At 41.5% G+C, this 57,671-nt stretch carries 42 protein-coding genes and 1 pseudogene (2 of these 43 running past the window's edge); 10 read left to right on the top strand and 33 right to left on the bottom strand.

Features of this window, described 5'->3' with window-relative positions; genetic code table 11:
- The 8 genes from EHS13_RS05945 to EHS13_RS05910 form a co-directional block, all read right to left on the bottom strand.
- A protein-coding gene (locus EHS13_RS05945) for a response regulator (RefSeq protein WP_227013997.1) crosses the window boundary here: on the bottom strand, positions 1 to 1,381 show its 5' portion. Its footprint begins 983 nt before the window's first position; only the first 1,381 of its 2,364 coding nucleotides appear in the window; its start codon is at positions 1,379 to 1,381; its stop codon lies off the left edge, out of view.
- Between the two features lie 148 nt (positions 1,382 to 1,529).
- Positions 1,530 to 2,162 (bottom strand): MBL fold metallo-hydrolase, encoded by a 633-nt coding sequence (locus EHS13_RS05940; RefSeq protein WP_155699477.1) that lies wholly within the window; start codon positions 2,160 to 2,162, stop codon positions 1,530 to 1,532.
- Between the two features lie 10 nt (positions 2,163 to 2,172).
- Positions 2,173 to 2,739 (bottom strand): thioredoxin family protein, encoded by a 567-nt coding sequence (locus tag EHS13_RS05935; RefSeq protein ID WP_155699476.1) that lies wholly within the window; start codon positions 2,737 to 2,739, stop codon positions 2,173 to 2,175.
- Positions 2,740 to 2,805: 66 nt separating this feature from the next.
- Positions 2,806 to 4,350 carry a response regulator transcription factor gene (locus tag EHS13_RS05930; protein ID WP_155699475.1) on the bottom strand — a complete coding sequence of 515 codons (1,545 nt, stop codon included), beginning with the start codon at positions 4,348 to 4,350 and terminating at the stop codon, positions 2,806 to 2,808.
- A gap of 11 nt (positions 4,351 to 4,361) precedes the next feature.
- On the bottom strand, positions 4,362 to 6,161 hold the full coding sequence (locus tag EHS13_RS05925; RefSeq protein WP_155699474.1) for a cache domain-containing sensor histidine kinase: 1,800 nt from the start codon (positions 6,159 to 6,161) through the stop codon (positions 4,362 to 4,364).
- A 62-nt stretch (positions 6,162 to 6,223) separates the two neighbouring features.
- On the bottom strand, positions 6,224 to 7,045 hold the full coding sequence (locus tag EHS13_RS05920; protein WP_155699473.1) for a carbohydrate ABC transporter permease: 822 nt from the start codon (positions 7,043 to 7,045) through the stop codon (positions 6,224 to 6,226).
- Positions 7,042 to 7,914, bottom strand: coding sequence for a carbohydrate ABC transporter permease (locus EHS13_RS05915; RefSeq protein WP_155699472.1), 873 nt, complete (start codon positions 7,912 to 7,914; stop codon positions 7,042 to 7,044). The genes EHS13_RS05920 and EHS13_RS05915 overlap by 4 nt, the downstream gene beginning before the upstream one ends.
- A gap of 106 nt (positions 7,915 to 8,020) precedes the next feature.
- Positions 8,021 to 9,436, bottom strand: coding sequence for an ABC transporter substrate-binding protein (locus EHS13_RS05910; protein ID WP_155699471.1), 1,416 nt, complete (start codon positions 9,434 to 9,436; stop codon positions 8,021 to 8,023).
- A 226-nt stretch (positions 9,437 to 9,662) separates the two neighbouring features.
- On the opposite strand from EHS13_RS05910, the gene EHS13_RS05905 reads away from it, so the two are divergent.
- The 5 genes from EHS13_RS05905 to EHS13_RS05885 all read left to right on the top strand — a co-directional run bounded on the left by EHS13_RS05905 (position 9,663) and on the right by EHS13_RS05885 (position 13,454).
- Positions 9,663 to 10,286: a TetR/AcrR family transcriptional regulator gene (locus EHS13_RS05905; protein ID WP_155699470.1), complete on the top strand. Its 624-nt coding sequence runs from the start codon at positions 9,663 to 9,665 to the stop codon at positions 10,284 to 10,286.
- 16 nt (positions 10,287 to 10,302) lie between these two features.
- Positions 10,303 to 11,196, top strand: coding sequence for an ABC transporter ATP-binding protein (locus EHS13_RS05900; RefSeq protein ID WP_155699469.1), 894 nt, complete (start codon positions 10,303 to 10,305; stop codon positions 11,194 to 11,196).
- Entirely contained in the window at positions 11,193 to 11,990 is a 798-nt protein-coding gene (locus tag EHS13_RS05895) for an ABC transporter permease subunit (RefSeq protein WP_155699468.1), read from the top strand. Before EHS13_RS05900 ends, EHS13_RS05895 begins: the two co-directional genes overlap by 4 nt.
- Before the next feature lie 42 nt (positions 11,991 to 12,032).
- Entirely contained in the window at positions 12,033 to 12,827 is a 795-nt protein-coding gene (locus tag EHS13_RS05890; protein WP_155699467.1) for an ABC transporter permease subunit, read from the top strand.
- A 474-nt stretch (positions 12,828 to 13,301) separates the two neighbouring features.
- Positions 13,302 to 13,454 (top strand): hypothetical protein, encoded by a 153-nt coding sequence (locus tag EHS13_RS05885; protein WP_155699466.1) that lies wholly within the window; start codon positions 13,302 to 13,304, stop codon positions 13,452 to 13,454.
- A gap of 85 nt (positions 13,455 to 13,539) precedes the next feature.
- On the opposite strand, the gene EHS13_RS05880 is transcribed toward EHS13_RS05885, so the two are convergent.
- The gene (locus tag EHS13_RS05880) at positions 13,540 to 14,376 is read right to left on the bottom strand and encodes a helix-turn-helix domain-containing protein (RefSeq protein WP_155699465.1); all 837 of its coding nucleotides are present in this window, start codon (positions 14,374 to 14,376) and stop codon (positions 13,540 to 13,542) included.
- Between the two features lie 131 nt (positions 14,377 to 14,507).
- Here EHS13_RS05880 and EHS13_RS05875 point away from each other — a divergent pair, with 131 nt between their 5' ends.
- Positions 14,508 to 15,329, top strand: a complete 822-nt coding sequence (locus EHS13_RS05875; protein ID WP_155699464.1) for a phytanoyl-CoA dioxygenase family protein — start codon at positions 14,508 to 14,510, stop codon at positions 15,327 to 15,329.
- 92 nt (positions 15,330 to 15,421) lie between these two features.
- Here EHS13_RS05875 and EHS13_RS05870 read toward each other — a convergent pair whose 3' ends face one another.
- The 6 genes from EHS13_RS05870 to EHS13_RS05845 form a co-directional block, all read right to left on the bottom strand.
- Complete coding sequence (locus EHS13_RS05870; RefSeq protein ID WP_155699463.1) at positions 15,422 to 17,020, bottom strand: hypothetical protein; 1,599 nt, start codon at positions 17,018 to 17,020, stop codon at positions 15,422 to 15,424.
- Between the two features lie 4 nt (positions 17,021 to 17,024).
- Entirely contained in the window at positions 17,025 to 18,686 is a 1,662-nt protein-coding gene (locus tag EHS13_RS05865) for a hypothetical protein (RefSeq protein ID WP_155699462.1), read from the bottom strand.
- Between the two features lie 84 nt (positions 18,687 to 18,770).
- Positions 18,771 to 21,524, bottom strand: coding sequence for a hypothetical protein (locus EHS13_RS05860; RefSeq protein WP_155699461.1), 2,754 nt, complete (start codon positions 21,522 to 21,524; stop codon positions 18,771 to 18,773).
- Positions 21,525 to 21,729: 205 nt separating this feature from the next.
- On the bottom strand, positions 21,730 to 23,478 hold the full coding sequence (locus EHS13_RS05855) for a type 2 periplasmic-binding domain-containing protein (RefSeq protein ID WP_155699460.1): 1,749 nt from the start codon (positions 23,476 to 23,478) through the stop codon (positions 21,730 to 21,732).
- A gap of 74 nt (positions 23,479 to 23,552) precedes the next feature.
- Positions 23,553 to 24,443 carry a carbohydrate ABC transporter permease gene (locus EHS13_RS05850; RefSeq protein WP_155699459.1) on the bottom strand — a complete coding sequence of 297 codons (891 nt, stop codon included), beginning with the start codon at positions 24,441 to 24,443 and terminating at the stop codon, positions 23,553 to 23,555.
- 28 nt (positions 24,444 to 24,471) lie between these two features.
- Positions 24,472 to 25,374, bottom strand: coding sequence for an ABC transporter permease subunit (locus tag EHS13_RS05845; protein ID WP_155699458.1), 903 nt, complete (start codon positions 25,372 to 25,374; stop codon positions 24,472 to 24,474).
- 152 nt (positions 25,375 to 25,526) lie between these two features.
- Here EHS13_RS05845 and EHS13_RS05840 point away from each other — a divergent pair, with 152 nt between their 5' ends.
- The 3 genes from EHS13_RS05840 (at position 25,527) to EHS13_RS36645 (ending at position 29,406) form a co-directional block, all read left to right on the top strand.
- On the top strand, positions 25,527 to 27,404 hold the full coding sequence (locus EHS13_RS05840) for a sensor histidine kinase (protein ID WP_162462976.1): 1,878 nt from the start codon (positions 25,527 to 25,529) through the stop codon (positions 27,402 to 27,404).
- On the top strand, positions 27,379 to 28,962 hold the full coding sequence (locus EHS13_RS05835; RefSeq protein WP_155699456.1) for a response regulator: 1,584 nt from the start codon (positions 27,379 to 27,381) through the stop codon (positions 28,960 to 28,962). Before EHS13_RS05840 ends, EHS13_RS05835 begins: the two co-directional genes overlap by 26 nt.
- Before the next feature lie 219 nt (positions 28,963 to 29,181).
- Complete coding sequence (locus EHS13_RS36645) at positions 29,182 to 29,406, top strand: toxin-antitoxin system YwqK family antitoxin (protein ID WP_227013810.1); 225 nt, start codon at positions 29,182 to 29,184, stop codon at positions 29,404 to 29,406.
- Here EHS13_RS36645 and EHS13_RS05825 read toward each other — a convergent pair.
- Together EHS13_RS05825 and EHS13_RS05820 are read right to left on the bottom strand one after the other, a co-directional pair.
- Positions 29,398 to 29,562, bottom strand: a complete 165-nt coding sequence (locus tag EHS13_RS05825; protein WP_155699455.1) for a response regulator — start codon at positions 29,560 to 29,562, stop codon at positions 29,398 to 29,400. The genes EHS13_RS36645 and EHS13_RS05825 overlap by 9 nt on opposite strands.
- A 1-nt stretch (position 29,563) precedes the next feature.
- Positions 29,564 to 31,303, bottom strand: a complete 1,740-nt coding sequence (locus EHS13_RS05820) for a sensor histidine kinase (protein WP_155699454.1) — start codon at positions 31,301 to 31,303, stop codon at positions 29,564 to 29,566.
- 69 nt (positions 31,304 to 31,372) lie between these two features.
- Here EHS13_RS05820 and EHS13_RS05815 point away from each other — a divergent pair, with 69 nt between their 5' ends.
- Entirely contained in the window at positions 31,373 to 32,257 is an 885-nt protein-coding gene (locus EHS13_RS05815; protein WP_155699453.1) for an AraC family transcriptional regulator, read from the top strand.
- Positions 32,258 to 32,491: 234 nt separating this feature from the next.
- On the opposite strand, the gene EHS13_RS36640 is transcribed toward EHS13_RS05815, so the two are convergent.
- The 16 genes and pseudogenes from EHS13_RS36640 to EHS13_RS05745 all read right to left on the bottom strand — a co-directional run.
- Positions 32,492 to 32,644 (bottom strand): hypothetical protein, encoded by a 153-nt coding sequence (locus tag EHS13_RS36640; RefSeq protein WP_227013809.1) that lies wholly within the window; start codon positions 32,642 to 32,644, stop codon positions 32,492 to 32,494.
- Between the two features lie 92 nt (positions 32,645 to 32,736).
- Entirely contained in the window at positions 32,737 to 33,858 is a 1,122-nt protein-coding gene (locus EHS13_RS05810) for a TFIIB-type zinc ribbon-containing protein (protein WP_155699452.1), read from the bottom strand.
- Positions 33,859 to 33,871: 13 nt separating this feature from the next.
- A complete protein-coding gene (locus tag EHS13_RS05805; RefSeq protein WP_155699451.1) occupies positions 33,872 to 34,885 on the bottom strand; it encodes an SPFH domain-containing protein in 1,014 nt (337 codons plus the stop codon).
- Between the two features lie 35 nt (positions 34,886 to 34,920).
- On the bottom strand, positions 34,921 to 35,403 hold the full coding sequence (locus tag EHS13_RS36635) for a nuclease-related domain-containing protein (protein ID WP_227013996.1): 483 nt from the start codon (positions 35,401 to 35,403) through the stop codon (positions 34,921 to 34,923).
- Between the two features lie 21 nt (positions 35,404 to 35,424).
- Positions 35,425 to 36,018 (bottom strand): annotated as a pseudogene (locus tag EHS13_RS36630) (DedA family protein); the annotation flags it as partial.
- A 138-nt stretch (positions 36,019 to 36,156) separates the two neighbouring features.
- Positions 36,157 to 37,113: an aldolase catalytic domain-containing protein gene (locus tag EHS13_RS05795; RefSeq protein ID WP_155699450.1), complete on the bottom strand. Its 957-nt coding sequence runs from the start codon at positions 37,111 to 37,113 to the stop codon at positions 36,157 to 36,159.
- A 202-nt stretch (positions 37,114 to 37,315) separates the two neighbouring features.
- Entirely contained in the window at positions 37,316 to 38,146 is an 831-nt protein-coding gene (locus tag EHS13_RS05790; RefSeq protein WP_155699449.1) for a phytanoyl-CoA dioxygenase family protein, read from the bottom strand.
- A 29-nt stretch (positions 38,147 to 38,175) separates the two neighbouring features.
- A complete protein-coding gene (locus EHS13_RS05785; RefSeq protein ID WP_155699448.1) occupies positions 38,176 to 41,355 on the bottom strand; it encodes an alpha-mannosidase in 3,180 nt (1,059 codons plus the stop codon).
- A gap of 110 nt (positions 41,356 to 41,465) precedes the next feature.
- Entirely contained in the window at positions 41,466 to 45,650 is a 4,185-nt protein-coding gene (locus EHS13_RS05780) for a right-handed parallel beta-helix repeat-containing protein (RefSeq protein ID WP_162462974.1), read from the bottom strand.
- A 155-nt stretch (positions 45,651 to 45,805) separates the two neighbouring features.
- Positions 45,806 to 47,356: an ABC transporter substrate-binding protein gene (locus tag EHS13_RS05775; RefSeq protein ID WP_155699446.1), complete on the bottom strand. Its 1,551-nt coding sequence runs from the start codon at positions 47,354 to 47,356 to the stop codon at positions 45,806 to 45,808.
- 115 nt (positions 47,357 to 47,471) lie between these two features.
- Positions 47,472 to 48,380: a carbohydrate ABC transporter permease gene (locus EHS13_RS05770; RefSeq protein WP_227013808.1), complete on the bottom strand. Its 909-nt coding sequence runs from the start codon at positions 48,378 to 48,380 to the stop codon at positions 47,472 to 47,474.
- Positions 48,381 to 48,389: 9 nt separating this feature from the next.
- Positions 48,390 to 49,364: an ABC transporter permease subunit gene (locus EHS13_RS05765; RefSeq protein ID WP_227013807.1), complete on the bottom strand. Its 975-nt coding sequence runs from the start codon at positions 49,362 to 49,364 to the stop codon at positions 48,390 to 48,392.
- Between the two features lie 225 nt (positions 49,365 to 49,589).
- Positions 49,590 to 51,278, bottom strand: a complete 1,689-nt coding sequence (locus EHS13_RS05760; protein ID WP_227013806.1) for an S-layer homology domain-containing protein — start codon at positions 51,276 to 51,278, stop codon at positions 49,590 to 49,592.
- 141 nt (positions 51,279 to 51,419) lie between these two features.
- Positions 51,420 to 55,199, bottom strand: coding sequence for an Ig-like domain-containing protein (locus EHS13_RS05755; RefSeq protein WP_155699444.1), 3,780 nt, complete (start codon positions 55,197 to 55,199; stop codon positions 51,420 to 51,422).
- A gap of 130 nt (positions 55,200 to 55,329) precedes the next feature.
- A complete protein-coding gene (locus tag EHS13_RS05750) occupies positions 55,330 to 56,832 on the bottom strand; it encodes an ABC transporter substrate-binding protein (protein WP_155699443.1) in 1,503 nt (500 codons plus the stop codon).
- Between the two features lie 411 nt (positions 56,833 to 57,243).
- Positions 57,244 to 57,671 carry the 3' end of a helix-turn-helix domain-containing protein gene (locus tag EHS13_RS05745; protein ID WP_227013805.1) on the bottom strand. It continues 1,852 nt past the right edge of the window, so only the last 428 of its 2,280 coding nucleotides appear in the window; its start codon lies off the right edge, out of view; the stop codon is at positions 57,244 to 57,246.

Genomic DNA, 57,671 nt, shown 5'->3' with positions numbered 1-57,671 from the left:
CAACCTGCTCGGCTGACATGCCAATTCCTGAATCCTTCACACTAAAGCAGTAGCCAATCTTATCATTCCTTATTTGTTGAGATATGTCGAATACAATTGTACCGTTTTTAGTAAACTTACTTGCATTACTGAGTAAGTTCAACAGAATTTGACGCAGCTTCGTCACATCAGTAGTGATCTCACCATCCAATGTGTGGATTTCCAGCTGATTCCCGTTCGCCTCCATAAGCGGCTTGACGGTAGTCCTCACATCCTCTATTATGCTTTCCAAACCACATGTCTCAAAATAAACCTCCATCTTACCTGCTTCGATCTTTGAGATATCGAGAATATCGTTGATGAGCGCAAGCAGATTTTTACCTGATTTGCTGATTTTACCTAGATCCTCCACAAAAACGATCTCGCCAAGTTCTTCAGCTTCTTCCATCAGCATTTCACTATACCCAATAATGGCATTCAAAGGCGTCCTCAGCTCATGGCTCATATTAGCCAGAAATTGGCTTTTAATCATATTTGCCTTAATAGCTTCATCACGGGCCCTCTCAAGCTGATCTGTTCTTTCTGCAACCAACTCTTCCAAATTATCATTCAATTCTAGCAGCTCTTGGTTTTTTAGGTAGATTTCATTGGTTTTTTGCTCAATTTCTGAATCCTTTTGCGAGAGCCGCTTGGAAATGAATATCCCGAGCAACGATAATCCAAGAATATATAAAGTACCACCTGATATGAAATAAGCCAGCCATTTCTGATCCAGAACCATACCTGAGGAAATTGCAGCTTTCTCACCCATCTGGAAATTAGCAGCTTTCATCCCCATATAATGCATGCCCACGATCGCGGCACCCATAATCAAACCACTTCCAGCTTTTTTCCAAACCTCACCACGTTCTCCACCCTTGCGAAAATAAAACGCTAACCATAACGCCGCAATCGAGGCGATAATTGCGATTATGATGGAAAATGAGAAGTATAAAGGATCGTATGTAATATCAACCAGCATGGCAGACATTCCGATGTAATGCATAGCTGAAATGCCTACAGCTAGCAGCAACCCGCCAATAAGCAGCCGAAGCAAGCTTAGTTGATTTCGGCCAACGACGAAAAGTGCAGTGAACGACGCAACCAAGGCCGCCAATACAGACAGCAGAACAGGCATAAGGTCATAAGCCACCTGCATAGGCAGTGAAAAAGCGAGCATCCCTACAAAATGCATCGACCATATGCCCATCCCCATAATGACAGTCCCAAACAGGAGCCAGAACAATCGCCTTCCCCCAGATGACCTGCTTACCCTCCCTGCCAAATCTAGAGCCGTGTATGAAGCCACAACAGCAACAATATATGAGAATATAACCAGTATCCAATCATACGAACCATGCATATGTTCCACTTTAAAAAACCCTCTCTGTTTAAAAATAAGCTATTCCTAGTATATCGGTATTTTTTTATTTGGATTGAAGCGTACAGAAAAAAACAAGCCGCGGTTATCCGTCAGCTTGTGTTTTAGATAATTATGGTTCCCATTCATGCTATTTTCCTGAAACAAATGGATTATTAGCTTTCTCATAACCTATGGTCGTGCGTGGTCCATGTCCCGGATAAACCTTAACTGCATCGTCTAGCTTATATAATTTAGTCTTAATGGAATCATATAGAACACGCTCGCTGCCTCCTGGTAAATCCGAACGGCCCACGCCTGCCTTGAAAAGCACATCCCCGCTGAAAAGGTGATTTTCCCACAGAAAGCTTACACTGCCCGGCGAGTGACCTGGTGTATGGAAGACTTTAAAGCTGATGCCCATCAATTCAAGCTTCATACCCTCTGCAAGTGCAAATTCTGCTGGATCCGTTACGATGGGTGGAGTTACCTCCGACCAACGCAGCGAACCATTCTTCTTCGCATCTGTAAGCCAATCTGCCTCGAGATCATGAATATAAACAGGACAGCTTTTCAGCTTGCGAATTTCATCTACTCCGCCAATATGATCAAAATGCGCATGCGTCAGCAGAATAGCCACCACATCCAAATCAGTAATCCGCCGAATTAACGCAGCTGGATTCATCCCTGGATCAATAATAATCGCTTTATTACTCTCTGTATCCTTCAGTAAATAAGCATTAGTTTCAAGAGGTCCTAAGGAAAGAGCTTCAATACTAATCATGCTAATAATCCTATAACGAGGAAATCAAGTCACGTAATTCGGTGATAATTACAGCTTGATAGCCTGTGCCTTCGCCATATTGTCTACCCATCTCTGTACGTGCTACAGCGATTTTTTCTTGATAATCCGCTGCTTCCCGATCTGGGTTTTGCTTCTTGAATTCGGTCATGATGGATTGTACATTAGCTGGACGTGGTCCCCATTTCCCAAGCACTACACCGCTTGTATCTGTGAAAATGACGATTGGAATTGCCCGGCCTCCACCTGTAAGAAATTGATCCATGGTTTCAATATGCTGCTCCATAATCAACACTTCAGTTGGAATACCGCTGTTTTCTAACGCTCTAAAGATCACAGGAACATTGCGCACAACATCGCCGCACCATTCTGCACTTAGAATAAGACAACGCAGATCATCACGGTTGCGCAAGGATGCGAAAAACGCTTCGTCTTCCTTATTAGCCCACTCATATTCATCATACCATTTCAAAAAGGCATCTCTATTCTTGTCTATACCATCCATAAACTGCTGGGGCGAAATCCCCGTTCTCAGCTTCGTCGCTAAATTAACTGCCATCTCCAAAAAACCTCCTATTAATCATATTCTTACTTACTTTATGGTAGCACAAAACATAACCTTGCGCTACTTTACTGGAGGCTTGATGGGAATGGAGAGTTTAATGAATTCAGATGGACTGCTGCCTGTTGTTTCTTTAAAAACTCTACTGAAGTAGAAGGCATCTTCATAACCAACTAACGCAGCAATTTTTTTCAATGGAGTTTCTGGCTGCAGCTGCATCATTTCCTTGGCTTTCTCTATTCTCAGCTTGGTTACATATTTATTCGGCGAAATGCCGCGCTGCAGCTTAAACACATGACTCAAGTAGGTTTCATTAAATCCAAACAAATCGTAGAACATTTTATAGGATATGGCCGATGTAAAATGATTCTGAAAATAAGTCTCCATATGATCGACTATCTCAGCAGCAGAAATATCTATTGCGGTGTGATCTACATTCTCATAAAGGGTATCAATGAAGCGGCAGTAGCTTTCTGCTAAATTCGCATAACTCACGGCACTTGCTACTATTTCCGTAAGCCCTAAGCTGAATAGGGATGCTTCTCCTGAAGCTGTAAGGTGGGCCTGTGTCAGCTTATTGGTTAAAGTAAGCAACAATGCTTCAACTACAGCTTGTGAGAACTGATTTAATTCCCACTCCTCCAATAAAAGCAGAAACTCCTTTTTAAATCCAGCGAGACTTTTGTGCTGAGTCAAAAATTCAAATCTTTTCTCGTAGTCATTCGGAACAACGAAAGGAACTTTACTCGTCGTTTTATCTTCAGCAAAAATCCCTGAGGCTCCGAAAATAACCTTCTTAGCTAAACCTGCTCTTAGGTTTTTAAGCTTCTTAGGAAGTTCATCTAATTGTTCAACTGGTACTCCATAAGCTATCTGAAGAGGAATATGCGCGTTGCAGAGCTCCTGCATAAGCTTTGAAGTAAAAGCATTCATCGCTAAATCAGCAGCAGTCTCCAAGCTCATCACTATTATTTTCTCATTTGCTGTAAATCCATTTAGCACCCATATGCCAGGAGTTTCCGCATACTGTTGGATGACAGCTTGATGCTCAGACTGATTCCAGAATGTCTTCCCAGGATGCTCGGAATACCCGCTCTCTTGTGCAAAATGACCTGCACAAATAATCAGCGGAACAAGCAGTCTGCCCACAAAAACAGTTCGACTGAGCTGTGGAGTTTCTTCAAAAAATATCGCATTGCTTAGAGCCGATAGCTCCACCTGCGATTGGTTTGTATACAGTGTTTTCCGTAAAGACTCTAACAACTCTCGGAGCTGATCAACTTGAATCGGCTTCAGTAAATATTCATAAGCATTGGTTCGCAGCGCTTTACGCGCATATTCAAAATCACTATGGCCTGTCAGTATGACACATTTAATCTCGGGAAAGCTGCGATGCACCTCTTCTATTAAGTCCAGTCCATTGATAAAAGGCATTTGGATATCCGTAATGATGATGTCCGGAACATGCGTCTCCAAAGCTTTCAATGCATCTCTGCCATTTCGGGCAGTTGTAATAACAGTAAAACCATAATTACCCGTTTCAATGAGATGCTTCATAGCATAAAGAATAGGTGGTTCATCTTCAACTAGCATAATCGTATAATTCATGTCTCTTCACCTCACTCGACCAGAGGGCCGCCAATTCGGATGATAGCGCCGCCTTCGGCAGCGTTGAAAAACTCAATCGTTTCCTCGCCTTTATAAAAGTAATGCAGCCTCATAAACGTATTCATTAAGCCCATACCGCCATTAGCCTTGCTTTGCGTGAAATGCTGAGGGTTTAAGAAGTCGTTTCCCTCCTTTAAACTAACCTTCAGCTGTTCAATCGATGCCGCTTCGAAACCATTTCCATTATCCTTCATTTCAATATACCAGCGCCGTTCTTTAATATACCCTTTAACCGTAAGCACCCATGGCGGCTCTACATCATTAAAACCATGCCGAAACACATTCTCGATGATTGGCTCTAAGGTCAGCTTGGGAATGGGCATATCCCATAAACTCTCATCTATATCTATGTTATATTCTAAATAATGCTCAAAACGCAGCGACATCAGCTTCAAATATTTTTCAACATGAGCAATTTCAGTTCTTATCTTAGTTTGTCCGTTATCCAAATCAATCGTATAACGCAGCATATCGGATAAATCGGCACACATTTGCATCACTTCATCATTGCCTTTTTTTATACCGTAAGCTCCAATAACAGCTAGTGTATTGTAAAGGAAATGCGGATTCATCTGTGCCTGCAAAGCCAGCATATGTGCGCTCATTTCTCGTGCCTGTGATTCCACCATTAAATTCATATTGCCTTTAACCTCATCCAACAGATCCTGGAAAGCTTGTGCTAGCAAGGTAAGCTCATTGCCCTGTGCCAGATTTAGCTTGAGTCGGAGACTATCCATATTGACAGAGATTACAGATTTTTTTAAGCTGCGAATAGGGCGAGTGATATTCTTGGTATAGATATACAAAATGATTATGAAAATAGTGAATATCGACAGATACGAAATGATCGTCAGTGAACGTAAAATAAAAATCGGCTTTTGGATAACCGTTAAATCCTCGAGCAGAAGAATCGTCCAATCATAGTTGGCTGGTTTGTTAAACGTTACCACATAGGCTTTGCCATCTTGCGGATTCTTTACTTCATAGTTGCCATAAGCATCACTAGCTAATCTAGTATTTAGCAGCCAGCTCTTATCATTTCCAAGCTGAAAATTATCGTAGATCACCTGTTGATTGGCGTCAATAACGACCCCTTTAAGCACCTGCGATTGATTCTTGAACTGAAACAAACGCTCCAATGCCTCCACATTATAGCTTACTTCAATCAATCCTTGAATTTCATAATTATTATTGCGCAAGGGTCTCACTACAGAGAATACAGTCCCTTTATTAGACCACTCATCCGGGTGTGGAGGCAGAAATAGCTTAAACTGCTCTGTCTTCATCCCCTCTTTAACAAAATCCAATTGTCGCACATCATTCTTCGTTATATTCTGTGTATCAGGGCGATTGCTAAAATCCATGTAATCCGCATATTTCGAAATAATACTGATCCTGCCCTTAAGGGGCTTTAGAGCCGTTAATGAAAATAAATAGTTGCGAAGCTCCTCACTGACACGCGGAAACTTGTCAAAATAATTTGCTTCACCCTCGTCTGGCATATTCTCCAGTAAATTCATTATAAAATCCGAGGCATTTACGGAGATCGTTAAATTATCAATTTGAGAAAGCACTAGCTCAAGCTGCTCCTGAATTTTCTGGGCCGTTTGCTGCTGGGTTTCCACGATGTTGGTTTCAACAATCGAGCCTGTATAGAAATAAAACAATCCACTTGAAACGATCAAGATTGCAAAAATAATTAGTGAAAAACCTATGAACAATTTATAGTGAAATTGCAATTTCTTAAACAAGCTCTCACCTCAATAATCAGCAGCCTTTTGAATAGCTACAGTATACCATATCCATTTGCAGCTTAACCTTTTACGGCACCGGCTGTCATTCCGGAAACAATATATTTTTGCGCAAACAAATAGGCAATCACAACAGGCATAGACACAATGACCATATTGGCGGAAACCAAATTCCAGCTGCGGCTAAACAATCCAAAAAAGTTGTAAACCGTTAAAGGCAGTGTCCACATCGCGGATTTATTGACTAAAAACAAGGGATAATAGAACTCGTTCCACACCCACATAAAGTTTAAAATAGAGACTGTTACCGTGATCGGCAGCAATAACGGCAAGATAATTTTATAAAATAGAGAAAATCCGATACAGCCATCGACAACTCCCGCCTCATCCAGTTCTCTGGGTACTGAAAGCATAAAGCTGCTAAACAGCATCGTGGCGAAGGCCATGAAAAGTGCCGTATACACTAGTATTACTGAAATATACGTTCCGTAAATATGCATATATTGCAAGGTTTTCACTGTTGGCAGCGCAGCAAAAGGAGCAATCAAACCTAATGTCACCAGCTTATAAATCGCTCGATTCAGCTTGCTGCGATTACGCATGATGACAAAGCTTAGTATGGCACTAAGCACCACAATAAACAGTACAGAGAATCCCGTAATACCTACGCTATTAAGCAGCGCTCGAAACATTTTCCCCTGCACAAAAACCGTTTTATAGTTTTCGAAATGAAAGGCGCTTGGTAAGTTAACGCTCAATTGATCGGCTTCATCCTCTGTTTTGAATGAGGTCATCACTACCATGGCAAGCGGATAAAAAATGACCAAGCTTCCTATCCATAAAACAATTTCCCATAACAGCGGATATTTGCGATTAGTTGTCATAATTCCACCTCTGTTTTGCTAGCCATTTTTTGATAAGAGAAAGCAATCACAACCAATAGAATACAGAATATAAGATTAATCGCGGTGGATTGAGCGTATCTATCCTGCGCGAATTCATTGAGTATTAAAGTGCTGAAGGTTTCTGTATCATGCCCTGGTCCCCCACCTGTTAGAATGTAAACTATATCGAATACACGTAAACCATAAATAATACTTAACAGAATATTAATATGAATGGCTGGCATCAATAGCGGAATTGTGACACTTTTGAATCTTTGCCAAGCACTTGCACCGTCGATCATCGCTGCTTCATAGTAATCCTTAGGAATGACCTGCAAGCCAGCCAATAAAATAACAACCGCATACCCCGTTGAGCGCCAAATTTCCGCTAAATTGATGACGAATAAAGCAGGTAATCGACGACCTAACCACTCTGGCTCCCACTTGCCCAGCCCCATATCTACGGCTAAGCGATGAATGACCCCGCCTTGAGCGTCGAATATTGCATTAAAAAGCAAACCTACCACTAGAGCAGATAAGATAATCGGCATGAAATAAACCGTGCGCAGTAAATTTTGTGATTTAAGCTGCTGATTGAGAATGATCGCTATAACCAAGCCTAGACCATTCTTCATAATTGTCGTGATGACTGTAAAGCTAATCGTATTCTTAGCAGCCCCACCTAGTGATTCGTTCTGTAAAATCTCTTTGAAATTATCAAAGCCAACCCAATGAATGCCTTCGATAAATGGATTCCAATCCGTAAAAGCATAATAAAAGCTCACCATCGAAGGTATAATAAAAAATAGCATAAATACAGCAATCGGCAGTAAGGTTAAATACTGCGGGTAAATTTTAGTAAGCTTCATTCTAATCACCTATATGTTTATGACTTGTGTTGGAAAGTCTCTTTATAGCAGGAAGGCCCTCTAATAAGGGCCATCTGCCTGTTTTATTTAATCATTTCATATTTGATTAGAACCCAGCAATTTTTTGCGCTTTTGCCGATTTGATCCGTTCATCGTCCATTGCTTTAATAGCTTCGTCCACCGTTTTGCCGCCTAGCATCAGATCCTGCAACGGCTTTACAACTTCAACCTGGCTATAACCGATAATATTCTGCTGTACCGAGGCATTAATTAATTTATCTACGGAATCCTTGGCTGCTAAATATTGTGGGGTTGGCGCATTTGTAGTCACACTATTGAAATAGGTTTGTGTTTTCTGGTCTTTATAGATTTCGTTCAAATTCTCCGTTTGTGCAAGGAATTTAATGAATTCCTTGGCTTGCTCGACATGCTTGCTATTCTTATTCACATAAGTCGCAATCGCATTTGGTCCTTCATAAGTACCTTCGTTATTCACGCCCAAGAACATAGGCATCAGACCAATTTTAGCTGAGATACCTGGTTCTTTTTTCTCAAGATCAGACTCAATGTAAGTATCCCAAGCATAAACCATGGCATACTTTCCACTCGAGATAGCTGCCGGTTGGCCATCCCATGTATTTGTGGAGAATTTCTCTCCTAGATAGCCCTTGTCTGCAAGCATTTTATACCAAGCTACTAAATCTTTTAATTCTTTGACATCACCAAATTTGGCTTGATTGGTATTCAATTTATCCAAAAGAGTTGGATCTTTTTTAAATACAGGATCCAAACCGAATTGGGGGAGCAGCGGCCAAGTATCTTTGAAAGCCATATAGATCGGTGCTATACCATTCTTCTTCAACGTTTCACAGGCTGCTAAAAATTCTTCTTGAGTAGTTGGGACTGCAATATTATATTTAGCAAAAATTTCTTTGTTGTAAAGCATTCCACTTACTGAGCCTTCCCACAGCGGTAGTCCAAAAACCTTATCTTTCACCTTCACCTGAGGCAGTACAAAATCCTTCAAATCTCCAACCCAGGGCTCTGCACTCATATCCACAAAATTCTTATCAGGTTGAATGGCAGACAGCTGATAGCCGCCGTAATACATGACAATATCCGTCATCTCGCCTGTGGCGAATTTAGTTTTCATTACTTTCTCCCAGCTATCGATGGGCACACCTTGAATATCTAATTTATTGCCTGTTTTTTCTTGATATAAAGCCCAAGCCTTCTTAACAATCGGATTATTCGCCCAATCTTGGTTAGCCAGTAGAGTAAGTGTTACTTTTTCAGCTGGTGCTGATGTTTGTGCTTCTGTTGGTGCTGGTGTTGCGGCTGGAGTACTGGCATCGGCTGCCGTTGTTGCTTCAGGTGCTTTTGTTGCTTCTGTTGTTTCTGCCTTTTTACTACAGCCTGCTAGTAAAGATATAACCAATAGACCGGAGATAAATCCAGAAAGTAATTTTTTAGTAATCATCGTGATCATTCGCCCCTTATCCATTATATAAAACGTTTTCATTTTATTAAGAGAAATTCTTGCTTGCTTTGATTACCCGGAATAATCATACCCTTATACTAAACAAATAATCGTTTGAAGAGAATAGATCATCCATACGAAATACATGGATTATCTTTAGAAAAAAGTTAACTCAGAAGTTTGACCAGATTGGTCAATGGTGTTATATTTATTTTGACCACATTGGTCAATAATTAAATGACCTCATTACTGAAAGAAGGCTGCTTCCATGTTTGCCAAATTCCTCAACTTAAATCCAGATAAACAAACTCGTATTATCAATGCAGCGATGAAGGAATTTGCCCAAAAAGGCTTCGATAATGCCTCTACCAATGAAATTGTCAAAGAAGCAGAAATTGCTAAAGGCTTATTGTTCCATTATTTCAAGAATAAACAGCAGCTGTTTCTATTTGCTTACGATTATGGCTCAGAGCTGATCTTGAATGATTTTTACCAAAAATTCGATGCCACTGAACCCGATTTTTTCGCCAGACTTCGTCAAATATCCCGACTTAAGCTTGAAATTTTACAGCAGTTCCCTGATATGTTTCATTTCCTTGAAGTTGCCTATATAGATACATCGAAAGTGGTAAGCGACGAATTGGAGCAGCGCAAACAACAGCTGATTGACAGCAATCTTGGCAAGCTTTTTAAAGGAATTGATCTGTCCCTTTTCAAAGATGGAGTCGATATCACAAGGATCATCCAAATTATGATGTGGACTTTCGAAGGCTATAATAGAGATGCTTTGAAAAAAGCGAAGCTTACTCCCGGGGTCCCGATTAATTATGAGAGTTTTTTTGCTGAAGCTGCAGCCTACATTGAATTTTTTAAAACCAGCTTTTATAAATAAAATGGAGATGAATACGATGAATGTGATCGAAATCAATCAGCTAACCAAATCTTATGGGCAAGCAAGAGGTATCTCCGATGTAAGCTTTAATGTGGAGCAAGGCGAAATTTTCGGCTTTATTGGACCTAACGGTGCAGGCAAGTCAACTACGATTCGTACCTTGTTATCGCTGATTTACCCGACAAGCGGCAGTGCGAAGATTTTTGGAATGGATCATATAAAGCATGCAACGGAGATTAAGAAGGAAATTGGGTATTTGCCTTCTGAGGTTTTTTACTATGACAACATGCGCGTGATTGATTTACTGAAGTATTCAGCAAGCTTTTATAAGAAGGATTGCACCAAGCGAATGAAGGAACTCATTGCTCTGTTGGAAATTGATCCGCATAAAAAAATTGATGATCTTAGCTTTGGCAATAAAAAGAAGGTCGGAATCATTCAAGGTCTCCAGCATGAACCAAAGCTGGTTATTCTCGATGAACCCACGAGTGGTCTAGATCCATTGATGCAGATGAGGTTCTTTGATCTCTTGCAAGAGGAGAATAAGAAGGGGACAACTATCTTCTTTTCGTCCCATATTCTGAGCGAGGTTCAAAGGCTTTGCAATCGTGTTGCGATCATTAAAGAGGGTAAGTTAATTAAGCTGGAAAAAATCAGTACCCTGCAGGAAAACACCTACAAAAAATTCAAGCTGGAGGCCATAGATACAATTAGCCATGATTACTGGGCTCTAGAAGGTATCAGCAAGCTAGAGGTTACTGAGAACCACACCCAGTTTCTGTTCAAAGGGAATATCAATCTAATTATGCAGAAGCTAGCTGGTCTCAACCTGTCCAATCTTTGGATCGAGGAGCCTGATCTAGAAGAAATCTTCATGCACTATTATGAAAAAGAGGATGTGTCCGTATGAACATCTTTCTACATGAGCTGAAGGCGATTCGCAAATCAACCCTGCTCTGGACCTGTTCCTTGGTTGCGATAGCAAGTCTTTTTCTAGCGATGTTCCCAGGTTTATCAAGTGATGCTGAGGATTTCAAGCAAGTATTAGCTGGTTATCCCGTGGCGCTTCGCGATGCGCTTGGCATGTCGCTTGAAACCATTACGACTTTAATGGGCTTTTATACATTTGCTTTTACTTACATTCTAGTTGCCAGCTCGATCCAAGCTATGAACCTAGGAACCTCCATTCTTTCCAAGGAAATTCGTGAGAAAACAGCCGACTTCCTTTTAACCAAGCCGGTGAGCCGTACCCAGATCTTAACCGCTAAACTACTTGCCGCTATAACTTCTTTGTTGATCACTCAAGTTGTGTATCTGCTTATAGTGAGTATTATTGCAGTTAGCATTCAAGATGCTACATTTGAATTAGGTACCTTTCTATTAATTTCTTTGACCGCTTTTTTGGTGCAGCTTATCTTCCTTTCGATTGGCTATCTATTTTCTGTGCTGCTGCCTAGAATCAGGTCGGTGCTTGCTATTTCAGTGGGGACGGTGATTGGCTTTTTCATGATTACGCTCTTCGGTTCAGCAGTTGGGGATAAAGCCATTCGATTAATAACACCGTTTAAGCTATACGACACCTCTTACATTAGAGTGCATTCTAGCTATGAAGGCTTTTATATTCTTGTTGAGGTTATATTCGTTGCCATTATTCTCCTTACCAGCTATGTCATTTATCTTAAAAAAGATATCCATGCGGTCTAAATCGCTTCGTTTTTCTCATTCTATATAAAAGAAGGTATCGCTATGAATTTATTCTGGAGAGAAATCAGAGCTCATCGTAAAGCACTCATAATCTGGTGTATAGGCGCCCTTATACTTGTAGCAGCTGGTATGAACAAGTTTGCCGTTTATTCCTCATCTGGCCAATCCATGACCGAAGTCATCTCCAAAATGCCTAAGTCCCTGCAAGTCTTGTTAGGAATGGGTCCATTTGATTTAGCTACAGCTGATGGATACTATGCTTTCTTATTCATCTATTTGGTGTTAATGGCAACGATCCATGCAGCTTTGATTGGATCATCCGTTATAGCAAAAGAGGAACGTGACCGCACCTCTGAATTCTTGATCGTCAAGCCCATATCTAGGAGCACGATAATCACTGCCAAACTGCTAGCCGCACTGACGAATGTATTGTTTATAAATATAATAACTCTAATCAGCTCCATCGTTTTCGTTAATTATTTTGGAAAAGGCGTATATCAGCCCAGTCATATCTTCATCCTGATAGCGGGAATGTTCATATTGCAGCTGATCTTTATGCTGCTTGGCACAGGAATAGGAGCACTCTCCCAAAAACCGAAGAGCGCTCCTTCTATCACCGTCATTGTACTCTTTGTTACTTACCTGTTATCCATGATAATTGATCTGAATAGCAAGCTCGATTTCTTACAATACTTCACACCATTCAAATACTTTGAAGCTAAAAATTTACTTATCGCGAACAGCTTTTCACTTGTTTTCGTAATAATATCCATTCTTATTATGGCGGCTTTGTTAAAATTAACTTATAACGGCTACCAAAAACGCGATTTTCGTTAGTGATTGTTGGGAAGCAAAATATAGCGGATCTCTTTTGTAAGCGGGTTGCTACATCTAATGATGCTGCCTCCAGCATCTCTTCATCTATCCCTGTAATTGTAGCTAGATAAATAATGACGATATAATCGACGTCCTTCCAGATACTGGAGATATAATGATTTTGACCCAATGTTGAGGCTCGGTATACCATGAAATCGATTCACCATGGAAGAAATGAATCCATTCGTTTGCCAGTCTATGATCATTTTTGAAAATGATCAAAATTAATTTCCCAACAATGACGAATGAGAAAAATAAGGTAAGAACAAAATACTTTGAAAGCCGATTGTTTCTGTTGTCGATTCGTTTGCAGATAAGGATGGAACCTCTGAAGCAGCTGCTTACTTAAATTACCTGTATACCGAAGAAGCGCAAACGATAGCTACCAAAAACTACTATAGGCCAAGGCTCGCTTCAGTTACAGAGCAATTTGTTGTGCAATTCCCTGATGTTACCTTACTTACTGTTGATGACCATTCTGGAGGCTGGGACGATTTGCAGAAGGCTCACTTTGCAGATGGCGGTATTTTTGACCAGTTGGTTAAGAGAAATACTCCACAACCTAGTCAAGCAATTCTAGCACTTTGAAATGCACTCTTTATATTAGCCATTGTAAAACAGCCCTAGGGGTGAAACCGATGAATATTATTGGGAGTGCATTTTTGCTAGCTTATTATGGCAATTGCCTGCGGTATTCCCTCGGGCTGATTCCGAACTGCCTGGTGAACCTCCGGGTAAAATAATAAGCCGATTCAAATCCAACCTCAAAGGCAATCTCCTTGATCTGCCTGGTTGTTAGCTGCAGCAGCTTAACTGCCCGCTGAAGCCTCAGTTTCACCAGCAGTTCAATGAAGCTTTCTCCTGTCTGTTCTTTCAACAAATGGCTAAACCGCGATTCAGATAATTCCACCCTAAGTGCGAGCTGTCCCAGAACATGCTTGTTTGCCAAATGCTCTGTTAAATAATGGATTGCTTTCTCGATTCTTGTATCCAATAGCCCGGATCTATTTTCCTTGACACTTACCTGATAAATCAGGATTAGCATTTCTGCCAGCGCCAGCTTCGCCAGCTCCTGTTCAGCTTTTCCCGAGCCCCGAGAATCCTGGATTAATCGCTGAAAGGTTCGCTCTAATCTCTCCTCCGCTATTTCTTCATTGATGTGTATATAGATTAAACCCTCGGCAGTCCTTGGAAGCTGCAGCCATGTGTTCCATTCGGGCAACGGAATGAAATGGACCCAGAGAATCTCCCAATCCCTCCCTTCATTAGCCACGTAATGATGCGGGATTCCTGGAGATAGAATGACCAGATCGTGTTCCTTGCAAATACGAACTTCACGATCAACCCGAAAGGATCCTTCACCTGAAACCGTGTAAATCATTAACCAATCCTTCGTCCCCTCGGAACGGTGACCCTGGAAACCATATGACTTGCAATAGTAATCGGCCAGCAAAATCCCTAAACCCGGAATTGACGTTTCTGTATCATAATGAAATAAATTATGATTCACTGGTTCAATACACCTCCTCTAACAATCAATTAGCAGAATTGTGCAAGTATTTAGCAAACACCTTCATTTATTTCAGCTTGCTCTTATTATAAAATAAGAGTATATCATTATTCCAACAAAGAGGTGTTGAAATGTCGGTGTCACTAGATAAAAACAAATTAAACGAAGAGCAAAAACAACAATTTACCGAGCAAGGATACCTTATTGTAAAAGGTGTGTTTTCTTCAGGCGAGGTAGCGGATATTAAGAAGACTTTTATGAATATTTATGCGGGAGGAACCATCCCTGGTTATTTTGAGCCCGAATCTGAAGCGGAGGCCCAAGGTGATCCTTTGAGGCTTTATCCAAGAATCCTGTACCCGCATCGAATAAGTGAGGCAGCCAAAAAGTACATGCTTCAAACCCATGTACTTGGAATAATAGAGGAGCTGTTGGAGGATGAGCCTCTGTCGGCCCAAAGCATGTTTTATTTTAAACCACCGGGCAGCAGAGGCCAAGCACTGCACCAGGACAACTATTATTTGAAGGTAGAGCCTGGATCCTGTATTGCGGCCTGGATTGCAATTGATGCTGCTGACGAGGAAAATGGCGGACTGCGTGTTGTCCCCCGCACCCAGCATCTGGACATACAATGCCCGCATGAGGCTGATTCAACCAAATCCTTTTTTCGCGATGAAGTAGATCTTCCGGAAGGAAGCATTGTGGTTCCAGCCAACTTGGAGCCTGGGGACGTCCTGTTTTTTAATGGGAGCACCATTCACGGTTCTTTGCCCAATTATTCGAAAACCCGCTTCCGCCGCTCCTTCATATGCCATTATGTCGGTGCCTCCATACTAAGTATAGGCAAACACATCAGCGATGATCTCTACAATGGGCAAGGTGAGGTTGTGAATAGAGCGAGAAATGAAAATGGCGGACCTTGCGGTGTGGAATTTGCAGGAGCTCCTCATTGAAATGATTGATATTAACGATAGTCCCCGGGGTTCTCTCTGAGCTCTAACTGTTTGCTAACCCCGGGTTATTTCCTTGCATAATAAGCGGACCTTCACAGGTTTATCTCTAATTTATCTCCAGCGTGTATCTTGAATACGATGTGCTCTTCTCCGAACCTGTAGCTTATTTCGTCAGGTTTACCAAGAAAAGAGTTAACCTCTTCCCGCACTTCCGTTGAAAGCACTTGATCCGTTAAAATCCATTTCCCTCTTCCACTTCTAATAACCTTTGTACCCCCGTTATATAAGGATCCCACAAATTCAGGGGCCAGCTCCGGAGGAGTGAGGACAATAAGACCTTCATCTACAAATAAAGCCAAATCACTGATTGTTTCCGAACTGATTCCTATCCCGCTGAGAAACACAAGGCGCAAAGTTTCAAGATGTATTCGTTGCACTTTATGGTCAAATACAACAACTCCGTTCATTGGAGCAAAAGAAGCATGTGGAGTTTCACTATAACTTGCATGATTCCAGGATAAACCATTTTCCGGTATAGTTCCGTGGGAGAGGAGATGCCATATTTTCAACCAATGAGTGTTGACATCCGTTGATTTCAAAGTTTTCGAGCCGTATAGCCAATCGGGCCAAAAGGGATCATTCTGTTGTCCGAAACAGGTATCATCGAAACGAATAATGGCAATTTCCGGACGAAGCTCACGAAATGTATACTTACGCGGATGGCTTGGCAAATAGTCACGTGTAAACCATTGCAACTGTTCACCCCACGGGCTAAGCCTAATTTGCTCCTTCCCTTCTTCTTGGATAATTTCTGCCAGGCTGCCCTGAAAATTCAGATTCTCCACATATAACCGGTCTACCCCCATCCAATAGCCAAACAGTAGATTGCTTTGCAGCTCCTGCGGCGAATGTCCTGGATACTGGTCACGAAACCATAGATCCAGACATGTCCATAACTCCCTGTCATATTGCAAAGCCGCTCCCAGGGCCAAGGCTGCCCAAACCGATGTCCAGCCTTCCTTCATTTGTTTAAACACCGCGGTCATCCCCGATTCAGCATAACAATGAAGCAAGACAGGGAATACATGCTCTGTGAGGACACGGGGCACCCCCCTTTCATGGAGCTTGTTTACAAGCTTTATCCCATTCGCCCGAACGGTCTGCTCTGCCTCATAGAAGGTTTTCCCGGTAGTTTCTCCCAGAAAAACACGGTCCAGCTTATTAACAGCCCCTTCTACACTTCCGCTTCCATCGAACTCGGGACTGCCCCCTTCCCAAATCCATCCCCGGTGAAGCTGCATATGCTCGGCTTCATCAAGCATCACTCCTGCGAAAGCCGGAGAATGGCTTATAGACTCCAGTATTCCAGCCTTAAATTGAAAATAATGCAGGCCGTCTTCCCCTTGATGCCAATCCCAGCCCTCTTGATCCACAGATTGGTCCAACCAGTTTGCGCCTTCTGTATTCAGAATAAATTGCATACCCTCCGCCTCGAACACTTCTGCAAGCTGGCTTAAAAAGGCAAATTGCTCCTCGCGGGTTCCATCCGGATCATAATGAAAAATGACAAATTCCACCCCCAGGAGCCTAAGAGTTTGAATCCATAATGGATCCTGAAATACCGTTTTTCCACAAAGCCGGTCTACAAATGCTTCACCTGCATTATCGACGCCTATAAAAAAATTTTTCACAAACTTAGCTCCTTTTCGTTGAATGAGTCAATGTTATTCCATCTTTATTATCGTTATAGAAACTCACCTCATATTCGCCAAACCGCTGCCTCCAGCAGTTCCGCTCACCAAGAAAAGGTTCTACCTGCTCTGCAACTGTTCCATCCAGAAAGTCTTTCGTAATAATCCAACGGCCAAGGCCATCGCTTCTGCTCGTGCGGAAGCCTTCCGGCATGAGCCATTCAGCTGCCACACAAACCGCCCCTTCCCTTACCTTCTGGCTTACAGATTTCAAACAAGCTCCAGTCATACGGCTCCCGGCTATAATAATCAGCTTAGGGGTTCCCAGTGTGCTGCCATCGACATGCTCATCATAAACAGCAACATTGTTAAGCGGATAAAAAAGACCATGTACTTTAGTTTCATTCCCTTTTTCAATACCAGTATGAAGCGGTAGCTCTTGCAGGGTGAGCTCATTTCGGCTATACCTCGATGCTGGATACTCATACTGCGGCAGAAAAAAAGTATTTCCATTGGCAGGCAGGCTTCCTCGACTAAGAAGATGAAAGGCTTGAAACGCGCTTTGACTCATCATGTTGCCGGGCAGATCAGCACTCCCAAACAGCTGCCCACCTACTGAAGCAACGCCGCTGGCTGGAGTAAGCGCAATGTCAGTATCATCGGAGCGAATCAGGACTATGTCCGGCTCAATCATGGAATGATCGTAATAACGCGGATGCTCTGGCACAAATTTTTTAATAAATTGTTCAAAAATATCACCAAACTCCGTTTTCATAAAGCCATTCTTCTGAAATACAGCCAGCGGGTCAATGTTTTCCGTAAACATCATGGCAGGTCCCATAAGGTAGGCCATTTCCAGCGCCGATTGATATTCCCGCGGAGAATGCCCTGGAAAACCCCATAATCTCGTAAACCAGCTGCCCACATCCGGACCCCATAAATCAACACAAATACCCATTTGGCGCTTATATTGCTTCGCGGCACCGAGGGCTGTACTCAGCTGAAGCGATTGAAATTCCTCTTTAAGCACCTTGGGGCAAGGGTTCATCCCTCCCCTGGATAAAGTATGATACATTACCGGAAAAACCTGCTCGCTGTACATGGGTGCCTCTTGTCCGTAAAGCTCGGTTTGTCTGTGGACCGCCGCCGCTACCTCATCCTCCACCTGCTGAAGGCTCTTGCCTTCTGTTGAGGTCCACTGATGCCTAGTTCCTTTAGCCATTTCCTTAGGATACATGCGTCTGTATTGATTCGGATGCAATTGCAGATGCTCCGTTTCATCATAAATTAATCCGAGGAACTTACCGCTCTGTACCGCACGGTCGACACTTGCTGCCGATACATCGTAACGATTGGTGCCCTCCAGATAGGGGCCGTTAATAACGCCAAACTCATTATTCAGCATAAAATCAATATCCGCTTGGCTGATATCGTCAATAAATTGTTCGATTTCATCATCGTTTGGCATCACGGAATGCAAATAAAAATCAGCACCCAAGCTCTTAATCAAGCTGAATAGCTCAGCTTTGCTTGGTGTATGGTCTTGAGAGGGAAACCATTTCCCTTCGCCTGTGCGCATTAAATGTTTGCATGCGGCTTCATGCCAGGGATCATCCCATGCCATAACACTGCTTTGAATGCCGATGCGCGTTTGAAATGGTTTCATCTTCTGCCTCCATGGATTAGTAGGCAAGAGCTAATCCTCAAGGAATTGAACTTGCCTGCTGGTTATTATTGATGCTTACCTATTTCAATATGAAATGACCGGATCCCATAACGTATTATCATTATCATGATTGCCGTTTTGGTTAACTATAAAGTAAATTGCATCGTTGACAGCTACCGAGGTACTTACATTAAGGCTGTAGCCTGTGCCGTCATTAAAGGCGATGGCTTGCCAGCCGCTCGCCGGCCAAATTTGGGTGCCATTCTTGATGATTTTGACTTGGACCCCGTCACCGCCCGAAGTATCCCCTTTCTTGACCGTTCCTGTAATTGTTATCGTACCTGCTTGCGGCGAAGTAAATTTTCTTACCGAATCGGCGCTGTTGTCCGGATGCTGCCAGCCGCCGCTTACGATACTGATGGATCCGCTTTTATTCCAACGGCTGTTGCCCAAATCCCAGGTCATGCTGGTATAGGCGCTACCGTTCCAGTAGGAATAGGACCAATTATTCGTTCCTTGTGTGCTGCTGAAACCTGTCGACGCCTGATAGCTATTACCTGTATAAGTAATGAGCGGATCCCAAGCAGTTGCGTCATTACCGTTGCCGCCATTCTGGTTGACAATAAAGTAGATTGCATCATTTGTTGCAACTGAAGTGTTCACACTTACACTGTATCCTGTGGCATCATTATAGGCAATCGCTTGCCAACCTATCGCTGGCCAAATTTGGGTGCCGTTCTTCAGAATTTTCACATTGACTCCATCACCGCCTGTTGTATCATTCTTTTTCACGGTTCCTGTAATTGTAATATTGCCGGCTTGAGGTGCTGTAAACTTTCTTACTGAATCGGCACTGCTGTCCGGATGCTGCCAACCGCCGCTTACAATACTGTAGGATCCACTTTTATTCCAACGGCTGTTGCCAGAATCCCAAGTCATATTGGTATAGGAGCTGCCATTCCAATATTGATAAGCCCAATTGTTCGCACCTTGCGTGCTGCTGAAGCCTGTGGATGCTTGATAACTGCTTCCTCCACCACTTAATGCTGTATAAGCTAAATAGGGAGACCAACTGGTCAAATCACTAGTCGAGCTGCCGCTGCCGCCATTATTAATCTCAAAACGGATAATATCACCCGCTGAAACCGAAATTGAATCGAGATTAGTGGTGTATCCTGTCTGGTCATTGTAAGCAATTGTTTGGGGAGTACCGCCTGTTGGCCAGATTACAGTGCCATTCTTGGTAATCTTCGCTTTAACTCCATCTCCACCTATGGCGCTCTTGAAAACACCTCCGCGAATACTGACTGTCCCTGTCGATGGAGCTGTCCAAACCCTGGCCAGCCAGTTGCTTGAGGTGCTGTTAGGCAGTTCATCATAACGCGATACATAGCCTGTGGAGCTTCCCCACCACTGATTTGTTGAATCATAACCCAGACTGGAATAACTTGATCCGTTATACAGCTGATAGGACCAACAATTACTGCCAGCAGTGCAGCTGCTTCCTCCTGTATTAGCGGTACTTCCGAAATCACTAATCGTGACGAAGTAGTTAGTGCCACCCGTTAATATGGCATTGTTGGAAGCCGTAAACTGATAGCCAGCATAAGCTGCACTAACAGGATATAATGATGTATTCTGCGGAGAAGCATCACTGAGAAAGTTTAAAGTTTGGCCGGAATTAGCCTTAATAATTATATTTCCGTTAATTATGCCTGTATTATAATGATTTTCATATACCCGCAAGAAGGAAGAAGTATTAGAATCATATAAGCCATTATTGACAATGAGGTTATCGGTAATATCCGTTTTGGTTTGGGCCGAATCAGTCCCCCAGCTTGTGTTGCGATAAACCAGATAAGCGGAGCCTTGGTTATCATGCATATATAATCTTTGAGCAGATACATTCACATTATTCGCTTCAAAATCCAGGCCTATCCCATCTGGGGAGCTGTTCGGCTTCTGTGTATAGGCAATTTCTGAATCCATCACTTTGATATTGCTGCAAGCATTGAATTGCAGCCCAGTTGTTCCCCAAGCCATGCCATCCCTATATGCGGCATATGTGATTTTCATATTTTTAAGCAAGCCATTTATGGTACTTTCTATAGTTACACCTTCCCGGTAGGTATGATCGGAAACAAGACCGTCAATTGTGAGGCCATTTACCACCCGTAAATCCATTGCAGCGTCTGAGTAAGTTACATTCACCTTCCGAATAGTTACGTTTGTTAAGTAATTGACACCTGTTGTTTCCCGGATATCGATAGCATTGGAATAAGGCATGCCTGGAATGGATGCGTTTGTGGACGGATAGACAGGTGCATTGGTAATGTCCGTAAAATCCACATTCTCAATCCATAACCCATCGGGATTTCCGCCGGTATTTAGAAACGAAATCCCGGCTTGCGCCCCGTTGATGGACAGATTGCGGAACCGCCAGCCCGCATTGCTTGTTTGCATCTGAACAGCATACGCTGCCGATGTTCCCGGTGAGAGAACCGGTTTGTTACCGCTTCCATAACTTTCAACCGTTATCCAATTGTTCGAGCTGCCGGTGCCTTTGGCAATAAAAGATTCCACCCAGGTATCGCCTGCTTTAAGATAAATCGTATCGCCGGCTGCAAAGGTAATTGTATTTAATTTGGCAATTGTTTTGTATGGAGTTGCTGAACTGCTGGGGGTAGCGCTGCTGTCGCTGCCACCTGATTGGCTGACATAGTAATTGGCCGCAGATACGTGTGCAATGAAATAAGGGGTGAAATAAATAAAAGCCAGCGCCAACACCAGCATTAACCCTTCTTTGAACCAACGCGGATAATTGAATTGTATTGCCATTCAAAAAACACCTCCATGTATTCTTGAAAATATCAGAAGTATATAATTAGATACTCATGGATGATGTTTTTTGGCAAACGCACCGTCCAAAAGGACGGCGCAGCCGTTTACCCTTGGGAATCCAGAAACCTCTTTAAGATATCATTACAGCTGCATCTTCTATCCTTACAAGAATTCTGAATTCCCCATTGCGAATTTCAAAGCCTTAATGTTTTAATTTTTCCATTTCCTCAGATGCTTTAACCCAGGCATCTGAATTCCACTTCACATACGTTTGATAGCCTAAATCATTGACGTCCTTAATAAATTCGTCCTGAAGCTTGTTGAATTCCTCATCAGACTTGGCCAACATGGTTTTGAAAATGCGCGTATTCTTAAAATTATTGACCTTATCCACAATCGCTTTAATGTCATCCGGAGCCATTGCAATCGCATCATTTATTGCATAGTCGGCACTGTTATGCTCTATATTGAACCAAGGATCGCCTGGTGTCTTCAATTTATAATGCTCCACAAAATCCTTAAGAACCAAATTAGTGCTATTCGATTTAGTTTGGAAATCTACCGAGTTTGTAATATTAATCGGGTTCTTAGTTTGTGGATCTATATAAGTTGGATCCAGACCGCTGAACTGTGAATAAAGCATAACGCCTGTTTGTTTATACCAATCAGGTGTAAGTCCGCCTTTGATAATAGCGGCTTCAATGTCTGGTTTATATTGCTCAATACCATTAACAACATCCCACGACTGCCCTTTTACGCCATTCTGAATCGTTTTTGCACCTTCAACCGAGTTAAGCCAGTTGATTAAGTCCATCACGCGATCGGTATTTTTACTATTCTTGCTAATGGCGTAAGTGCGTCCACCCTTGGAATTAATCGATCCAGCCGTAAATTTATTTCCATTAATTAATGGAATAGCAGCAAAGCCATCCTCTGGTTTTCCATCATCAAAGTTTGCTCTTAACCAGCCTGGCTCTACAAAATAAACCTCTCCAGCTTTTTGCTTGGCTGCAAGCTGATCGAACTTCTGTGTGAAGGAATCCGGATCAAGAATTCCCATTTGATGCGCTTTATTGAACCACTTCGCCAATTGCCAATAGGGGCTGTCCTTAACAGTCAGTACAGGAATTAATTTACCTGGATCAGAGATATCTGCAGCCATGCCTGCGCCGGCATCCGTATAGCCTAACATAAGCTGCCCGGAATTAATTGGCCAATCGCCCCAGTCACTGTGAAAGGTTACCGCATAGGCCTTCTTGCCATTAGGCGCAGTTGGAAATTGCTTCTGCATATCCGCTAATACTTTCAATAGATCATCCCATGAATTCACAGCCGGATAACCCATTTTTTTATAAAGATCCCAACGAATTTGCGGCGCTACAACCGGCCAGGTAGGCACAACCTGCTGACCATTCATGAATGGGAGAAACAACAGCTTTCCTGTATTTTCACCAGTGCTTAAGAACTTTTTTGAAAATTCCAAAGCTTCATTTACTGTCGGGTTACCCGTTAAATTGCTGCCGTTCGTCTGGATTAAATCGGTTGCATCCAGAACAACATTGGCATTCATCAGCACTTTTCTTTCAATTCCGCCAGGTACCCAGAATAAATCAGGAAGATCATTGGAAGCTGTTAATACAGATAGCTTGGTGCTGTAATCCGGTCCGCCGGTTACTTTGGTTACGTCCAAGATAATGTTTAATTGTTTTTCGATCTCTTTGGCAATCGGATCAGATTGGATACCAGGTGAAACATCGTTGATATCTGTTGCGAAAATTTTCAGTGTAACCTTTGGTTTGACAACAGGTGTTGCTGATGCTTCACCTGCAGCCTTGGTTTCTTCTGGACTTGTGCTTGCCCCGGGGCTTGTACTAGTGCCGCTCTTGGAACTGCTGCAAGCGGATAATACCAAGACAATGGCAAGCAGCATGCTAATACTTTTCTTCTTCATTTGTGTATGCCTCCCTTTAGTTATGTTTATCTATCATAAAACTCAAGATCGCCTTGAGCAGAATGAACATCGAATTACCCTTTTACAGCGCCAATCATGATCCCTTTTACAAAATACTTCTGCATTAACGGGTATACAAGGATGATAGGCAATGTTGTAATCATTGTAATCGTCATCCGTATCGACATCGGCGTAACCTGCAGCTGATTGGTTTTGGCTGAGTTGAGTATAGAGGCCGAATCATTAACCATTTGCTGAGAGTTGTTCAAATAATCATATAAGACCAATTGAAGTACTCTAAGCTTGGAATTGCTGATAAAGAAGAAATTATCCTGCCAGGCATTCCACTGCGAGGTGGCTGTGAAAATTGCTATTGTTGCTATTATGGGCATGGACAGCGGGAATATAATTTTTATAAAGATTGTCCAATAATGCGCACCGTCAATCATCGCGGATTCTTCAATTGCTGCCGGTATCTGTTCAATATACGTCTTAGCCAGAATGATATAAAAAGCTGCAATAGCGCCGGGAAGCACATATACCATAAAATTATTGATTAAATGCAAATTTTTATACACCATATATAGAGGAATCAGTCCTGCTTGTATATATAATGTAATAACCACATAGCGGTAAATGATTACCCTGAACTTCAATTTATCCTTGGTCAGAATATAGCCAAACAAGCTGCAGCAGATTACAGTTAGAATAGTTCCAACAACTGTTCTTCCTACGGAAACAAAAAAGGAATTGTAGATTTCCTTCTTATGGATCAGCTGCTCGTAATTAATCCAAGTCGGTTTAATCGGCCATAAGTAAAGTCCCCCTCTAACTACTTCATTCGGCGAACTGATCGAGTATATAAAAATATAATAAAACGGGTAAAAACACAGGATAGAGACAATCATCAACAGGGAAATATTGAGAATATCAAATAGCCGGTCACCCTTGGAATGTTTGCGCATGCCTAACCCCACCTCCTTTTTCCAGCCATTAAAATATCGACTCTTTGCGCATATATTTGGACAAGGCATTTACCGAAAACAATAAAATAATACTGACAATTGTTTTGAAAATCCCTACCGCTGTTGCATACGCATATTGCGCGTTTCCTAATCCCACACGGTATACATAAGTATCTAAAACTTCAATTTTTTCAGCAATCAACGGGTTGCTAAACACAAAGTACTGTTCAAACCCATTGTTCAGCATCCCGCCGACTGATATTAAAAGCAGTACAATGAAAGTGGGTTTAATTCCCGGAAGCGTGATATACCGAATCTTTCCCATTCTGCCTGCTCCGTCAATTTCTGCCGCATCGTATAATTCACCGTCTATACCTGCTATGGCTGCAATGTAAATAATTGCACTCCAGCCGATATTCTTCCACAGGTAAACCAAAGTTTGGACCAACCAGACTCTATCACTGTCGCTCATTAGACTGAAAGGTTCATCTATAAGCTGCAGATGGTCTAACGTGCTGTTAACGAATCCTCCATTGCTAAAGAACACAAAGAATATCGAGAAGACGAGAATCCAGGAAATAAAGTTCGGCAAGGACGTTACAGTTTGGATAATCTTCGAAACTTTCTTGCTGCGGACTTCGGTAACCATAATCGCGAGAATAATCGGCAGTGGTGCACATAAAAAAATCAGAAAGCTGAAGGTTAAAGTATTCTTTAAGGCATTAACAAATTCATTGCCATTTTCGAAGAGCATTTGGAAATACTTGATCCCGGCAAAATGTTGGTCTCCTAAAGGAACTCCTGGCTGATAATCGAAGAAGGCATAAATCCAGCCATAAATAGGGAGATAGAAGAATACAAAAGTAAGCAATATGAGTGGGATTGCCATTAATAATAAGCTCATATCTTTACTGGATCGTTTGGTAACCATGTTGTTCCCCCCCTTATGCCTAAATACTAATCGATATAAAGTCCGCCAACAAGAATAAAAACTTCAGGTTAACCACACTAATTATGGTTTTGTATGTTCAAAGGATTGCTGTCTCGTTAGCCTTGGAATATACTTGATTCAGGGTGATGAGCATGCTTTCATGGATAAATAAACAGTTCAGGGAAAAGTTTTTCAACCGAATCCTGCTGACGTACACGATCATCATTTCGGTCGCTTTTACAATGCTTGCCTTTATTATCCTCCATAACATCATGGCTTCAGCAAGAAATGATGCTTTGAATTATAATGAACAAGTAAACCAACAGGTTAAGAGCTACATGGATCTAAAAAGCTATAAAGTTAAACAAATCCTCCAACAGCTTTATTTGAATCAGAACCAAAATCTCAATATTATAGATGTATCTGGCGTGTTTCATTTTCTGGAAAACAAGATCAATCCAGGCTCACTAGACTATTACGCGGATCAGCTGGCGATTAATAAGTATTTTCGCGCCGGGAATATGCTTGATGAAGATATTATGGATATATTAATTTGGAAGAGTATAGATACTATCCCGCAGTATTTCACGAATAGAAGTACTCACTCCGACTTAAATCCTGAGATTAGACAGATAACCAAGCGGATTGACAGCGATTTATACGGCGTAAAGCTAATTCCATCACTAAATCTCTTTCAACCTGTCAGCCCAGCCTTTAATGATAAATCTGAAATATTCTCAATTGCTGCAAATATCCATTCCGAAAGCTTTGAAAAAAACCTCGGCTATTTATTAGTCAACTTTAGCACCAAAGCTATCATTGCTAATGTTCAAAGGGATTATAAGAAGTTTGATAATCGCATCTCTGTTCTTACTTATGAAGGGGTTTCGGTTTTTGATTCCTCCGGTGAAAGCTCCCAATCAATGGCTCCTTATTTCGCTGATTTGCGTAAAATCGCGGCTGATTTGCCGAAAACAATTAAAATCAATGATTCATTGGTAAGTGTATCCTCTATTGAAAGCTCAGGCATCCTTATCCTTTCCATTATTCCAGGCAATCAAATTTACCAAAGCACTACATCGATTCGCAATACCATAATATTTTTATTAATCATTTGCCTAACCGCCATTCTCACTCTCTCTTACTTCAGCATGTCAGTATTCTCCAAAAGAATTAAAGAAATCATTAAAGCAATGAACCGAGTTAAAAAAGGTGATTTATCCGTCCGGGTTGTACTCTCGCCAAGCCATGATGAAATCAGCCTGATATCCAATAATTTCAATACAATGGTTGATAATCTGTCTGATTACATCAATCGGAGCTACGTTTCGGATCTTCAGAAGACGGATGCCGAGCTGAAGCAGAGGACCGCTGAATTATACGCCCTGCAATCCCAGATCAATCCCCACTTCCTCTATAACACATTGGAAAGTATTCGAATGAAGGCCCTTACTTCAGGAAACCAGGATGTTAGTAAAATGATTCGAATTCTGGCTAATCTGTTTCGCAGCAATATCAATAAAGAAATGTTCGTGCAAATTCAGGAGGAGCTGGATTACTGTGAAATGTATCTCGAGCTGTTCCATATCCGCTATAGAGAAAATTTGCAATTCACCTTTGACATTGATCACCGTATTGCAGAATTTGCGATTATTCGGCATCTGCTCCAGCCTTTAATCGAGAATTCCATTCTTCACGGGATTGATATTACGAGGGCAAATAATCATATTCGAATTCATGGCAAACTCGACACTGATATTCTTCATATCAGTGTCAGTGACAATGGTTTGGGTATTTCAGAAGCTAAACTAACTCTAATCAATGAGCGATTGTCCTCCGATCAATCCTTTATCGAGACTAACAGCATTGGAATCATTAATGTGAATCAACGGATCAAGCTGATCTATGGCAAAGCTTACGGGCTACAGGTTATTAGTAAATTAGGTTCAGGCACACAAATCCTGGTAAAGCTGCCCGCGAAAACAAAGAAGGAGTTGGAAGCTCATGTACAAGGTCATGCTAGTGGATGATGAACCTTTTATCCTCGAGGGACTGCGCCAAATCATTAACTGGGACGAGCATAAATTAGTAATTGCAGCTGTAGCCAACCAGGGAGAAAAAGCCTTTGAAATGATCAAAGGCTTGGCCATAGATATCCTTATTACAGATATACAAATGCCAAATGTAAATGGTCTTGAATTAATAATGCGAATCCGCGAAGAAGGGCTTGATATTAAATGTATCATTCTAAGCGGATATGATAATTTTGATTATATTAAGAAAGCTTTGCCTTTAGGCATAGAGAATTACTTGTTGAAGCCTATCAATGAGGTCGAGCTGTCTTCCACGCTTTTAACCACTGTAAAAAAGCTTGATAATGAAATTCATGAGAAGTTCAAATTGCGTGAGAATGCCGGCATACTGCGGGAGAATATATTGTACCGGTGGATTACCAACGTTATTGAGCCTGCAGAATTGAAAGAACGAGCTGCAATTGTCCAGATTGATTTGAAATGTCCAACCTATTTAATCGGCTTTATGAGAATAGTGAATGCTGGTATTGGCAGTTTTATTAAATCAGACCCGGTCCTTACATTTGCCGTTCTGAATATTGCCAATGAAGTAATCGGCAGCTTTGGAAAAAGCATAGTGATTAGCAACCACAAAAGTGATTTTATCTTTCTCTTTGCAAGTCATACATTATTGGAAGATAAGCAAGAAATCGAGCAGCTAATTAAAGCTTCCATCGAGAATATTAGTAAAATTTTAAAAATAAATGTCTTTGCTGCTTTAGGCAGCCTTCAATCTGACTTTCGAAATGTTTATAAAAGCTATGAGCATGCTTATTCGATAATCGATTACAGTCTAATTTCCGAGCCCAATACGATAATAGATTTTGATGCAGCACGACCAAGCTATGAAGACCATCAAATTACCATTCAGACAGATATGGAACAGTTGAGGATACACATCATTAATCACGATAAACAAAGTTCATTTGACTTCATGGATAACTTTTTTGAAAGACTGCGACAGGTACCCAACATGAATCCGGTCCTATTGCAAAATATATCTATAGACCTGCTGTATAACCATACCTACCATTTAAACCAAAGAATAAAAATTGATAAAAATGTGATATTCAATAGCACCGATCATTTTTTACAGGAAATTTTTGAAATTCATGACCGGCTGGAGCTAATTAACTGGGTCAAGCAATTTGTCAGTAACCTCATTGATCAACTGCTCTTGAAAAAGGAAGCAGACAGCAACCCCTTAATTAATCGAGTTCTAAATTATATGGAATCCCACTATGCCACAGATATATCCTTAAAGATGCTTTCGGCTCACTTTAATGTAAACACGGCTTACTTGGGCCAATTATTTAAAATGGAGGTCGGTGGCATGTTTACAAACTATCTTAACCAGCTACGCATTAATAAGGCTAAAGATCTGCTGTTGACTACGGAGCTTCCTGCCAGTGAAATTGCCCTGCAGGTCGGATATACCAACGCCAATTATTTCTACAACATATTCAAAAAACTAACTGGCCAATATCCAACCAAGTATAAACGCGAAATGTTATAATTCCGAAATAGACGAAGGTAATATATTGTTTTACAATACATTTTCATTAAACATAAACATATAATTAACAAAAAGCTGATTATTGGAGGCAAATTCGTAGAAAATAAAAAAAGTTACTTGATACCCCAAAACAGTGTGAAGGATAAACAACTGGAAGTGATTGATGGCTTTACGATCAAGTACCATGCAAATTGAAAAACAATATGGTCAAAGGGAAAAATGATTGAGGATAAGCCAGACGGCTATTGGGAATGGTATCGTCCCGATGGAACAATAAAGCATTCAGGGTATTTTGACAGGGGCGAGCCTGTTGGTGAATGGGTTACCTATGACAGCAAAGGCAATAAACACAAAACTACCATTCGTGATAAAGAAAAAAAAATGACAGGGAAAAGCATACCGCATTACCAAGAAATGCTTATAACCACCCTGCAGTCATGCTGAAACGTTTGATAAAACCCAAGGTGCCAGGTTCCTGTTTAAACCCTCCTCCCCATTATAAGCATCGCCAGCAAGCTGCCAGTCCAGCTCTCGCCAAGCAATTGAGCGTTTTATCTGATCATGTACGGCTGTTTCGTCATCAACGATTAGTATTCTCATGCTAGATCACCTCTTTGAGCGGTAGTTTAATTTGGATATGTGTACCCTTATTTCTTTTACTTTGGACACTAAGCCCATAATCCAAGCCACAAAGCAGATGAATCCGCGTTTGGACATTGTACATCCCAATTGAATCATCCGATTGCTTGCCTTGTCGCGCTAGGTTAGCATCCATCTGCAATTTGTGATTAATCTCAAATTGATCCTCGTCCGTAATCCCTGTCCCATTATCCAAAATATGAATGATGAATAATTGATTGGCCTCATCTTTCTGAAAATATAACTTGAGTAATTTCTTATTCAGGCGTGATGAAATAAGTCCATGCTCTACGGCATTCTCCACAATAGGCTGAATAATCAATTTAGGTACAATCAGATTGGTCAAGCTGCTGTCCATCCGGACCCGAATCCGTAAAATCTCTGGATATCGCTTATTAATTATCACCAAATAATTGCGTACATGCATAACTTCTTCTTTTAAAGACACCCATTCGTCCGTAATATTCATATTATAGCGATACATATTGCTTAAGCATTCGCAGATAAGTTTAACCTCGGGTACGCCTCTAATCGTGGCTATATTCGACATGGCTTGTAAGGTATTGTGTAAAAAATGCGGTGAAATTTGGGCTTGAAGTGCACGAATATGAGTTTCTTTATTAACCAATTGCAGCTTTAAATCATGCTCGATCAATTGTTGTATCGTCTCAGCCATACTATTAAATTGATTGCCTAGAAACCCTATTTCATCGAGAGTTTGCACCTTGGCTCGTGCAGTGTAATCTCCCTTCTGAATCAACCGCATATTGTGATGCAAGCTGACAATAGGCTTCGTTATGCCATAGCTTAAGTATAGAGAGATTAATAGTGCCAATAAAAAGGCCAGACAAATCATCCCCACCGCTACTCTCTGGAATAGAATTAGCTGTGGATTAACCTGGTAAACATACGAAAGCGTCCAATCCGATAATTCAATAGGTACTTCGATTGTGATGGTATGACGGCTGCTGTTAGTCGTTAATGGGGTATTAATTAATGTTGGATCCGTATGATAGACAATTTGCTTGGAACGATCTGTGATCCTAATCTGACCTTTATAGAATTGATTATACTTTTCTACCATATTGCGAAAATAGGTTTCCTTCACATCAATGACCAAGATCCCGATCCGCTTCTCTTTAAATTGCAGCGGGAATAAATATTGCAAGCTAGGCTCCCCATAAATGCTTTTATAATGAAACACGGTTAATGGGTTCATCGGGTCTTTCGCATGATCTAAATCCTTTCGTAAGCTTTCCAGATTTGTTTTATTGAGAACCGAATAATTTAGAAGTGAATTCAAAAAAAAGCTGCCTACCATTTCGTCTTGAGAATTAACTAAGTAAACACCTGTTATATCCTTTAAGCGAGATTTGAGATAGATTCCATATAATAATTCCCGCATATCATGAGCCGTATCGTATGTATTGGTGTCACTAGGCACATAATCCTTGTCATTGGCTAAGCTTTCGAGCAAACTCATATTGTAATAAACCGAATAGGCGCTATCAAAGAGATCCTTACCATACTCTTCAATTCTTCCTTTCATATCCTGTTCGGTGCGGTCTTTAGCCAGCCGATTGTTCTCGTCCATATTCTGCGAAACCTGATAGAGAATAATACCGGCAGTAATCGATAATGGGATTATAGTAGTCAGCAGCATGGCAAGTAATAATTTCATCCGAATTCGTTTAATTTTCATAAATGCTGACCCCCAATCTAAAATTTGATAAACTAGATCTATTCTAGCTGAAGTGAAGGAGATATTAGTATGTCGTCTCAAGTCCAGTATTCAACCTATGGCTTTCGCTTTCTGGATACAAAGATCAGTTCATTCTATCAGCTATTTGCTGTGGGGCGCGAAAGAATTGTCGAGCATTCCTATAATTGGGATGGACTAACTCGTGTAGATGGCCCTTTATTATTATTCCAATATACAATTTCAGATCAAGGCTGCATTGATATCCAGGATAAGACCTATGACATCTATCCAAATCAAGCTTTTCTAGTCGAAATACCGGGTCAACACCGTTATTACTTACCTAAATCCAGTGAAAGCTGGGAATTTGGTTTTATACTTTTTCGTCCGCATAATATATTGGAGCATTGGGAGACCGTTGTAGGTCAGCTAGGGCCAATTGTGAACTTGCCTAAAGAAAGCTCTGTTGTTTATTGCATGCAGGAAGCCTTCATTGCAGCAAGCAACAATCGGATAACCGATGGATTTATTGCTTCCTCGATTGTTTATCAATTTGTGATGGAGCTGCTTCGTTTCAGCAATGCTTCGAAAAAAGCAAAGTCCTCTTGGCCACCAAAAATTCAACAAGCGGTCGATTATTTAGATAAAAACTATGATCAATTGCATAGCTTGGAAGAAATCGCTCAAGCCGTTGGCTTGTCCAAGTTCCATTTCACCCGAAGCTTTTCTAAAACTACAGGATTAACACCGATTGAATATTTAACTAAAATTCGCATGGAGAAATCGATTGAATACCTTCGTCAAACCCAGCTTACTATGGATGAAATCGCACGGAAATTAGGTTATTCCAACGGAAGCTACTACTCCAAGGTTTTTCACAAATGGGTCGGATTTCCGCCAGGAGAATTTCGTTCCGGCCGTGATATGACGCTGGTTAACCATTTAAAGTTTGATTAAAACTCAAGTTATAATACAGCAATATAATACATGATTGAGCAATAATTTATCAAATACCCCTATAATTGCTTATTCCAATATATAATATTAATTAGCAATATAATAGATCTTGCGGGAAATCTTTGTTTGATTTTGATTTTCTATAAAGCACAAAAAATCCGTTCTGCTTTTAGCAGAGCGAATTTTTTTATTAAATGCAATTTCAGCTTATTTAGTCAGCTTATCGATTTGATCCTAGATTTCATTAGCAGCTTTCTCAGGTGTCTCTCCAGCAAACATGCCTTGCACTGAATTTCTTACCCGATCCATAGCCTGTGGCAAAGGATCATAGCTGTAAATCTCGGCTTTATAACTTAAATTATTAAAGGCTTTAGCGCTGCAAAACATGGAATATCTTTAGTTGGTTAGGAAATTTATTAGTTGATTTATGCGGGGGTAGAGGACAAAAAAAAAAATCACCCGAGGAGTGATTTTTCTAATTACTGATTCATTTTAATTACGAAGATAATAATTACTATGATGGCTAAACACATTAATACAAATAGCGTAATCTTTAATTGGCTCCGTGGCACATTGCCATAAACACTGCTGGTTTCTCCGCTGACCACATACTGGTAGGTTTTATCCTTATACTTGTAAGTAGCGTTCCAAACCGGCAGCAAAATGTGCTTGTATGTCTGATTGGAATAGCTTGTGTTGATATTTAATGCACGAATTTCATCGCCGCCAATGACCTGCCTGATATTATGCATCAAAGTGATCTTGATCTCATCCTTGGCATTAACCCAGCCCTCTTGCAAGGGAACTGTATATTTCTGTGCAACAAAGCCGCTTAAGTACTCTGGTTGATAGGCAGTGAGTTTATCCAACTTATAATCATCCATACGCTCTAGTAAAGCACCATCGTTATAAATAGAAGCAGGTATAAGCACATCATTAAAGAATAAATCATAATTGCCATTCGTCCAATGCCAAACTGTATAGCGAACTTGTTCCGTATAGGTTTCTGATTTCCCATTCACAACTCGAGTCCGAGTCTCCGTACGATAATGGTATATTCCAACCTCGGCAGTATACGCAGATTCTGTATCGGAATCGAAGGTCCAGAAGGGAATGTACACTCCTGCAATTTGAGATTTCGTATTGCCATTCTTGAATGCGTTGGGTAAAAACCAACGCTTTCTTTTCCACTTCTGAAAAGCTGCCACTGCATCCTGCTGGGATATTTGAAAGGGAATAATGGATTCGGGACGAATGCTCCCTGCATCGCCTTGCGGTAATACTTTAGCTGAGCCGCAAAAGGCACATACAGCTGTAGTTTGGCTTGCCGGGATTAGCATTTCACTGCTGCAGCTCTCGCATTTAATCGTTTGCTGCTCCATGCCCCAATCCTTAAGCGCTTCATCGACAGCTTCCTCATCCGAGAAAGCCAATTCATGTTCGTCCGGCTCATCAGATCCATTCTCAATGATCTTTTCTTTACCGCAATACTTGCATTTCAGGCTTTGACTTGTTGTAGCAAACAGCATCTGCCCACCGCAGCCTGGACAAGGAAATGTAGCAACTCCCTCTTGTTCAAGCTGATCGTGCTCCTCTTCCATGCTCACTCATCCTTTATAATTTTGTTCCACATCCCGAGCAAAACTTCGCATTAACCTCCAAAGCTGCGCCACATTGACTGCAAAACCGTGGTGCTGCACCTGAAGGAGCGGCAGCAGGAACGACTGGAGCTGGAGTAGCTGCAGCAACCTGCGGCTCCGGAGTTGGATGTGAAATCATCTGATTCATCATCTGTCCCATTGCCATGCCTGCTCCTAAGCCAGCACCAGCACCTGCTAATCCGGAAGCCGGATTATTGGCCGCCTCGCGGATTGATTCTGCTGTTTGATACTTCATATAGCTATCTAGATTCCCCGCGATATTCATCGATGATTTACGGTCAATCATCTGCTCCACTTCTTCTGGCAATGAGATATTCTCAATAATAAATCCCGTTAACACCAAGCCAATGGTTTCAAAATGATGGAGAATTCGCTCGCTAGCCCTAACACTTAATTCATCATAATGCGAAGCTAACTCAATAATAGGAATACCCGACTCAGCCAACAAATCACTCAGACCAGAGACAATAATCGTCTTGAAAAGTCCACTGATTTGCTCAGGGTTAAACTCTTTCTGCGTACCAAAGATCTCCTTCATGAAGATAGCAGGATCTTTTATTTTGAAGGAATAGTTTCCAAACCCACGCGCCCGCACTACGCCAAACTCTTTATCACGCATAATAACTGGGTTCGTTGTGCCCCATTTTTGGTCGGTAATATTCGTAGTTTTCACAAAATAGACGTCGGCTTTAAAGGGTGAATTGAACGCAAACTTCCAAGATTTCAATGCAGTCAGCAGCGGCATATTTTGTGTACTCAGCTCATATCTGCCTGGCCCGAATACATCGGCAATTTGACCTTCATTAACAAAAATCGCAGCCTGCGATTCACGTACAGTCAGCTGTGCGCCCATCTTGATTGCATTGTCATAAGCAGGAAACCGATGTACGATAGAATCGCCATCTTCCTCCTCCGTCCATTCAATAACCTCAACAAACTGACCCTTCAAAAAAGAAAATATCCCCATACTATCCCTCCAAGTCCTTAATCAGCGTTATTATCTCATCTATTACTAGGCTTGCTATGTTCATCTAAAATTTTAATAATTGCCCGTATTTCATCCGAATTTAAGGACTTACTTGACTTATAATTGAGAATTGCTGTTCCTAGCTGGTCTACTTTAACCGTTGTAAAGCTTGAGCTCCCACCTTCGAGCGCACAATGGGGGTCCGCGAAATTCAGAATCCCCGTTACATCGGCTTCTAATTTGTTCGCTCTCAGCAGCTCTTTTATGATAAAAGCTTGACGCTCGAGCTGCGCATTCGGATCATCATGATGCTCTGGCTGACTTCGTTCAATGCCCGCTTCTGTGAAACGAATCGCGCCATGCCAGTTCTTCGTTTCAATATGGAATATCCCATTAGGTCCGACAACCACATGATCAATATCCTCAGCAGCGCCTCTGGAGCGCACAGATTTTCCGTGCAGCACTCTGTAGTTACTCCCAAGGTCCTTCAGCTTAATGGCTGTATTTTTTTCACCTATGTAGCCTTGAATGGAATTAGCTTTTTTTCGACGCCTAAGCCAGATAAACAAGAAATACAGCAGCGTAAGCGCAACAGCAGCCAAAATTAACTGCATTAAGTAAGGACCCGCTTTTTCATTAATATTTTCCCACTGTCCACCCAAGGTTTTACCCAAATAAATAAACAAAATAGTCCATGGAATCAACCCCAATGTCGTATACAAGGTAAAAGTGCTCAGCTTCATCCGCGTTAAGCCTGCTGGTATAGAAATCGCATGATGGATTATAGGCACAAAACGAGCCGTGAATACCACACCTTTGCCATAACGATTAAACCAGTCCTCTGAGAGCTCCACATGATGTTTTTTGATCAAGAAATATTTTCCAAACTTATCCAAAAAAGGTCTTCCGCCATAACGTGCAATCCAATAAACGAAAATCTGAGCAATAACTCCGCCAATCATCCCGAAAATAAAAGCTTCTAAGAAGGTAATATCCCCATTAAATACAAGATACCCCGCAAAAGCTAGAACAATCTCACTAGGAATGATAATAATCATTAAACCAAACATGACACCCCAATAACCAAACTGCGTAAAAAATTCTAATAAACCATGAACAAAATTATGTAACAAAATTCCCGCTCCTCCCATTTTTAAAACAAGCCTATCTTACAATGATATGTATATCTCTATGAGTATTCTAACACAAACCGTCGCTAGACGAAAAAAAACCTCTCCGCCCTAATAATCAGGCATAAGAGGTTAAGCGATTTATTTGTGTTTCACAATAATTTCAGGTGAAGTCAGCTTATCATAAAACTCAACATATTTATCTTTATCTTCATCATTATCACGAACGGCCATAGCTACACGAGGATGTTCATTTAATGCTCCGGAAATCATGTAAGGGATGATATAGCCCCATTCACAGGTTTCACGCATTGGGATTAAATGCTTTTCAATAACCTCCAAGACTGGACGAAGCTCATAACGTGGATTTTTCAATTGGCTAACCAAAAGCTCCGTTGGGCAGTTTCCAGCAGCGCGACCCATACCATAAACAGAGGAGTCAAGGAAAGTTACACCTTTATGCACAGCTGTCAATGTGTTGGAGAATGCAAGCTGCATATTGTTGTGAGTGTGGACTCCCAATTGCTTGTTTGGCAGTAAAGTTTGGAATTTATCAACTAGATATTCCATGTCCTTCGAATCCATACTTCCGTATGAATCTACAATGTAGACGATATCGACTGGACTTTTGGCAATATCCTCGAATGCTTCGCGTAATTCTGGCTCCGATACATGGGAAAGAGCCATAATGTTCAAGCTTGTTTCGTAGCCTTTATCATGAAAGGTTTGAATCAATTCAAGACCTTTATCCACATCGCCAATGTAGCAAGCAACACGGATTAGATCCAACATGCTCTCACTGCGTGGAAGAATATCATTCTCGTCTACACGACCAATATCGACTAATGCCGAAAGCTTAGTTTCTGTCTTGTGTGGAATAACCGTTCTCAAGAAGCTCTCATCCAAAAAGCGCCAAGGACCCGCTTCACCTTTAAGCAGCTTTGGTGAGTTTTTATAACCAATTTCCATATATTCAACGCCAGCTTCGCTTAGGCTTTTATATAGGTCTTGAACAAACTCAACGCTGAAATCCCAATTGTTGACTAGCCCGCCATCACGAATGGTACAATCCAAAATCTTGCATTTATCTTTACTCATTTTCTCTTCCTTCTTTCTTCATCGCGTCTACGCTTCTACGCTTTTATGCAGTAAAGCGAATATTATTCCCTTACATTAACACGTATTATAGCAGGCTGTCAATCCACTTTTCAAGTTTATAAGCCTGTTATTTACAGAAAATCAAGAATCAACGAGTTATTGATAGACAAGAAATCAGCAGTAACCACTCTTACCGTGAGCATTACTTTTTAAATAATAATGGATTTAACCTGCTTGCTGCCAAATCACCTGCGTTTAAGCCCGGTAACCATCGTGCTAAATCCGAATTTCTTGCATTTGTATCAGGCTCCATCACTTTGGTACCATCTGCATAATAGATTATTGTCATAACCTCCCGCATGTAATCGGTTGGATTCCCCGGCGCGCTATGGAGTGTCCAACCCGAATGGAATGTGGCATCGCCAGCATTCATAGCTCCATAGTTAATTGTAGCAATCCCTTTATTTTCAATATATTCCTTTAGCGTCTTGTGGGATTCATCGGAAATAGCCAATTTACTCAAATAGCCAAGCTTTTGTGATTCAGAGGCAAAAGTCATGGAACCTACTTCTTGTGGAATATTCACGATGGGCATCCACATGGTAATGGTCTTATCCGTATCTAGCGGCCAATAAATTTGATCTTGATGCCACGGTGTATGGCCCCCGCCAGGTTCTTTAAACAAAGCCTGATCATGATATATCCGGACACCATCAACTCCCAATAAATCTGCTGCAAGCTTCGCGAAACGCTTGGCAAAAACAAAATGCTGAATCGCCAAGCTATTTTCCCATATGTTTGAAATCTGAATAAAGGCTTTTCCATAGGTATCGCGTTCATGCATCTGGCGTGATTCCTGATTCAGGTTACGCACCATATCTCCGACAATCGGACGGAAGACTTCGATTTCTTCTTGATTGGACACCTGCTTCAAAAAGATATGACCGTTTTTTTGGAAATCATTGATTTGTTCTTCCGTTAATACATAGGAATCAGAAAGCTTCGGCAAATGGTTTATAAATTCATTAGACATAGTACTTTTCCTCCTTAACGTGACTATTATTATGACGATATGACCTTTATAAGGAATGTTTTGATTTCATACGGTTTTATCTCAACATCAATCGTCGGCTCTTTCGATATTTCGCCGCATGGACGTTCCATTAAATCACATTCTTGCCAAGATTGTATAAGAAAGTCGCTCTCCAGCCTTAAGGCACTGCTTGCTCCTGTAAATTCGTGCAAACGCAACACAAGCGCATCACTGTCTTCGGCTTTCTTAATAGCGTCAATCATCACGTTTGCAGCATCTGTCCTCATTAGTGATTTGTCCGCTATGATGGTATCTCCTTGTATTTGGCTAAGTGGATTGTTTAACATCCAAGCTTCCTGTTGCGTTCGTCCCTCAACCCAATCGCCTATATGAGGAAGTAATGCATAGGTAAACAGATGCTCTCCACGGTCAGCAAGGGGATCAGGAAAAATAGGTGATTTAATTAGAGACAGGCGGATGATATTATCCTTGATATCATGACCGTATTTGCAATCATTCAATAGGCTAACACCATAACCTCGTTCAGAAAGATCAACCCATTGATGTCCAACAGATTCAAATCGGGCATAGTCCCAGCTTGTGTTCCAATGCGTAGGACGCTTCACGTTGCCAAATTGAATGTCGTAAGTCGCTTCTGTTGCCCGAATCGATACCGGGAATGCAACTTTTAGCAGCTGCTGGCTTTCCTGCCAATCGACTCGTGTTTGAAAATCAATGCGTCGACTGTTCTCGTAGACAGTCAATTTCTGTTCTATTGTCGAATCACCATACGACCACACAAACTTCATCGATGCAGAAAGTGGACCGTTATCCAACAATTCGAAGTCAGTTAGTGTGATTATTTCTTGCATCTTCTCTTGATAGAAGAGATCAATATCCCATGCTTCGTGAGCTAAAGGTTTGTCTTCAAACACTTGAAGAACATTACCGTTTTTCCCTTCCGAAAGCACTTCCCTTTTCGTGTCCCGATCATACAAACGCTTTAGTTGTCCAGCTTCATTCCATTCCATAATATAATGCGATGTTGTCAATACCCGATCTGCGAGTACAAAAGGAGTATCAGCCTTTTTCGTCAAAATTAATTGTTCTATCGGTTGGAAAAAGACCGTTTTGGCACCAAGTGAAGGAATGCCGACAACTCGTACGGTCCATTCATCCCCAAATCGTTGAGATACCAGACCTTTCCCATCTTTATCCAACCAATCCCCCGCTTCAGCAGTTTCTTTCAAAGTCACCTTCAATAGATCGGTACGTTCGAACCCAGAGCTATTGAACACCGTAAACGGTAAAGGCTCATTATTCGGTACTTCTGATTCAGCTTTAACTGACTGATCTTTTAAGGTATTGGCAGCTTCCCTCCAGTTCCTATGTCCGATTAGTTCCGCCGCGGCGTATTCGATTCTAGAATCAGCGTATACTTCTGGTATTGAGGAGCCTGGAATAATATCATGGAACTGATTCCTCATGATCGTTCGCCAGCCTTCTTTCAGACGTTCTGTCTCATAACCTGTCCAAGAGCCATTAGCAATGCATGCCACTGACTGCAACCATTCGACTTCCCGGTACAGAAGTTCAAGCTTCCGGTTCATTTTCTTGTTATACGCTTGACTCGTGTAAGTGCCGCGGTGATATTCCAAATATAGCTCGCCATCCCATGTGTGAACGTATTGATCCGTGTTCTGAAAAGTCTCCTGCAGTTGTGTGAAATAATCATCCGCTCGTCCGGTAACTGCATGCGGAATTCCCGGCATCGACTCTAACCTTCGTCGCACTTCAAGCATATCCCGGTTCACGCCGCCTCCACCATCACCGTAGCCATATGACAATAGCAATTCATTATTAATCGTCTTGTCCCTGTACGTATCCCATATTCCCTTGACGGCGAATGGGTCGGTCATGCCATTGTAGGTATACCACCAAACTTTAGAACCTGGTATTTCTGGTGTCGTCACGAAGTGAGTGAGCACTTTTGAACCGTCGATACCTTGCCACTGGAAAGTATCGTGAGGCATTCGATTATACTGGTTCCAACTGATTTTTGTTGTCATAAACGTATCAATTCCAGATTTTTTCAGAATCTGAGGAAGTGCCCAACTATATCCGAACACGTCCGGCAACCACACGTAATTACAGGACACACCGAATTCTTCCTGGAAAAATCGGGTTCCGTATAAAATTTGCCTTACAATGGATTCACCGCTGGTCAGATTACAATCTGCTTCAAGCCACATAGCACCACCGACTTCCCAGCGGCCTTCTTTGACACGTTGTTTGATTTGTTCATAAATCTCTGGATAGTCGTACTTAATATATTCGTACAGCTGCGGCTGAGTTTGCAGAAAAATATACTCTGGATATTTTTCCATTAATCGCAAAACAGTTGAAAACGAACGGGCTGACTTCTCTCTCGTGTGAGAAAGGCGCCATAGCCATGCGACATCAATATGCGTGTGACCTATGCAGTGAATTGTAACTGGATGGATCTTTGCCAATTTCTTGAGCTCTTCTTGGAGGTGAAGCTCTGCTTCATAAAGTGAACTATAGAATATATCAGAACCAGGCTTTGACCAGTCAATCATGAGAAAGATGCGATTGAGCATTTTCAGCAGCTCATGTCTTTCCGTTTGGTCATCCCTGAGCAGCTTTGCACTTTCCAATACAGCATAGCTCGTGTAATACAGGCTATCTACCCGTTCATCAAGTACTGCTAATGCGGCTTCTTTAAACACGTGATTCAGCTTTCCAGGTACCTCCCACCCTTCCAACCCAGACCATAACCGGAAACAAAAGTCGACTTCTTTCCCGATAAGGTCCGCTGGCAAAAAAACTTCTATATGGTTTGAATCAACGCCTTGATATGGCTTACCATCGATAAAAAGCAAAGATTCAAAGCCTGAGTTGTGACCTGATCCAGTCTTGCCAAAATCGAATAAGCCGACAATGGTTCGATCTTTCCATGCATTGGGTATCTCTACCGATTTACGCAACCACACATACAAATCTCTGCCTTCCCAGCGATCCCCTTTACTGACGATTCGGTCTGTATCTAGATTATTCGGAGGATAGGCGCCAATTCGTTTTTCCTGATCTTCCTTGTAAACCCAACTGTTCAGTTCGACCGTATCCTTATAACGGTATTTCGACAACTCACTAATACGCTTCTGCAATTTCTCCACTGTCCAAAACAAACAAATTCCTCCTCGATATTTCTAGTTCCAACATGTTGCTTGTATGTAATTATCGGGACTCCTTGGAAAGGAATCCCGACAGTCAAGCTTTGTATTATTGGTTAATGCTGTTACTGAACCAACACATTATCATATTCCGCAGAGCTCGAGTATTGCCTTAAACCGACTTTTCCCGTACTGTAGGAGGAATCCGTAACCGTACCTACCTGAGAACTGTTAATATAAGCGGTTATACTGTTGGAGTAAAAGCTCAGCTTCAGGTTGTAAAAGGTAGTCGTATTCGAAGAGTAGCTGCCACTGGCAAGCTGAGTCCAGGTACCCAGATAATTCTTGTATATATACCAGTTTGTTCCGGTTATTTCGAACTGGTAGAACTGGTCGTTTGCGTATACCCTACCGACGATTCCTGCACTGGTTCCACTAAGCCGTTTAACATCGGCCGATACGGAGTAGTTGCTCCAGGTTGATTGGCCAGCAGTTACAAATGCTTCACCCGAGGTAGCCGTTTGCTTGTATACTTGTGACCCATCGGTTACCAGGGACCACGTTCCATCTACGACAGTCCAGTTACCCGAACCGCTCTCGAAATTATCGGAGAGCGGCAGCCCTGGTGGCGGCGTTGGTGTTGGTGTTGGTGTTGGTGTTGGTGTTGGTGTTGGTGTTGGTGTTGGTGTTGGTGTAGCCCCTATACTCTGCACGGACACATTATCGTATTCCGCAGAGCTTGAGTACTGCCGTAAACCCACTTTTCCCGAGCTGAATGTTGAATCCGTAGCCGTACCTACCTGTGTAGAGTTAATATATGCTGTTATAGAGCTGCCGCTGAAGCTCAGCTTCAGATTGTAGAAGGAAGTCGTATTGGAAGTGTGGCTGCCTCCTGCCAATTGAGTCCAGGTACCGAGATTATTCCTGTAGATATACCAGTTGGTGCCGGTTATTTCGAATTGGTAGAACTTGTCGTTTGCGGTTACCCTTCCGACGATTCCCGCACTGGTTCCACTAAGTCGTTTAACATCGGCTGATACTGAGTAGTTGTTCCAGGTTGATTGGCCTGCGGTTGCAAATGCTTCACCTGAAGTAGCCGTCTGCTTATAAACCTGTGATCCATCTGTAACCAAGGACCATGTACCGTTTACTACTGTCCAGTTTCCCGATCCGCTTTGAAAATCATCAGTGAACGGCAACCCTGGTGGTGGCGTTGGTGTTGGTGTTGGTGTTGGTGTTGGTGTTGGTGTTGGTGTTGGTGTTGCCGTTGGTGTTGCCGTTGGTGTTGGTGTTGGCGTTGCCGTTGGTGTACCCCCTACACTCTGTGCCAAAACATTATCATATTCTGCGGTGCTTGAGTATTGCCTTAAACCTATCTTCCCCGTACTGAAAGAGGAATCCGTAGCCGTACCTACCTGCGAATTATTAATATAAGCCGTTATAGTGCTGCCGAAAAAGCTCATTTTCAAGTTGTAGAAGGTAGTTGTATTTGAAGTGTAGCTACCCCCGGCCAATTGAGTCCAAGTTCCGAGATTATTTTTGTAGATATACCAGTTGGTGCCGGTTAATTCCAGCTGGTAGAACTGGTTGAGTGAAAATACCCTTCCAACGATACCTGCACTGCTTCCGCTGAGACGTTTAACATCAGCTGATATGGAGTAATTGCTCCAGGTAGAATTTCCAGCGGTTGCAAACGTTTCGCCTGAAGCTGTCGACTGCTTGTAAACCTGTGATCCATCCGTTACCAAGGACCATGCCCCGCTAATGACTGTCCAGTTACCGGACCCGCTTGTGAAATTATCGGAGAATGGCAATGTCTGCGGTGTCGGTGTTGGTGTCGGCGTAGGCGTTGGTGTAGGAGTTGGTGTCGGCGTCGGTGTCGGTGTTGGAGTCGTATTCGTTGTGGTTATATAAATGGCTACCGTTTTTACTATTGAATTCTTTGTAACCGTTGCTGTTATTTTTGCAGTTCCCAAGGTACTGGTAGCCGTTACCAAACCGCTGCTGTTTACAGCAGCAACACTCGTATTATCACTCGCGTATGTTGTGTAAGCAGCTAAATTTGTTAACAGGTAGCCGGATAATGTTCTCCCAGATACGGTCAGCTGCGACGTTGTGCTTGGCAATATTTTAACTGTCGCTTGGCCTGCAGTGGTAGTACCCGTCTTGATGAACAGCTTGTCAATCGATTCGCTTGCATCCGTGAATTTGAATGTGCTCAGCAGCCCCATCGGTTCGGCATTGATATCGTGATAACCCAAGCTGTAGGCTGGAGAAGCTGCCTTCACACGGTAATCGGAATTAGCCGTATCCATGAATAGGGGATCCTGCCCAGTGACAGAATGTGTATCATAGCCATAACCTTGCCACGCTGTCCAGTTTACAACACCGGCAAATCCAGTTTGATTATAATACTGTCCACTAGGATTATAGGCGAGGTTATAGTCCATATAAGCATATCTGCCTGAGTTCCAATCGACATTATGATTTATAACTCCGTCATACCAATGGTTTAAGCTGTTGGTAGGTGCTGAATTGTAAATAATATTCTTGCCAACCTCGACATTTGTCGTGTTCCTCCGACCGCCGTATGGATCCTGACTTGTGAAGTAATCAATCGCACCTTCAACAGCTAATGGACTATCAGCCACAACATTGTTGTAAAATTTGCTGTTGGTACCCCTGATAACGACCGAAGACCTTAAGTCTCCTCCGTTAAGCTGTCTTTGCAAGCCGTAGATCAGATTATCATATCCGTTCAAACTGTCGGTATCGTCATCTGCATAATAACCCCAGCCATAGGAGAAATAGACGTTGCTGTCATGTAATTTGTTATATCTAAAAATATTGCCCGTAGTGGTGCCCCATAAATAGAATACTCCACCGTCCTGCGAATCGGTCATGCAGTTGAAAAGATCGTTGTATTCAAAAATATTATTCTTTGTTTCCGAGGTAGCAACTGTCCCGCCAAAATCCAGGGAATTAGTAACGGCTCGGATGCCAAACCTTTTACTGTCATGTATCCTATTGTAAGAAACTGTATTGTATCCGCTATGCTTCAATTCAATGCCATTTCCATGCCCAATCTCCTGACCAAGATTGTAAATATGGTTGTTGGTTATCGTGTTATATTGGCTGAGGTAGCCGCCTACTTGTGCATCTTTGACATGAAAGAAAACGCCGCTTACACCAATGTCATAGATAAGGTTGCCGGTAATAGAGTTGTATTTCACATAATTGATGCCTAATATGCCGTTGGTTCCAGAGTTGTGAAGCTTAGAGTTGGATACCGTTATATACTGGGCATTCTCAAGGGTTACCAGTCCGGAATCTTCGTACTCGCTGCTGAAATTGGTTGTACTTAATGTTAGACCGTCCACGATGATATTCTGTACGAGATTGCTCGTTGAACTGCCTTTAAATTCAAAAATCGTGTCTATCTTGCCAGCCGTTATCTCCTGTGTCGCAATGTTGGAGTTCCTTGGCCAGTAATACAGAATTCCCGTTCCGGTATTCAAGTAAAATTCTCCCGGTGAATCCAGTAATTCCATAGCTCCCTGAATAAAATAGCGGGTTCCTACTCCCAATTCATAAAATGCAGGCTGACCTAAAGTAACCAATTTGGAAGTGTAATTTATAGAAGCGACAGGCAGCACTCCAGCAAACCAGTTGTGTGTCCCGTCAGGTCCTCCCGGCCATAAATAAATTTCAGAACCGCTTACGTTGCTTATACTTGGTATATCGCCGGTGCTGAAATGGAATTGATGCTGTGGATCCGCTGAAACATAAGGGGCTGCAACGGTCTTATACCCGCTATTGGGATATCTGGCCTTGGTGCCTTCAACCCCGTTTTCAGTCAGGTAGTTGGAGCTCCAGCCCGTACCGACATTCTTCTGGTATATGCTGCCTGAATAAAGTGTCCATCCTGTTATTTGCTCGCCGCCATAAATAATTGGCTCTTCACCTGTATAGTTCGTGTATTTTACCTTGTACCCGTTTCTCCCGGAATCGCTTTCATTAAAAGTCACTTTTGAAGATTGGAAGTAAGATCCTCCTCTTAAGTAGACGGTTATGTTGCCTGACATTCCTCCCGCTATCAAGGATCTAATAACGTCGCGTGCCTTAGTGATCGTTTTATAAGGGCTGCCGATGGACCCATTTCCAGTAGAATCGTTTCCGCTTGGTGAAACATAATAAGATGTGTCGGCGGCATATGCCTTACCCATGTAAATTGAATTGGGTTGATAAACTAGAGTTAAAATAATCATTAAGGAAATTAAAAATGATAATTGCTTTTTGACTTTAGACATAATAGACACGCTCCTTTTAGTTTTAGAAACCATTCATGAGAAGAATCTTTTACAAAACACCACCTTTTTTATTTATGTAGAAAATAAGTGCAGAAGAAGGCTACCTATGGCGCCAATTGCAGCAGGTCTTCAACTGCACTCATTTTCATTAAAAACTATTTTGCTTTAGTTTTAAGCCATTCGTCTAATTGTTTTTGTTGCTCTGCAGTAATTTTATCGACTCCGGCTTTTTTCAGCTTATCTTGTAAAATTGGTAAATACTTTTCTGGATCAATCGTGCCTGTAGCGAGAGCAAATGAATACTCATCAGATACAGCCTTCGTATTAGCTAATTCTGTTTTTACTGGTTCAGGGTCGAAAACAAAGCCGTAATAAGGTGAAACAGCTGCTGCATCATTTACTTTTTTGGTCAGCTCAAACTTATCTGCCGGAGCTCCCTCAGGTAAATATCCATTAGTCGTATTGCCGAATACCCAATCCGTAGTTGGATTGTAAGTACTATCTGGAGTAAGCTTAATAAACTTATCGTCTATCTTCGTGTAATGCTTTCCTTCAATTCCATAAGTGATTAAGTTGTATAAAGCTTTGTCGGTGTTAACCAACTGCAAGAACATCATAGCCCGCTCCGGATTTTTCGATGTATGGCTTATGGTATTCAACGTGGAGGAAGCTCCTGTAAAATAAGGCTTAGCCAGGGGGATAAACACGACTGGGTTTCCGCCATTCTGAGCTTGAATATCAATCTCTCCACCCGGTTTTCCGGTAACATCATAGATTACCGCTCTTTCTCCTTTTGGATCCGTGGCAACTTGGCCGGTTATTGTTGCTGCATCCTTATTGATAAAGCCCTTGGTATACCATGAACGCACCATTGTTAAATATTGTTTAAATTCAGGCATAAAAGCACGGTTTAATACTTTATTGGTGGAATCATTCATATAAACATTTGCATAAGGAGTCCCATCTATATTGTAATAAGGTTCATCAAAGAAGCCTTGGACGACACCAAAAGGAACAATCCCATCTTTAGCATCACCGTCTTTAATTTTCTGCAGCAAAGGCTCGATATCCTCGAATTTTTTGACCGTGCTGACATCGAAATTATACTTGTCGATAAATCTTTTCTGAACATATAATCCAGGGTTTTTAGCCGAAATTTGATAGTTTGGCACGCCGTAAATTTTACCGCCGATTTTCATATCTTCCCAAAATTTCGCGTCAATGGAATCAAATAACACTTTCCCTTCTTTATTCAACAGATCGTCTAGCGGCTGAAAGGCGCCTTTGCCTTGATTCTGTACATAACTAAACAACCAGCTTGAAGACCAGATAATATCAATCGCTTCATTAGCTGCAGCAACCGTATTCAGCTTCTGCTCATAACCTCCGAAATCGACTGGCATAAGCTTAACTGTTGCATTGATCTTAGCTTGCGTGATTTTATTGATTTCATCATTTACCGCTTTTAAATCTGCTTGGGCTTTAGGCTGCGGATAATACCAAATCAATTCAACAGGTGGAAGCTCTTTCTCAGGAACAGGCGTCGCTTCAGGTGTCGCTTCAGGTGTTGCCGCGGTATCAGTAGCAGCAAGGGCTGGCGTTGTACTAGGAGTCGCAGTTTTAGATGAACCGCATGCGCTGAGAATCAGTACCAAACTTAACATGACACAAACTAGAGTTGAGATAGAGCCTTTAACATTTTTCAATTGAATAAACCTCCCATAATCTATTAGTAGTCTTATATAAATTTGATGAGACTAATATGCTTCTTGCCTCCTCTCAAGTCTCACCTTAAATTAAAGCCATTAAGGGAAAAATCAATTAACCTTTTAAAGCGCCGACGGTTAGACCTTTAATGAAAAACCGTTGGAAGAAAGGGAAAATAACGAGCATGGGTCCTCCGGCGATAATCGCTATAGCGAATTTAGCTGCTTTTTGCGGGAATTGCGACATATCGAGACTTATTACAGAGGCGCTGAATTCTGGACGCGATGTTATAAAATCAAGCGTCTTTAAAGAACGAATTAGAAGCAGCTGCAAGGGAACCAGCCTCTCGTTATTAATAAATAAGAGCCCATTAAACCACTCATTCCAATAGGCGAAAGAAATAAATAGACCGAGTGTAGCGAGCGCTGGCATCGAAAGCGGAAGGATGATCCGATAAAAAATCCGCCATTCCCGAGCCCCGTCTATTTTGGCAGATTCAATAATTTCCATGGGGATTTTGGACATAAACCCTTTCATAATTAGAATATAAAAGGGATTTATCAAGCCTGGAACTATTAAAGCGAATATAGTATCTCCCAGATGCAGCCATTGCGTCATCAAGATATAAAAGGGGACTAATCCACCGTTAAAAAGCATTGTAAAAAAGATAAAAAAAGTTAAAATCCGGTTATAGCCGTAATCCCGCCTTGAAATGGCATATCCCAGCGTAGCAGTCAGCAATAAGCTGATGACCGTTCCTATTACTGTTACGAAAGTAGTTACACCATAAGCGCGAATTAGAATTTGAGGTGCTTTAAAGAAATATTGATAAGCACTAAAGCTTATTTTCTCAGGGATCAATTGATACCCGCTGAGCGATAGGGATTGTTCATCTGTTATCGAGATTATGATTACCAGAATAAAAGGCAGCAGCATGCTTAAAGTGACTAATATAAAGATGATGTGGATAATCAAAGTGTTAAAGCTTTGTGCCTTATACGCTTTTGCAACGTTTTGCATCATGTTTCGCTCCTAAAAAAGTGAATTTTCATCATTAACCTTTCGAACGATATAGTTAGCTAATAGAACAAGTACGAGTCCGACAACCGATTGGTACAAACCAACCGCTGACGCCATGCCAACATCGCCTAATGAGCTTAATGCCCTATAAACATACGTATCAATGATATCCGTAGAAGAATAGATTAAACCTACATTATTAGGTATAAAATAATGTAATCCGAAGTCTCCGCGGAACATATTGCCTAGACTGAGAATGAGCAATATGATGATCAACGGCTTAAGCAAAGGCAAGGTTATTCTGCGGATCATCTGAAGTCTTGTAGCTCCGTCCATCCGCGCCGCTTCATATAATTCCGCATCGATACTAAGAATACCAGCATAGTAGATTAAGGTTGAAAACCCGATATTCTTCCACAATTGAAAGGCATTCAGAATATACGGCCAATATTTCGCTTCAAAGTAAAAGGCTACCTTTTCGAAACCGAGCTGGACAAGAATTTGATTAATATATCCATTCTCATTATCTAAAAACGCAAGCGCAATATAACCGACTACAACCCAGGAGAGAAAATACGGTAAGAATAAGGCTGTCTGGTAGAGCTTCAGCCACCTTTTGCCTATCTCATTTAACAGGACAGCCAATGCCAACGCTGCACTGGTTGTAGTAATCATGTAGCCCAAATTATAAAGTATGGTATTTCGGGTAATGCGGACAGCCGCATCGGTTTTAAAGAGAAACTCAAAATTCTTGAATCCAATCCATTTACTGCCCCAAAATCCAAGATCATAATGGAAATTCTTGAAGGCGATAATGATACCGAACATTGGAATATAAGACAGTACAATAATGACTACTATTGCTGGAAATGATAGAGCTGACAATTCAAAGTTTTTTTTGAAGAACCGCCATTTTTTTGAAAAGAAGCCCTGTTCGGGTTTCCCACTATACAGCGGGACTTGGGATGCTGTTTGATTCTGTTCCAAAAAGTTTGCCTCCTTATCGATAGTTTAGCTGTTTGCAAACCTAATCATGCGCTGAAAACAGTTAAATAAAAACTCTAATTTTTGTGCTTATATCTGAAAAGTAACTATCAAAATAGGGTGAAATCTATACTTTTGTGCAAAAAAAGAAGCAGATCCATTGGTCTGCTCCCAAAAATTGTATTTAAACCAGCGTTTTTTTGATTCGATACTCTTTGGGTGTCGTCTTTACTTAACTTTAGAAAGCATTCTCCAAATGATAACAGCTGCTTGAGCTCTTGTTGCAACACCTCGCGGTGCGAATGTTCCATTCCCAACACCATTGATGATTCCAGCCTGTTGAATGACTGTTACCGCTTGTAAGGCGTAAGTCGCGATAGCGGATTGGTCAGTGAATAAAGCTATTTCTCCGTTTCCGTTCAGGTTAGCTTTTACCACCAACCCCGTGTTGTAAATCATGACCGCCATATCCTGCCTCGTGATCTTATCGTTGATGCCAAAACTGCCGTCTGATTTACCTTTGATGATGCCGAGTTGTTGTGCCGATGCGATTGCACTGTAATACCATGTATCGTTTTTCACATCACTTAGCGAAGTTTTAGCATTGCTGTCAATTAAATCAAAGCCATTCATCAGCATGGTAATTAACTCAGCCCTTGTAAGCAATTTGTCAGGATTAAAGCTGCCTGCCCCAACTCCTTTGACAATGCTTCTGGCTGCCAACGCTTGGATACTATCTTTTGCCCACGATACATTTGCAAGATCGTTAAAGCTTACTTCGTTATATGATGCTGCATACTTACTGAAATGTGCAGGGCTGAATATGATTTGAGCGGTTGCCGCATCGTATTTGCCGTTCTTCTCAATTTCCAGCTTGCCGTTATCATTAATGTAGTAAATAATAATCTGATCCGTGTCTTCTCCAAGTTTCAAAGTGTAGTTCAACTTAACTGTCACGGCGTTATCGCCGAACTGGCTAATCTTCTTCCCATCGACACTGAGGTTGAAGTCGTATATCGGATTGCTTCCGACAGCTTCTTTCACTTCATCAGACATGGTTGAGGAATCTAGAATCGAAACGGAGAGCTGAACATTGCCGGAAGTTACGCCGTCATTTTTCAATAGATCCGTTGAAATCGAGATTATGGCAAGTCCTATTTTAATTTTTAACTGCTTGATGTTATTATCGAGTGCTGTCTTGATTGAATCACCAGTAAGATTAACGATTATTTCTTTGGCTGATTCTATGCCTTCAATGCTAATTTCTACAGCAAAGTCTTTCGCATTTAGAATAGCCGCATGGAGCAGATTTGTATTCACGTCGGCCACTGCTTTTCCGTTAGTGTCCAGGCTTGCCTTAACCGTCATGGTCCCAGGTGGCGTGATCGTTGTTGGTGCTGGTGTCGATGTTGGTGTTGGTGCTGGAGTTGATGTCGATGTTGTCGTTGGTGTTGGCATCGATGATGCTGGTGCTGGTGACGAATCTGAACCAATTTTAACATTTGCTGTTACCCCTGGATTAAAGGTTTCAGAATGGTCATTGGAATAAACCATCTTGATACTATCAAGTGTAATAAGGTTTACTCCATTCTGCTTAGCTTTAAATTTGGCGATGCCAAGTGTTACATTTCCACCTACTGCAGCCCCAGCATTCGCATAGACGAATCTTAAATGTCCTTGTTCTAACAATTCAGGATTGACGATTTGTTTGAATCCTGTCAGTGCAGAACTAAAAGAGATTGTATGCGTATCCCATAAATTCGGTTCGAAAGAGAGATTGATTTCAAATCCATACATATTATTAACATTATTCGCTTGTATGACTACCTCAACCTCATCACCGACATTCGGATTTGAATTGACGATTGAGATTGAAAAAGTAGGTGCTACTGCAAATATCGTATTTGGAAAAACCATAAAAATCATTATAAAGATAAATCCAAATGATAACAGCCTTTGTTTCAATGGTTTCAACTTCCTCTCATAGTAGAATTGATAAAAATCTTGTTTGTTATAGAGATAGGAAAAAGGCATTCGCCTTTTTCCAATTCGCTACAATTAAATAATACCCAATATTATTCTTGCTATAGCAACTAGGTCGACAATGTCTAACTTATTATCATGATCGAGGTCATACATTTGTATAGTAGCCCAGTTGCTGCTAGTTGAACTCGCTCCGTAATTGGATGCCACCAGTGACAAATCACCGATTGATGCAGTAGCATTCACTGCGTTCCTGAATGTTTCCAATGAAGCTGCTAAAGCAATTTCAGCTGCATCCACCTGCGTCTGCGAAGCGGCAACGTTATTTGTAACTAGATTCGCATTTTGATTAGCAGTATTCAATGCATTTACGACACTCTGTTTGTAATGTCCCCAAAGTGTTTCGTGTATTTGAGCATTTGTAATTGAGTTTACAGCCTCTGTAATCTTCTCATTCAAAGCTGCTCTATCCGTAATTACAACATGATGAGCTAAACCGACGTCCAAGTCAGTTACGTTACCCCCATCATCTGCAACTTTAACATCAGTAAGGTAGATATCGCCCTCGCCAGGTGTCAAAGCTAAAAAGTGCAGTAGTAGCAGGTCTATTGTCCCTGAAAATCCACTATCAGGTCCCGTGCTCGCTTCGATAATTCTTACTTTGCCTGGTGTCTGGGAATCCAAGATTACATCAAATCCATCGATGAGTGATGAAGCACCCTCATATTGAAGTATTGTTGGATCGAAATTGACAGTTAATTCTTTCGCATAAACATTAGAGGTGACGTTGACTAAGCTGTACGTCATGTCCAATGTATTTCCAGCAAGCACATAATCCGGACCGGACAATAGAGCATTTGGTGTTGGTGCTTCCTCTATACTCTGCACCGAAACATTATCATATTTAGCTGTGCTCGAGTATTGTCTTAAACCAATTTTCCCTGTACTGAAGGTCGAATCCGTTGCCGTGCCTACCTCTATATCATTAATGAAAGCAGTTATGTTACTGCTGTTAAACTCCATTTTTAGATTATAGAATGTAGATGTATCTGAATTGTAGCTGCCTCCAGCCAATTGAGTCCATTGAGCCCTGTCATTTTTGTAAATAAACCAGTGGGTACCCGTGATTTCAAACTGGTAGAACTGATCATTTGCAAATAACCTTCCGACGATTGCCGCGCTGGTCCCGCTTAGTCGTTTAACATCTGCCGATACAGAGTAGTTGCTCCAAGAAGGATTTCCAGCGGTTGCAAATGCTTCACCCACCGCATTCGTCTGAGTGTAAACCTGTGTTCCATCAGTAATGATATCCCATGCTCCGACTACTTCTGTCCAAGTATCTGATTCGCTCTCAAAATTATCAGAGAATGGCAGCGTTGGTGCTGGTGTAGGAGCCGCTTCCGCTGTTTTAATATAGATGTCTACCGTTTTCACTATAGCATTCTTTGTAACAGTGGCTGTTATTTTTGCAATACCTGGAGCATTAGCTGTGACCAGTCCGCTGCTGTTTACTGATGCAATAGCTGAATCAGCGCTTGCATATGTTGTATAACCCGCTAAATTAGGCAACAAATAACCGGATAATGTTCTTCCTGATACTGTTAGCTGAACCGTGCTGTTTGACAATACTTCGACAGTTGCATTGCCAGCATTCGTTGTTGCTGACTTTATAAACAACTTGTCAATCGATTCGCTTGAATCCGTGAAATTGAAAGTGCTCAGCAATCCCATCGGTTCGGCATTAATATCATGATAACCCAAGGCATATGCAGGAGAATTGGGCTTTAAACGATAATCGGATTGAGCCGCATCCATGAACTGAGGGTTCTGCCCTGCTATGGAATGTGTATCATAACCAAGAGCATTCAGCCCTACAGGGTAATTTGTATCAAAACCAATCGTTTGCCATCTCGACCAGCCTACAGCGTTTTCTAGTTGATTAGTGGTTTGAACGTTATGACCTCCGGTGCTATTAAAGGCGAGGTTGTAGTCAACGGAACCAAACCTGCCGGTGTTCCAATCGAGATTATGGTGTATAACTCCGTCATACCAGTGGTTTAAGCTGTCTGTAGGAGCTGAATTGAAAATGATATTATGGTTGACTTCTATATTGGTTGTATTTCTGCGACCACCAGTTGAAGTCTGACTCGTAAAATATTCCAACGCGCCTAACGTAGTTAATGGATTATTGGCTACAACATTGTTATTGAATTTGTTATTGGTACCTCTGATAACAACCGCAGCGTTTAATGCTCCTCCAGAAGCTTGTCTCTGTAAGCCGTAGATCAGATTATCATGAGCATTCATTCTGTCGGTATCATCATCATTGTAATAGCCGAAGCCATAAGAGAAATAGACGTTGCTGTCATGAAGCATGTTATTTCTGAATGTATTCTCGGTAGTGGTGCCCCATGTATAGAATAACCCGCCGTCCTGGGAGTCAGTCATGCAATTGAAGAGATCGTTGAATTCGAAAACATTACCTTTTGTTTCGGAGTTGGCAATGGTCCCCCCGTATTCTAGAGAATTAGTAACAACTCTGATTCCGAACCTCTTACTGTCATGTATTCTGTTGTAGGAAACCGTATTGTAGCCGCTATGCTTAAGTTCGATACCATTTCCATGCCCAATCGTCTGACCGAGATTGTAGATATGGTTATTAGTAATAGTATTATACTGGCTCAGGTTATCGCCTAGTTGTCCATCTTTAACATGAAGGAAGACACCGCTTACACCTATGTCATAGATAAGGTTTCCTGAAAAAGTATTGTTCTTCACATAATTGACGCCCAATATGCCATTTGTTCCGGAATTATGAAGTTTGGAGTTGGCTACTGTAATATATTGCGCATTCTCAAGCGTGATCAATCCGGCGGATTCATAATCGTCAATATAATTAGAAGTACTGAATGTAATGCCTTCAACTATGATGTTCTGTACAAGATTGCTTGTTGAACTGCCTTTAAATTCAAAAAGCGTATCGGACCTTGCAGCCGCAATCTCCAGCGTCTCAATGTTTGGGTTCATTGGCCAGTAATACAGCATCCCCGCGTTAGTATCCAGGTAAAATTCTCCCGGTTGATCCAATAATTCAATCGCTCCTTGAACAAAATATCGTGTACCTACCCCCAATTCATAAAATGCAGGACTTTCTAATCCAACCAAATTTGAAACATCATCTATTGTCGCGATTGGCACCACTCCGGCAAACCAATTGTGTGTCCCTTCAGGTCCGCCTGGCCATACATAGATCTCAGCATCGCTTAGATTACTTATGCTTGGGATATCGCCTGGGCTGAAATGAAATTTATTTCGAGGATCGCTTGAAACATAAGGAGCTGCAACTGTCTTATACCCGGAATTGGGGTATCGCGCCTTAGTTCCTAAAACCCCGTTTTCAGTCAGGTAGTTAGAACTCCAATCTGTACCCACGTTCTTCTTATATATGCTTCCTGAATGTAGAGTCCATCCCGTTAATTTCTCGCCGCCATAAATAATTGGCTCTTCACCTGTATAGTTCGTGTATTTTATCGTATATCCGTTTCTGCCGGAATCGCTTTCATTAAAAGACACTTTTGAAGTCTGGAAGTAAGATCCACCTCTTAAGTAGACTGTTATGTTACCCGTCATTCCTCCCGATATGAAGGCTCTAATCACGTCTCGTGCCTTAGTGATCGTTTTATATGGACTGCCGATGGACCCATTTCCAGTAGAATCGTTCCCGCTAGGTGATACATAATAGGCAATATCAGTTGCATGAGCGGTACCGATATAAGCGGAATTGGGTTGATAAACCAGAGTTAACATAATCATTAAGGAAATTAGAATGGAGAAGAACTTTTTGACTTTGAACAAAATGAACACGCTCCTTTAAATTTTAGAAATCATACCTTGGATAGTAAATATAAGTGCGGACGAAGGAACCTACATTGGCAACAACACAAGATCTTCGTCTTTACTCATTTCCTTACTATTTACTTACAATCTACTTAGCTCTTGTTTTAAGCCATTCGTCTAATTGTTTTTGTTGCTCTGCAATAATTTTATCGACTCCGGCTTTTTTCAGCTTATCTTGTAAAATCGGTAAATATTTATCCGGGTCAACCGTGCCTGATCCGAGACCAGGCCCATATTCATCGTCTACAGCCTTGGTATTGGCTAATTCTGTTTTCACTGGTTCAGGGTCGAAAACAAAGCCATAATAAGGTGAAACAGCTGCTGCATCATTTACTTTTTTGGTCAGTTCAAACTTATCTGCCGGAGCTCCCTCTGGTAAATATCCATTAGTCGTGTTGCCGAATACCCAGTCCGTAGTTGGATTGTAAGTACTATCTGGAGTAAGCTTAATAAACTTATCGTCTACCTTCGTATAATGCTTTCCTTCAATTCCATAAGTAATTAAGTTGAATAAAGCTTTGTCGGTGTTAACCAATTGCAAGAACATCATAGCCCGCTCAGGATTTTTGGATGTATGGCTTATGGTATTCAACGTGGAGGAAGCTCCTGTAAAATAAGGCTTAGCCAGAGGGATAAACACGACTGGGTTTCCGCCATTCTGACCTTGAATATCAATCTCTCCGCCCGGTTTTCCGGTAACATCATAGATTACCGCTCTTTCTCCTTTGGGATCCGTGGCAACTTGACCGGTTATTGTTGCTGCATCCTTATTGATAAAGCCCTTGGTATACCATGAATGCACCATCGTTAAATATTGTTTAAATTCAGGCATAAAAGCACGGTTTAATACTTTATTGGTGGAATCATTCATATAAACATTTGCATAAGGAGTCCCATCTATATTGTAATAAGGTTCATCAAAGAAACCTTGGACGACACCAAAAGGAACAATCCCATCTTTAGCATCACCGTCTTTAATTTTCTGCAGCAAAGGCTCAATGTCCTCGATCTTTTTGACTGTGCTGACATCGAAATTATACTTGTCGATGAATCTTTTTTGAACATATAAACCAGGGTTTTTTGCCGAAATTTGATAGTTTGGCACGCCGTAAATTTTACCGCCGATTTTCATATCTTCCCAAAATTTCGTGTCTATGGAGTCAAATAACACTTTCCCTTCTTTATTCAACAGATCGTCCAGCGGCTGAAAAGCGCCTTTATCTTGATTCTGTACATAACCAAACAACCAGCTTGAAGACCAGATAATATCAATCGCTTCATTAGCTGCAACAACCGTATTCAGCTTCTGTTCATAACTTCCGAAATCGACTGGCATAAGCTTAACTGTTGCATTGATCTTTGCTTGGATGATTTTATTGATTTCATCATTTACCGCTTTTAAATCTGCTTGGCCTTTAGGCTGCGGATAATACCAAATCAATTCAACAGGTGGAAGCTCTTTCTCAGGAACAGCAATGGCTGGCGTTGCACTAGTATTCACAGTTTTAGATGAACTGCATGCGCTAAGAATCAGTACCAAACTTAGCATGACACAAACTAAGGTTGAGATTGAGCCTTTAACATTTTTCAATTGAATAAACCTCCCATAATCTATTAGTTGTCTAATATATTCGATGAGACTAGTATACTTCTTGCCTCCTCTCAAGTCTCGTCTTAAATTAAAGCCATAAGGAAAAAAATCAATTAACCTTTTAATGCGCTGACGGTTAACCCTTTAATGAAAAACAGTTGGAAGAAAGGGAAAATAACGAGCATGGGTCCACAGCGGACTTGGGATGCTGTTTGATTCTATTCCAAAAAAATTACCTCCTTATCGATAGTTTAGCTGTTTGCAAACCTAATCATGCGCTGAAAACAGTTAAATAAAAACTCTAATTTTTGTGCTTATATCTAAAAAGTAACTATCAAAATAAGATGAAATCTATATTTTTATGCAAAAAAAGAAGCAGATATAGTTACTCTGCTTCTAAAATAAATGTATTTAGTTAAGTGATTTTTTAATGCGATACTCTTTTGGCGTGGTTCCGAATTTATTCTTAAACATTTTAAAATAATAGTTCTGGTTGCCAAATCCGACTTTTTCGACAATCTCATGGATAGTCAGATTATGATTGACGAGCAATTCAATCGATTTACTCAATCGCAGCTCGTTAATATATTCTGCCACCGAGATATCCTCTTGCTTCTTAAACACCCTGCCGACATAAACGGATGACATCTTGAGCATAGCCGATATTCCCTGCAGGCTTAAATTCATATCTGAATAGTTCGTTAGAATAATTTCCTTGATGATATCAACAATTACATTAGATTTATTGCCCTCCTGCTCTGATTGCTCTGTGAAGATTTTGCTGAACAAGTCGATGATTTCCGAGAAGATCTCTTCCAATGTTTCCTTTTCAATAATAT

This window comes from Paenibacillus psychroresistens (assembly GCF_009728935.1).
Classification (GTDB): Bacteria; Bacillota; Bacilli; order Paenibacillales; family NBRC-103111; genus Paenibacillus_AC; species Paenibacillus_AC psychroresistens.
The sequence above is the reverse complement of the archived record's forward strand: the minus strand, read 5'-3'. Positions and strand labels throughout refer to the sequence as shown.

Coding starts and splice junctions, on each gene's coding strand:
- EHS13_RS05900 (WP_155699469.1), top strand. CDS start 10,303: ATGAATGTGATCGAAATCAATCAGCTAACCAAATCTTATGGGCAAGCA.
- EHS13_RS05760 (WP_227013806.1), bottom strand. CDS start 51,278: ATGGTTTTTCCAAATACGATATTTGCAGTAGCACCTACTTTTTCAATC.
- EHS13_RS05835 (WP_155699456.1), top strand. CDS start 27,379: ATGTACAAGGTCATGCTAGTGGATGATGAACCTTTTATCCTCGAGGGA.
- EHS13_RS36645 (WP_227013810.1), top strand. CDS start 29,182: ATGATTGAGGATAAGCCAGACGGCTATTGGGAATGGTATCGTCCCGAT.
- EHS13_RS05930 (WP_155699475.1), bottom strand. CDS start 4,350: ATGAATTATACGATTATGCTAGTTGAAGATGAACCACCTATTCTTTAT.
- EHS13_RS36640 (WP_227013809.1), bottom strand. CDS start 32,644: ATGTTTTGCAGCGCTAAAGCCTTTAATAATTTAAGTTATAAAGCCGAG.
- EHS13_RS05825 (WP_155699455.1), bottom strand. CDS start 29,562: ATGAGAATACTAATCGTTGATGACGAAACAGCCGTACATGATCAGATA.
- EHS13_RS05855 (WP_155699460.1), bottom strand. CDS start 23,478: ATGAAGAAGAAAAGTATTAGCATGCTGCTTGCCATTGTCTTGGTATTA.
- EHS13_RS05805 (WP_155699451.1), bottom strand. CDS start 34,885: ATGGGGATATTTTCTTTTTTGAAGGGTCAGTTTGTTGAGGTTATTGAA.
- EHS13_RS05795 (WP_155699450.1), bottom strand. CDS start 37,113: ATGAGTAAAGATAAATGCAAGATTTTGGATTGTACCATTCGTGATGGC.
- EHS13_RS05850 (WP_155699459.1), bottom strand. CDS start 24,443: ATGCGCAAACATTCCAAGGGTGACCGGCTATTTGATATTCTCAATATT.
- EHS13_RS05840 (WP_162462976.1), top strand. CDS start 25,527: ATGCTTTCATGGATAAATAAACAGTTCAGGGAAAAGTTTTTCAACCGA.
- EHS13_RS05820 (WP_155699454.1), bottom strand. CDS start 31,303: ATGAAAATTAAACGAATTCGGATGAAATTATTACTTGCCATGCTGCTG.
- EHS13_RS05910 (WP_155699471.1), bottom strand. CDS start 9,436: ATGAAAACGTTTTATATAATGGATAAGGGGCGAATGATCACGATGATT.
- EHS13_RS05770 (WP_227013808.1), bottom strand. CDS start 48,380: ATGATGCAAAACGTTGCAAAAGCGTATAAGGCACAAAGCTTTAACACT.
- EHS13_RS05845 (WP_155699458.1), bottom strand. CDS start 25,374: ATGGTTACCAAACGATCCAGTAAAGATATGAGCTTATTATTAATGGCA.
- EHS13_RS05865 (WP_155699462.1), bottom strand. CDS start 18,686: ATGAAACCATTTCAAACGCGCATCGGCATTCAAAGCAGTGTTATGGCA.
- EHS13_RS05915 (WP_155699472.1), bottom strand. CDS start 7,914: ATGAAGCTTACTAAAATTTACCCGCAGTATTTAACCTTACTGCCGATT.
- EHS13_RS05940 (WP_155699477.1), bottom strand. CDS start 2,162: ATGATTAGTATTGAAGCTCTTTCCTTAGGACCTCTTGAAACTAATGCT.
- EHS13_RS05905 (WP_155699470.1), top strand. CDS start 9,663: ATGTTTGCCAAATTCCTCAACTTAAATCCAGATAAACAAACTCGTATT.
- EHS13_RS05920 (WP_155699473.1), bottom strand. CDS start 7,045: ATGACAACTAATCGCAAATATCCGCTGTTATGGGAAATTGTTTTATGG.
- EHS13_RS05780 (WP_162462974.1), bottom strand. CDS start 45,650: ATGTCTAAAGTCAAAAAGCAATTATCATTTTTAATTTCCTTAATGATT.
- EHS13_RS05860 (WP_155699461.1), bottom strand. CDS start 21,524: ATGGCAATACAATTCAATTATCCGCGTTGGTTCAAAGAAGGGTTAATG.
- EHS13_RS05790 (WP_155699449.1), bottom strand. CDS start 38,146: ATGTCTAATGAATTTATAAACCATTTGCCGAAGCTTTCTGATTCCTAT.
- EHS13_RS05935 (WP_155699476.1), bottom strand. CDS start 2,739: ATGGCAGTTAATTTAGCGACGAAGCTGAGAACGGGGATTTCGCCCCAG.
- EHS13_RS05890 (WP_155699467.1), top strand. CDS start 12,033: ATGAATTTATTCTGGAGAGAAATCAGAGCTCATCGTAAAGCACTCATA.
- EHS13_RS05810 (WP_155699452.1), bottom strand. CDS start 33,858: ATGGAAGAGGAGCACGATCAGCTTGAACAAGAGGGAGTTGCTACATTT.
- EHS13_RS05895 (WP_155699468.1), top strand. CDS start 11,193: ATGAACATCTTTCTACATGAGCTGAAGGCGATTCGCAAATCAACCCTG.
- EHS13_RS05875 (WP_155699464.1), top strand. CDS start 14,508: ATGTCGGTGTCACTAGATAAAAACAAATTAAACGAAGAGCAAAAACAA.
- EHS13_RS05815 (WP_155699453.1), top strand. CDS start 31,373: ATGTCGTCTCAAGTCCAGTATTCAACCTATGGCTTTCGCTTTCTGGAT.